47 protein-coding genes (1 of these 47 cut by a window edge) are annotated in these 56,741 nt (G+C 72.7%); 20 read left to right on the forward strand and 27 right to left on the reverse strand.

Translation table 11 applies throughout. The features are described 5' to 3' along the window. Positions 1 to 196 carry the beginning of a YdbC family protein gene (locus ACIA6T_RS27175; protein ID WP_073930647.1) on the reverse strand. 410 nt of this gene lie to the left of the window's left edge, so only the first 196 of its 606 coding nucleotides appear in the window; it begins with the start codon at positions 194 to 196; its stop codon lies off the left edge, out of view. Positions 197 to 353: 157 nt separating this feature from the next. Between ACIA6T_RS27175 and ACIA6T_RS27180 the strand changes: the two genes are divergently transcribed. Beyond that, positions 354 to 887 (forward strand): TerD family protein, encoded by a 534-nt coding sequence (locus ACIA6T_RS27180; protein WP_399449103.1) that lies wholly within the window; start codon positions 354 to 356, stop codon positions 885 to 887. Between the two features lie 96 nt (positions 888 to 983). Here ACIA6T_RS27180 and ACIA6T_RS27185 read toward each other — a convergent pair whose 3' ends face one another. Both ACIA6T_RS27185 and nrdR read right to left on the reverse strand, forming a co-directional pair. Next, positions 984 to 3,878, reverse strand: coding sequence for a vitamin B12-dependent ribonucleotide reductase (locus tag ACIA6T_RS27185; protein WP_399449104.1), 2,895 nt, complete (start codon positions 3,876 to 3,878; stop codon positions 984 to 986). A 165-nt stretch (positions 3,879 to 4,043) separates the two neighbouring features. Next, a complete protein-coding gene (nrdR, locus tag ACIA6T_RS27190; protein WP_385045889.1) occupies positions 4,044 to 4,601 on the reverse strand; it encodes a transcriptional regulator NrdR in 558 nt (185 codons plus the stop codon). A gap of 530 nt (positions 4,602 to 5,131) precedes the next feature. On the opposite strand from nrdR, the gene lexA reads away from it, so the two are divergent. Further along, the gene (gene lexA, locus ACIA6T_RS27195; RefSeq protein ID WP_030227721.1) at positions 5,132 to 5,911 is read left to right on the forward strand and encodes a transcriptional repressor LexA; all 780 of its coding nucleotides are present in this window, start codon (positions 5,132 to 5,134) and stop codon (positions 5,909 to 5,911) included. Positions 5,912 to 6,060: 149 nt separating this feature from the next. Here the strand turns inward: lexA and ACIA6T_RS27200 are convergent, their stop codons facing one another. The 4 genes from ACIA6T_RS27200 to ACIA6T_RS27215 form a co-directional block, all read right to left on the reverse strand. Then, on the reverse strand, positions 6,061 to 8,049 hold the full coding sequence (locus ACIA6T_RS27200; RefSeq protein WP_399449105.1) for an ATP-dependent DNA helicase: 1,989 nt from the start codon (positions 8,047 to 8,049) through the stop codon (positions 6,061 to 6,063). A gap of 228 nt (positions 8,050 to 8,277) precedes the next feature. Then, positions 8,278 to 8,949 carry a GNAT family N-acetyltransferase gene (locus ACIA6T_RS27205; protein WP_399449165.1) on the reverse strand — a complete coding sequence of 224 codons (672 nt, stop codon included), beginning with the start codon at positions 8,947 to 8,949 and terminating at the stop codon, positions 8,278 to 8,280. Further along, entirely contained in the window at positions 8,844 to 10,772 is a 1,929-nt protein-coding gene (locus ACIA6T_RS27210) for an IucA/IucC family protein (protein WP_399449106.1), read from the reverse strand. Before ACIA6T_RS27210 ends, ACIA6T_RS27205 begins: the two co-directional genes overlap by 106 nt. Then, positions 10,726 to 11,874: an aminotransferase class III-fold pyridoxal phosphate-dependent enzyme gene (locus ACIA6T_RS27215; protein WP_399449107.1), complete on the reverse strand. Its 1,149-nt coding sequence runs from the start codon at positions 11,872 to 11,874 to the stop codon at positions 10,726 to 10,728. The genes ACIA6T_RS27210 and ACIA6T_RS27215 overlap by 47 nt, the downstream gene beginning before the upstream one ends. Before the next feature lie 368 nt (positions 11,875 to 12,242). Between ACIA6T_RS27215 and ACIA6T_RS27220 the strand changes: the two genes are divergently transcribed. Together ACIA6T_RS27220 and ACIA6T_RS27225 are read left to right on the forward strand one after the other, a co-directional pair. Continuing rightward, positions 12,243 to 13,457 carry a trypsin-like serine peptidase gene (locus ACIA6T_RS27220; protein WP_399449108.1) on the forward strand — a complete coding sequence of 405 codons (1,215 nt, stop codon included), beginning with the start codon at positions 12,243 to 12,245 and terminating at the stop codon, positions 13,455 to 13,457. 97 nt (positions 13,458 to 13,554) lie between these two features. After that, positions 13,555 to 14,763: a trypsin-like serine peptidase gene (locus ACIA6T_RS27225; protein WP_399449109.1), complete on the forward strand. Its 1,209-nt coding sequence runs from the start codon at positions 13,555 to 13,557 to the stop codon at positions 14,761 to 14,763. 67 nt (positions 14,764 to 14,830) lie between these two features. On the opposite strand, the gene hflX is transcribed toward ACIA6T_RS27225, so the two are convergent. The 6 genes from hflX to miaA form a co-directional block, all read right to left on the reverse strand. After that, entirely contained in the window at positions 14,831 to 16,324 is a 1,494-nt protein-coding gene (gene hflX, locus ACIA6T_RS27230) for a GTPase HflX (RefSeq protein ID WP_385045906.1), read from the reverse strand. A 159-nt stretch (positions 16,325 to 16,483) separates the two neighbouring features. Further along, positions 16,484 to 17,983, reverse strand: a complete 1,500-nt coding sequence (locus ACIA6T_RS27235; RefSeq protein ID WP_399449110.1) for a M1 family metallopeptidase — start codon at positions 17,981 to 17,983, stop codon at positions 16,484 to 16,486. Between the two features lie 523 nt (positions 17,984 to 18,506). Next, positions 18,507 to 20,669: a RelA/SpoT family protein gene (locus ACIA6T_RS27240; RefSeq protein WP_399449111.1), complete on the reverse strand. Its 2,163-nt coding sequence runs from the start codon at positions 20,667 to 20,669 to the stop codon at positions 18,507 to 18,509. Between the two features lie 298 nt (positions 20,670 to 20,967). Then, positions 20,968 to 21,861 carry a diaminopimelate epimerase gene (gene dapF, locus ACIA6T_RS27245; protein WP_399449112.1) on the reverse strand — a complete coding sequence of 298 codons (894 nt, stop codon included), beginning with the start codon at positions 21,859 to 21,861 and terminating at the stop codon, positions 20,968 to 20,970. A 141-nt stretch (positions 21,862 to 22,002) separates the two neighbouring features. Beyond that, positions 22,003 to 22,509, reverse strand: a complete 507-nt coding sequence (locus ACIA6T_RS27250; RefSeq protein ID WP_383459273.1) for a hypothetical protein — start codon at positions 22,507 to 22,509, stop codon at positions 22,003 to 22,005. Positions 22,510 to 22,616: 107 nt separating this feature from the next. After that, positions 22,617 to 23,555, reverse strand: a complete 939-nt coding sequence (gene miaA, locus ACIA6T_RS27255) for a tRNA (adenosine(37)-N6)-dimethylallyltransferase MiaA (RefSeq protein WP_399449113.1) — start codon at positions 23,553 to 23,555, stop codon at positions 22,617 to 22,619. A gap of 182 nt (positions 23,556 to 23,737) precedes the next feature. On the opposite strand from miaA, the gene ACIA6T_RS27260 reads away from it, so the two are divergent. Beyond that, entirely contained in the window at positions 23,738 to 24,007 is a 270-nt protein-coding gene (locus ACIA6T_RS27260) for a hypothetical protein (RefSeq protein WP_399449114.1), read from the forward strand. 23 nt (positions 24,008 to 24,030) lie between these two features. Further along, positions 24,031 to 24,303 carry an antitoxin gene (locus tag ACIA6T_RS27265; protein WP_399449115.1) on the forward strand — a complete coding sequence of 91 codons (273 nt, stop codon included), beginning with the start codon at positions 24,031 to 24,033 and terminating at the stop codon, positions 24,301 to 24,303. A gap of 386 nt (positions 24,304 to 24,689) precedes the next feature. Here the strand turns inward: ACIA6T_RS27265 and ACIA6T_RS27270 are convergent, their stop codons facing one another. Then, a complete protein-coding gene (locus tag ACIA6T_RS27270; protein ID WP_399449116.1) occupies positions 24,690 to 25,403 on the reverse strand; it encodes a class III extradiol dioxygenase subunit B-like domain-containing protein in 714 nt (237 codons plus the stop codon). A gap of 198 nt (positions 25,404 to 25,601) precedes the next feature. Continuing rightward, a complete protein-coding gene (miaB, locus tag ACIA6T_RS27275; protein ID WP_399449117.1) occupies positions 25,602 to 27,119 on the reverse strand; it encodes a tRNA (N6-isopentenyl adenosine(37)-C2)-methylthiotransferase MiaB in 1,518 nt (505 codons plus the stop codon). Between the two features lie 302 nt (positions 27,120 to 27,421). On the opposite strand from miaB, the gene ACIA6T_RS27280 reads away from it, so the two are divergent. Beyond that, on the forward strand, positions 27,422 to 27,628 hold the full coding sequence (locus ACIA6T_RS27280) for a hypothetical protein (protein ID WP_399449118.1): 207 nt from the start codon (positions 27,422 to 27,424) through the stop codon (positions 27,626 to 27,628). Positions 27,629 to 27,662: 34 nt separating this feature from the next. On the opposite strand, the gene ACIA6T_RS27285 is transcribed toward ACIA6T_RS27280, so the two are convergent. After that, complete coding sequence (locus tag ACIA6T_RS27285) at positions 27,663 to 28,649, reverse strand: LuxR C-terminal-related transcriptional regulator (protein WP_399449119.1); 987 nt, start codon at positions 28,647 to 28,649, stop codon at positions 27,663 to 27,665. Between the two features lie 214 nt (positions 28,650 to 28,863). Here ACIA6T_RS27285 and ACIA6T_RS27290 point away from each other — a divergent pair, with 214 nt between their 5' ends. Then, on the forward strand, positions 28,864 to 29,322 hold the full coding sequence (locus ACIA6T_RS27290; protein WP_399449120.1) for a hypothetical protein: 459 nt from the start codon (positions 28,864 to 28,866) through the stop codon (positions 29,320 to 29,322). A 99-nt stretch (positions 29,323 to 29,421) separates the two neighbouring features. Continuing rightward, positions 29,422 to 30,027 carry a response regulator transcription factor gene (locus ACIA6T_RS27295; protein ID WP_399449121.1) on the forward strand — a complete coding sequence of 202 codons (606 nt, stop codon included), beginning with the start codon at positions 29,422 to 29,424 and terminating at the stop codon, positions 30,025 to 30,027. A 113-nt stretch (positions 30,028 to 30,140) separates the two neighbouring features. Here ACIA6T_RS27295 and ACIA6T_RS27300 read toward each other — a convergent pair whose 3' ends face one another. From ACIA6T_RS27300 to ACIA6T_RS27315, 4 genes are read right to left on the reverse strand one after another with little or no spacing between them, the layout of a single operon-like run. Next, positions 30,141 to 31,256, reverse strand: a complete 1,116-nt coding sequence (locus ACIA6T_RS27300; RefSeq protein WP_399449122.1) for a 3-dehydroquinate synthase II family protein — start codon at positions 31,254 to 31,256, stop codon at positions 30,141 to 30,143. Beyond that, on the reverse strand, positions 31,228 to 32,202 hold the full coding sequence (locus ACIA6T_RS27305) for a 2-amino-3,7-dideoxy-D-threo-hept-6-ulosonate synthase (protein WP_399449123.1): 975 nt from the start codon (positions 32,200 to 32,202) through the stop codon (positions 31,228 to 31,230). Before ACIA6T_RS27305 ends, ACIA6T_RS27300 begins: the two co-directional genes overlap by 29 nt. Next, positions 32,199 to 33,872 (reverse strand): class I adenylate-forming enzyme family protein, encoded by a 1,674-nt coding sequence (locus ACIA6T_RS27310; RefSeq protein WP_399449125.1) that lies wholly within the window; start codon positions 33,870 to 33,872, stop codon positions 32,199 to 32,201. Before ACIA6T_RS27310 ends, ACIA6T_RS27305 begins: the two co-directional genes overlap by 4 nt. 47 nt (positions 33,873 to 33,919) lie before the next feature. Beyond that, positions 33,920 to 35,395: a multicopper oxidase family protein gene (locus ACIA6T_RS27315; RefSeq protein ID WP_399449126.1), complete on the reverse strand. Its 1,476-nt coding sequence runs from the start codon at positions 35,393 to 35,395 to the stop codon at positions 33,920 to 33,922. 244 nt (positions 35,396 to 35,639) lie between these two features. Here ACIA6T_RS27315 and ACIA6T_RS27320 point away from each other — a divergent pair, with 244 nt between their 5' ends. The 3 genes from ACIA6T_RS27320 (at position 35,640) to ACIA6T_RS27330 (ending at position 37,748) form a co-directional block, all read left to right on the forward strand. Then, positions 35,640 to 37,196, forward strand: a complete 1,557-nt coding sequence (locus tag ACIA6T_RS27320) for a SagB family peptide dehydrogenase (protein ID WP_399449127.1) — start codon at positions 35,640 to 35,642, stop codon at positions 37,194 to 37,196. A 175-nt stretch (positions 37,197 to 37,371) separates the two neighbouring features. Further along, on the forward strand, positions 37,372 to 37,542 hold the full coding sequence (locus tag ACIA6T_RS27325; RefSeq protein ID WP_366483035.1) for a thiazolylpeptide-type bacteriocin: 171 nt from the start codon (positions 37,372 to 37,374) through the stop codon (positions 37,540 to 37,542). Between the two features lie 35 nt (positions 37,543 to 37,577). After that, positions 37,578 to 37,748 carry a thiazolylpeptide-type bacteriocin gene (locus tag ACIA6T_RS27330; protein ID WP_366483035.1) on the forward strand — a complete coding sequence of 57 codons (171 nt, stop codon included), beginning with the start codon at positions 37,578 to 37,580 and terminating at the stop codon, positions 37,746 to 37,748. 127 nt (positions 37,749 to 37,875) lie between these two features. Here the strand turns inward: ACIA6T_RS27330 and ACIA6T_RS27335 are convergent, their stop codons facing one another. Continuing rightward, positions 37,876 to 38,472 (reverse strand): DUF7010 family protein, encoded by a 597-nt coding sequence (locus ACIA6T_RS27335; protein WP_399449128.1) that lies wholly within the window; start codon positions 38,470 to 38,472, stop codon positions 37,876 to 37,878. 342 nt (positions 38,473 to 38,814) lie between these two features. Here ACIA6T_RS27335 and ACIA6T_RS27340 point away from each other — a divergent pair, with 342 nt between their 5' ends. From ACIA6T_RS27340 to ACIA6T_RS27365, 6 genes are read left to right on the forward strand one after another with little or no spacing between them, the layout of a single operon-like run. After that, positions 38,815 to 39,894 carry a hypothetical protein gene (locus ACIA6T_RS27340; protein ID WP_399449129.1) on the forward strand — a complete coding sequence of 360 codons (1,080 nt, stop codon included), beginning with the start codon at positions 38,815 to 38,817 and terminating at the stop codon, positions 39,892 to 39,894. Next, positions 39,891 to 42,500, forward strand: a complete 2,610-nt coding sequence (locus ACIA6T_RS27345; protein ID WP_399449130.1) for a lantibiotic dehydratase — start codon at positions 39,891 to 39,893, stop codon at positions 42,498 to 42,500. The genes ACIA6T_RS27340 and ACIA6T_RS27345 overlap by 4 nt, the downstream gene beginning before the upstream one ends. Next, positions 42,497 to 44,416, forward strand: a complete 1,920-nt coding sequence (locus ACIA6T_RS27350; RefSeq protein WP_399449131.1) for a hypothetical protein — start codon at positions 42,497 to 42,499, stop codon at positions 44,414 to 44,416. The genes ACIA6T_RS27345 and ACIA6T_RS27350 overlap by 4 nt, the downstream gene beginning before the upstream one ends. Continuing rightward, positions 44,403 to 46,325: a TOMM precursor leader peptide-binding protein gene (locus ACIA6T_RS27355; RefSeq protein ID WP_399449132.1), complete on the forward strand. Its 1,923-nt coding sequence runs from the start codon at positions 44,403 to 44,405 to the stop codon at positions 46,323 to 46,325. The genes ACIA6T_RS27350 and ACIA6T_RS27355 overlap by 14 nt, the downstream gene beginning before the upstream one ends. Further along, entirely contained in the window at positions 46,322 to 47,833 is a 1,512-nt protein-coding gene (locus ACIA6T_RS27360) for a nitroreductase family protein (protein ID WP_399449133.1), read from the forward strand. The genes ACIA6T_RS27355 and ACIA6T_RS27360 overlap by 4 nt, the downstream gene beginning before the upstream one ends. A gap of 44 nt (positions 47,834 to 47,877) precedes the next feature. Next, positions 47,878 to 48,804: a thiopeptide-type bacteriocin biosynthesis protein gene (locus ACIA6T_RS27365; RefSeq protein ID WP_399449134.1), complete on the forward strand. Its 927-nt coding sequence runs from the start codon at positions 47,878 to 47,880 to the stop codon at positions 48,802 to 48,804. A gap of 85 nt (positions 48,805 to 48,889) precedes the next feature. Here ACIA6T_RS27365 and ACIA6T_RS27370 read toward each other — a convergent pair whose 3' ends face one another. From ACIA6T_RS27370 to ACIA6T_RS27380, 3 genes are all read right to left on the reverse strand, one after another. Further along, complete coding sequence (locus ACIA6T_RS27370; RefSeq protein WP_399449135.1) at positions 48,890 to 49,414, reverse strand: YceI family protein; 525 nt, start codon at positions 49,412 to 49,414, stop codon at positions 48,890 to 48,892. 97 nt (positions 49,415 to 49,511) lie between these two features. Further along, a complete protein-coding gene (locus ACIA6T_RS27375) occupies positions 49,512 to 50,345 on the reverse strand; it encodes an ABC transporter permease (protein ID WP_399449136.1) in 834 nt (277 codons plus the stop codon). Continuing rightward, complete coding sequence (locus tag ACIA6T_RS27380) at positions 50,342 to 51,334, reverse strand: ABC transporter ATP-binding protein (protein WP_399449137.1); 993 nt, start codon at positions 51,332 to 51,334, stop codon at positions 50,342 to 50,344. The genes ACIA6T_RS27375 and ACIA6T_RS27380 overlap by 4 nt, the downstream gene beginning before the upstream one ends. 291 nt (positions 51,335 to 51,625) lie before the next feature. Here ACIA6T_RS27380 and ACIA6T_RS27385 point away from each other — a divergent pair, with 291 nt between their 5' ends. Continuing rightward, entirely contained in the window at positions 51,626 to 52,894 is a 1,269-nt protein-coding gene (locus tag ACIA6T_RS27385; RefSeq protein ID WP_399449138.1) for an FAD-dependent monooxygenase, read from the forward strand. 230 nt (positions 52,895 to 53,124) lie between these two features. Here the strand turns inward: ACIA6T_RS27385 and ACIA6T_RS27390 are convergent, their stop codons facing one another. Continuing rightward, positions 53,125 to 53,532 carry a MazG nucleotide pyrophosphohydrolase domain-containing protein gene (locus ACIA6T_RS27390; RefSeq protein WP_399449139.1) on the reverse strand — a complete coding sequence of 136 codons (408 nt, stop codon included), beginning with the start codon at positions 53,530 to 53,532 and terminating at the stop codon, positions 53,125 to 53,127. Between the two features lie 92 nt (positions 53,533 to 53,624). Between ACIA6T_RS27390 and ACIA6T_RS27395 the strand changes: the two genes are divergently transcribed. Beyond that, entirely contained in the window at positions 53,625 to 54,620 is a 996-nt protein-coding gene (locus ACIA6T_RS27395) for a TAXI family TRAP transporter solute-binding subunit (RefSeq protein WP_399449140.1), read from the forward strand. Here the strand turns inward: ACIA6T_RS27395 and ACIA6T_RS27400 are convergent. Both ACIA6T_RS27400 and ACIA6T_RS27405 read right to left on the reverse strand, forming a co-directional pair. Beyond that, a complete protein-coding gene (locus ACIA6T_RS27400; RefSeq protein WP_344567127.1) occupies positions 54,599 to 56,035 on the reverse strand; it encodes a HAMP domain-containing sensor histidine kinase in 1,437 nt (478 codons plus the stop codon). The genes ACIA6T_RS27395 and ACIA6T_RS27400 overlap by 22 nt on opposite strands. Positions 56,036 to 56,044: 9 nt before the next feature. Further along, positions 56,045 to 56,731, reverse strand: coding sequence for a response regulator transcription factor (locus tag ACIA6T_RS27405; protein WP_399449141.1), 687 nt, complete (start codon positions 56,729 to 56,731; stop codon positions 56,045 to 56,047). Between the last annotated feature and the right edge of the window lie 10 nt (positions 56,732 to 56,741).

The raw sequence follows: 56,741 nt of genomic DNA on the forward strand, positions 1-56,741 counted from the left end.
AACGGGCCATGAACGAGTCGTAGAAGGCACGGCTCTCCCAGAAGGAGAAGATGTGCGCCACGTCCGGCCGCCCCCGGCTCCAGCCTCCGCCCTGCCCGCGAAACCCCGGCTCCCCCAGAAGCCCCGCCCACTTCCGCTGCCCCCGCTCGAACCCTCGGCGGTCCACCACGGTGCAGCGAATCCACTTGACCAGCACCGCGCCATCGTAAGGCCAGGGAGCGCGGCGCCGGTCACTCTCGGAGTGACTGCTTACCGTCGTCCGCCGCCACGCGCGTGGCAGGATGGACAACCCGCCGGGAGCGCCCGGCAATCGGGGTGAGCGGGCAGGACGGTCACGGGGAAGGGGAAGACTGGTGAACGGCCTCAACAAGGGCATCCGCAAGGTCGAGATCGCGCTGAGGTGGGACCCGAGTCCGTCGGGGGAACCCTCCACCGACCTGGATCTCGTCGCCGCGCCCTATCCGGCGGGCGAGGCGCACGGCGCTCCCGCCTACGTGGTGCACTTCGACAGTCGTTCCCCCGACGGCACCATCACGCTCAACCGGGACAGCAAGGACGGCCAGGGCTTCGGCTACGACGAGGTCATGACGCTGGAGCTGGACCGGCTCGACCAGCGGTACGCGCGCGTGGTGGTCGGCGTCGTCATACAACAGCACCAGGGGCGGCGGACGTTCTCCGGGGTGGGCAACCCCGGTCTGCGCGTCCGCGAGGGCTACACCGTGCTGGCCGAGGACGACTTCGGCGGTGTCCTCGGGGCCACGGCGGCGACGGTCGCGGAGTTCGTCCGGGACGGGTCGGGAGCCTGGGAGTTCCGCCCCGGTGTCCAGGGGTTCGAGGGCGATCCGGCGGACTTCACCCGTGCGATGGGGACGTCGCGCCGGGCCTGACCGCAGAAAACACCGAGGGCGGTGGCGCCGGGACACCGGCACCACCGCCCTCAGCCGTTCCTCACCCCCGGGCAGCGCCCGGACGTGCCGACCGCGTCAGCTGCAACCGCTGGTCGAGCCGCAGCCCTCGCAGATGTAGCAGGAACCGGCGCGCTGCATCTTCGTACCGCAGGAGAAGCACAGCGGGGCGTCCGCCTGGATGCCCAGCTGCATCTCGACCAGCTCGGCGCTGGTGTGGGCCTGCTTCGGGGCCGGCTTGGCCGCCTCGGCCTCGGCCTTCGGCGTGGCCACCGCCTTCAGCTCCTGGGCACGCGGCGCCGACTGGGCCAGGCCCTCGACGTCGACCTCGTCGTCGGACGGCTCGTACGAACCGGTCTCCAGGTGACGCTGACGCTCCTCGGCGGAGTGGATGCCGAGCGCGGAGCGCGTCTCGAAGGGCAGGAAGTCCAGCGCCAGGCGGCGGAAGATGTAGTCGACGATCGACTGCGCCATCCGCACGTCCGGGTCGTCCGTCATGCCGGCCGGCTCGAAGCGCATGTTGGTGAACTTCGAGACGTACGTCTCCAGCGGCACGCCGTACTGGAGGCCCACCGAGACGGCGATGGAGAAGGCGTCCATCATGCCCGCGAGCGTCGAACCCTGCTTCGACATCTTCAGGAAGACCTCGCCGAGACCGTCGTCCGGGTAGGAGTTGGCGGTCATGTAGCCCTCGGCGCCGCCGACCGTGAAGGAGGTGGTGATGCCGGGTCGGCCCTTCGGGAGGCGCTTGCGGACCGGGCGGTACTCGACGACCTTCTCGACCGCGGCCCGGATCGTCTCCTCGGCCTTCTCGGTGACCTCGGCCTTCTCCTTCTCCTTGGTCTTCGCGGAGAGCGGCTGGCCGACCTTGCAGTTGTCGCGGTAGATGGCGAGCGCCTTGACGCCCAGCTTCCAGGCCTCGAAGTAGATCTCCTCGACCTCCTCGACGGTCGCCGTCTCCGGCATGTTGACCGTCTTGGAGATGGCGCCGGAGATCCAGGGCTGGATCGCGGCCATCATGCGGACGTGACCCATCGGGGAGATGGCGCGCTCGCCCATGGCGCAGTCGAACACCTCGTAGTGCTCCTGCTTGAGACCGGGGGCGTCGATCACATTGCCGTTCTCGGCGATGTGGGCGACGATCGCCTCGATCTGCTCCTCCTGGTAGCCCAGGCGGCGCAGGGCCTGCGGAACGGTGCCGTTGACGATCTGCATCGAGCCGCCGCCGACCAGCTTCTTGAACTTCACCAGCGCCAGGTCGGGCTCGACACCGGTGGTGTCGCAGGACATCGCCAGACCGATGGTGCCGGTCGGGGCGAGCACGGACGCCTGGGCGTTGCGGAAGCCGTTCTTCTCGCCGACACGGACCACGTCCTGCCAGGCCTCGGTGGCGGCGGCCCACACCGGGCTGTCCAGGTCGTCCATGCGCACGGCGCTGCCGTTGGCGTCGGCGTGCTGCTTCATGACGCGCTGGTGGGCGTCGGCGTTGCGGGCGTAGCCGTCGTACGGGCCGACGATCGCGGCGAGCTCGGCAGAGCGGCGGTACGCCGTACCCGTCATCAGGGAGGTGATGGCGCCGGCGAGGGCACGGCCGCCGTCGGAGTCGTAGGCGTGGCCGGTCGCCATCAGCAGGGCGCCGAGGTTGGCGTAGCCGATGCCGAGCTGGCGGAAGGCGCGGGTGTTCTCGCCGATCTTCTGGGTCGGGAAGTCCGCGAAGCAGATCGAGATGTCCATCGCGGTGATGACCAGCTCGACGACCTTCTGGAAGCGCTCGGTCTCGAACGACTGGTTGCCCTGGCTGTCGTCCTTGAGGAACTTCATCAGGTTCAGCGAGGCCAGGTTGCAGGACGTGTTGTCCAGGTGCATGTACTCGCTGCACGGGTTCGACGCGGTGATCCGGCCGGACTCGGGGCAGGTGTGCCAGTTGTTGATGACGCCGTCGTACTGGATGCCGGGGTCGGCGCAGGCCCAGGCGGCCTCGGCGAGCTTGCGGAAGAGCGCCTTGGCGTCGACCTCCTCGATGACCTCGCCGGTCATCCGGGCGCGCAGGCCGAACTTGCCGCCCTGCTCGACCGCCTGCATGAACTCGTCGTTGACGCGGACCGAGTTGTTGGCGTTCTGGTACTGGACGGAGGCGATGTCGTCGCCGCCCAGGTCCATGTCGAAGCCCGCGTCGCGCAGGACGCGGATCTTCTCCTCTTCCTTGACCTTGGTCTCGATGAAGTCCTCGATGTCCGGGTGGTCCACGTCGAGGACGACCATCTTGGCCGCGCGGCGGGTGGCGCCACCGGACTTGATCGTTCCGGCGGAGGCGTCGGCTCCGCGCATGAAGGAGACCGGGCCGGAGGCGTTGCCGCCGGAGGACAGCAGCTCCTTGGAGGAACGGATCCGGGAGAGGTTCAGGCCGGCGCCGGAGCCGCCCTTGAAGATCATGCCCTCTTCCTTGTACCAGTCGAGGATCGACTCCATGGAGTCGTCGACGGACAGGATGAAGCAGGCGGAGACCTGCTGCGGCTGGGGCGTGCCCACGTTGAACCAGACGGGGCTGTTGAAGCTGAAGATCTGGTGCAGGAGGGCGTACGCCAGCTCGTGCTCGAAGATCTCGGCGTCGGCGGGCGAGGCGAAGTACTTGTGGTCCTCACCGGCCTTCCGGTACGTCTTCACGATGCGGTCGATCAGCTGCTTGAGGCCGGTCTCGCGCTGCGGGGTGCCCACGGCACCCCGGAAGTACTTGCTGGTGACGATGTTGACCGCGTTCACCGACCAGAAGTCGGGGAACTCGACGCCGCGCTGCTCGAAGTTGACCGAGCCGTCGCGCCAGTTGGTCATGACGACGTCACGGCGCTCCCAGGCCACCTCGTCGTACGGGTGGACTCCGGGAGTGGTGTGGATGCGCTCGACACGCAGTCCCTTGCCGGCCTTGTTGCTCTTGGCTCGGGAACTCCGTGCCGGACCGCTCGCCGTCTCTGTCATGCCGCCTCCCTGTACGGGCGAAAACGCCCTGAAGTGCCCCGATTGTTCCCGTGGCACGGTGTTCTGTCTGGTGCTGCGGGCGCATGCTCGTCTGCCCGCAACAGGTCTTCTCATCGCCGCCGCCCGGCCGGTCCCCGCGTCTGCCGCGCGGGGCCGGCCCGCCGGTCAGCCGGCGGCGGGAGCGGGTTCGGGGACCTGGGCGGTCCCGCCGGACCCGCTGTCGTCTTCCTGGCCCCCCGGGGCGGCTCCCTCGCCACCCCCGTCGCCCGCGGCGGGCCGCTCCGCCCGCCTGAGTTCCGCGATCGCGGCCTCGAAGTCCTCCAGCGAGTCGAACGCCCGGTAGACGGACGCGAACCGCAGGTAGGCGACGAGGTCGAGTTCCTGCAACGGGCCGAGGATGGCCAGCCCCACGTCGTGGGTGGTCAGCTCGGCGCTTCCGGTGGCCCGCACCGCCTCCTCGACACGCTGCCCGAGCTGGGCGAGGGCGTCCTCGGTGACGGGCCGCCCCTGGCACGCCTTGCGCACACCGTTGATGACCTTGGTGCGGCTGAAGGGTTCGGTGACTCCGGACCGCTTGACCACCATGAGCGAACACGTCTCCACGGTCGTGAAACGACGGGAGCAGTCCGGACACTGGCGGCGCCTGCGGATCGACGTGCCGTCGTCGGTCGTACGACTGTCGACGACACGGCTGTCGGGGTGCCTGCAGAAGGGGCAGTGCATGAACTCCCAACCCTCCTCACAGCAGACTCAATGACCTCACGAGGCCTCTTGGGCCTCACGAAGCAGCACCAGCATAGGCGATCGCGGAGGGCCCGAAGACCCGGGGGACCACAACTTCTGGGCTGCTGCCGCAATCCAACCACTAGATGTGGGGATTGGCTCATACATCCACACCGTGCACGCGTGTCGCGCACGTCAGGGCGGGCAGGACACGCCGGACGCCGCGCGATGAGGGGGGTGCCGTGCCGGAGGCGGGGAGGAGGTGTGCGGCTCCCGAAGAGAGCGGGGGGCCGCTTCACGCTCCGCGGGGCGCCCGATGGCAGACTGAGGGCCGCCGCCGCGAGGTCACCGCTCCGGCGGTGAAGGGTACAACAATTGGCCCGTTCATCCGGCAGAAGCGTGGCGACCAATACACCTCGACAAGAGATCACGTACAGCAATTCGCGATTTTTCACTCGAACGTGTGTTTGGCGCAACCTTTCGAAAGCAACTACCGTTGTGCTGCAGGGAGACCATCGAGAGGGGCCGACGTGACCACCACCGCAGACAGTGCCGCCATCACTGCCCAGGACCGCCCCCAGGGCCGGATCGAGCCGGTGCACGCGATGAACGAAGCCACGAATCCCGAGGGGCACAAGCGCTCCCTGCCGGGCCGACCTCCCGGCATCCGGGCGGACAGCTCCGGACTCACCGACCGCCAGCGGCGGGTGATCGAGGTCATCAGGGACTCGGTGCAGCGTCGCGGCTACCCGCCGTCCATGCGCGAGATCGGCCAGGCGGTCGGTCTCTCCAGCACCTCCTCCGTGGCCCACCAGCTGATGGCCCTGGAGCGCAAGGGCTTCCTGCGCCGCGACCCGCACCGCCCGCGCGCCTACGAGGTACGGGGCTCCGACCAGGCCGCCTCCGTGCAGCCCACCGACACCGCCGGCAAGCCGGCCGCGTCCTACGTACCGCTGGTCGGCCGTATCGCCGCCGGTGGCCCGATCCTCGCCGAGGAGTCCGTCGAGGACGTCTTCCCCCTGCCCCGGCAGCTCGTCGGTGACGGCGAGCTGTTCGTGCTGAAGGTCGTGGGTGACTCCATGATCGAGGCCGCGATCTGTGACGGCGACTGGGTGACGGTCCGCCGCCAGCCGGTCGCCGAGAACGGGGACATCGTCGCGGCCATGCTCGACGGCGAGGCGACCGTCAAGCGCTTCAAGCGGGAGGACGGTCATGTCTGGCTGCTCCCGCACAACGCGGCCTATGAGCCCATCCCGGGTGACGACGCGACCATTCTGGGCAAGGTGGTGGCCGTTCTGCGGCGCGTCTGAACACGGCGCGGGGCAGGCCCGGAGCGCCGCCCCGCCCCCTGACCGGGCCCCGGGACCCCTGCGCCGGTTCCGGGGTCCTGTGCTGTCCGGACGGACCCGACCGCGGCTGCTGCTGCCGGTCGGTGGCGTGCCTCAGCACGCCACCTCCCTCACTGCGCCGCCGTCCCGGCCTCCGCCCCTTGTGCCACCGCGTCGATCGCGGCCAGCGACTTCCTGACCTGGTTGCGGTCCGTGGTGTACCAGAAGTCGGGCAGCGAAGCCTTCAGATAGCTGCCGTACCGGGCGGTGGCCAGCCGCTGGTCCAGTACGGCCACCACGCCCCGGTCGCCCGAGGCGCGTACGAGACGGCCGGCGCCCTGCGCCATCAGCAGCGCCGCGTGAGTGGCGGCGACCGCCATGAAGCCGTTGCCGCCGGCTTCCTCCACGGCCTTCTGGCGGGCGCTCATCAAGGGGTCGTCCGGGCGCGGGAAGGGAATCTTGTCCATGACCACCAGCTGGCAGCTCGGACCCGGCACGTCGACCCCCTGCCACAGCGACAGCGTGCCGAAGAGGCAGGTCTTCGGATCGGCTGCGAAGTTCTTGATCAGCTCGCCGAGCGTCTCCTCCCCCTGGAGGAGGATCGGGAACTCCGGGATGCGGGAGCGCAGCTCCTCGGCGGCGAGCTGAGCGGCCCGCATCGAGGAGAACAGCCCCAGGGTGCGGCCGCCCGCCGCCTGGATCAGCTCGGTGAGCTCGTCCAGCATGTCCCCGCGATCACCGTCACGGGCCGGGCGCGCCAGATGCTTCGCGACGTAGAGGATGCCCTGTCGGGGGTAGTCGAACGGCGAACCGACGTCGACGCCCTTCCACTGGGGGAGGTCATCGCCTTCGGCGCCCTCGGGACCGAGCCCCAGGGACGCTCCCACGCCGTTGAAGTCGCCGCCCAGCTTCAGCGTCGCGGACGTCAGGATCACGGAACGGTCGGTGAAGAGCTTCTCGCGCAGCAGGCCCGAGACGGACATGGGTGCGACGCGCAGAGACGCGCCGAAGCGGTCGTGCCGCTCGTACCAGACGACGTCCCACTCCGAGCCGTTCGTGATCCGCTCCGCCACGTCGTGGACGCTCTCCACGGAGGCCAGCGCCTGTTTGCGGACCGCGTCCTCGTCCTGGACGGACTTGTCGCGGGTGCTGCCGATGGCGGAGATGACGGTACGGCAGGCGTCACGCAGCGCCATGAGCGCGTAGCCGAGGTCCTCCGGGATCTCCTCCAGCCGGCCCGGAAGGGCCAGCTCCATCAGCCGTTCGAACCCTTCGGCGGCGGTCTGGAGCTGGTCGGCGGCCTTCTCGTTGACGAGCTTCGCGGCGCGCCGCACCGCACGGTTGACCTGCCCGGGGGTGAGCTCCCCCGTGGCGACTCCGGTGACCCGGGAGACCAGCTCGTGGGCCTCGTCGACGATCAGCACCTCGTGCTGCGGAAGCACCGGTGCACCCTCGATGGCGTCGATCGCGAGCAGGGCGTGGTTGGTGACGACGACCTCGGCCAGCTTGGCGCGCTCGCGGGCCGTCTCGGCGAAGCACTCGGCGCCGTAGGCGCACTTCGTGGCGCCCAGGCACTCCCGCGACGACACCGACACCTGGGACCAGGCCCGGTCGGACACGCCCGGCGTGAGGTCGTCCCGGTCGCCGGTCTCCGTCTCGTCGGACCAGTCACGCAGTCGCAGCAGGTCCTGGCCCAGCTTGCTGGTGGGCGCGGCCGCCTCGAACTGGTCGAAGAGGCCCTCCTCCTCGTCCTGCGGCACGCCCTCGTGCAGCCGGTGCAGACACAGGTAGTTGGAGCGGCCCTTGAGCATCGCGAACTCCGGGCGACGGCGCAGCAGCGGATGCAGCGACTCCACCGTGCGCGGCAGGTCCCGCTCCACCAGCTGGCGCTGCAGGGCCAGGGTGGCCGTCGCCACCACCACCCGCTCCCCCTGCGCGAGCGCGGGCACCAGGTAGCCCAGCGACTTTCCGGTGCCGGTACCGGCCTGGACCAGTAGATGGGCGTTGTCGTCGATCGCCTCGGCGACGGCTTCGGCCATGGTCACCTGGCCGGGACGCTCCGTGCCGCCGACGGCGGTGACGGCGGCGTGCAGGAGTTCGGGGAGTGAGGGCTTCGTCATAGCGCGACCACCCTACGACCCGGCACTGACATTCGTGCGATCACGGCGGGGGCTGGGGACGCGGTCAAGACGGGGCTCCTCTGTCGGGCGGTGCGAGGGGTGTGAAGTCGCCGGGGCGTGGGACGGACGAATCGTGCCGGGGTCCGCGGCCAGGACATTGCCGCGGCGCGAGTGGGAACCGCGGCGGCGTGAGCGGTGTACCACATACGAGAGCGCGGTGACGGAGCGCTACATCAGATGACACAGGGAACGGTCCCGGACCATGAGGGCGGCCCGCTTGGTGGGCAGGTCGACCTCGGCCGAGAAGTAGAAGCCGGCGTTGAGGAAGGCGGTGACGGAGGGGATGTTGCGAAGGTCGGGCTCCGCGACGACGCGTGGCGAGGCGGGCCTCCTGGCGAGGGCGAGGTCGCTGACCGTCCTGAGCAGGATGCTGCCGAGACCCCGCCCCCGGTCACCGACGGCACCGATGAGGACGTGGAGTCCGGTGTCGTGCGGTCGGGCCGGGTAGTGGTGGGCCAGGGGATCGAGATCCGCGCGGTAGATCTCCCAGTAGCTCATCGGTGTTCCGTCCAGGACACCGAGGCACGGAACGCTGTGTCCGTCGCCGGTGAGCTGGGACCCCACATGGTCGGCCGTCACGGCCGGCGGTCCGGCGAGTTCCCAGAACATGGCGACGGCGGGGTCGTTCATCCACCGTGACAGAAGGAGCAGATCGTGATCGACACGGACGGGGACCAGCTGGAACAGGCCTGCGGGAGTCCTGGCCGGGCCCCAGTCACCGAGGGGGGCGGACATCATGAGTGCAGGGGGTTGGCGATGGTGACGTAGACGGACTGGGTGTCGACCGGGCCTACGAGTTCGTCGAGGCCGTGCAGCCGGGTCAGCAGGTTCGCCTTGCAGCGCAGGACGGGTGAGTCCAGCAGACGGGTGGGCAGCGTGCTGCTCGTCCGGGCCGGTCCGGACGAGACTCCGGTGAGGAACCGGCGGAGGGCGGCGAGGAGCAGCCGTTCGTCGGCCAGGCGCTGGGAGCCGAAGGCACCGATGAGACCGAGGATGTTGTTGATGCCCAGGTAGTAGGCGAAGCGTTCGTCGGTCACCTCGTCGGAGACGAAGGTGTCGCTGTGCTCCCCGATGCCGGGCAGCCGGGCGTCGAGTTCCGCGCGTCGCGACGCGCGGAAGTAGTAGCCCTGGTTGTCCCGGTAACGTCCGCCCGCGGGCCAGCCGTCGGCGTCCAGCAGAAGCAGGGTGTTCTGCTGGTGCGCCTCGAGGGCGATGCCGGCCTCTCCGTCCAGCCACAGCACGGGCCGCACCACGTGTTCCAGGTACCGCAGGAACCACTCGGCGGCGACGGCCCCGGACGGCCGCCCCGTGCGAGTGGCAAGGCGGGTGACGATCTCGGCCAGCCGGGATCCCGTACGGCCACCGGGGCGGGGCCGCGGCGAGAGCAGTCCGGCGACGCAGGCGACGTCGTCGTGCGGCCGGAACGGGTTGTGCCGGATCACCGCGTCGAGTCCGGGCACGGGGTCACCGGCCGGTGTGTTCACGGCGATCCAGGCCGGGTCCCGGACGATGTCGAAGTCCGGGTGCGCGGCCCGCCACCGCTGGGACAGTCCGGTGCGCAGCAGACGGTGGACCTCGGCCCCTCGGTGGAGTTCCTTGCGGAGGTTCTCCCGGCGGGAGTTGGTGATGCGCAGGCCCAGTGACAGCTTGAGCATGGCCGGGGCGCCTGTTTGGTGGACGGTGCGTACGGAGGAGGTGGGGTACCAGGGGTCGCCGTGGCCGCCGAGGTCGCGGAGCAGTCCGGCGTCCAGCAGCGCGGCGGTCTCGGGGCGGTGGCGGACCTGACGCAGTTGCCAGGGGTGCACGGGGAGAGCCGCGTAGCCGTCGGGCAGCGGCAGTCCGGGGCCGGCGAGACGGGCGGTGAGGCGGGCCGCGGTGACGGGGCGTCCGCGCTCGGTCCAGGCGGAGTCGGCGGCGAGCAGAGACGGGGCGACGGCGATCCAGTGCAGCGGGAAGGAGCCGCGGGACTCGGGCGAGTACCGCTGTGCCTCGGCGTCGGAGAGGTCCTCACGGCTCTTCGGATCGGGGTGCAGCGGATGTCCGAGGACGAGTGACTGTTCGGCGGCGAGGAAGAGGTCGGGGTCGTCGGCCGTGTCCGCCCGTCGCTCGCCGACGAAGGCGGCGGCACGCCGTACGGAGTCGGCGACCCGCGCGACCAGGTCGGTGCCGTCGCCGGCCGGCGGCTGTGCCGGTGCCGGAATGCCGGCGTTCTCCCTGCTGAGGAGGGCGGCGAGCAGGACGGCGTCGACGGGTGGGGCGGGGTCGGGGGCATCGGCCAGATAGGGCGGGCCGAAGCGGTGCCAGCCCGTGGAGGACCAGTACAGGACGGGGACGAGGAGGGCCGTGCCACTGGCCGGCAGAGGGAGGCACAGGATGTCACTGCCCGGAGCGCGGGCGCCGGTTTCGCGTACCCAGCAGCGCAGAAGGTTCTCCGTGGCCGCCGCGTGGGCCGCCCTGCGCGGGTCGGGATGGTTCAAGGGGCAGGCACCGGTGCCTCTGAGCCAGTCGGTGTCGGGCAGTTTCCGGTGCTGGTGCGGTACCAGGGAGCTCGGGCGGTCGGCGGGTGTGGGGGTCGTGTGCAAGGCGGATCCTCGTGGGGGTGGTGCGGTAGCGGGGTCAGCCCGTCCGTGCGGGACGGCCTTCGGGTACGCCGGACTCCTCATCCGTGTCGTGGCGGCGGGCGGGGCGGTCGCGAGCCGCCGCGTGCAGGGCGTCGGCGAGTCGGTCCAGGACCGCGGCCGTCTGTTCCTCCGTGATCGTCAGGGGCGGGAGCAGTCGTACGACACTCGCGCGGGGGCCGCCCAGGTCGACGATCAGACCGCGTCGCAGACACTCCCGCCGTACGGCGGCGGCGAGTCCGGGCGCGGCGGGGCGGTACCGGTGTGGGCCGTCGGGCGGCGTTTCCGGGTCCACCACCTCGATCCCGATCAGCAGCCCCCGCCCCCGTACGTCCCCCACGCAGGCGAGTTCACCGGCGAGCGTTCGGAGCCGGTCCAGCATGGCGGCGCCCAGGGCGGCGGCGTGTCCGGCGAGGCCGTTCTCGCGGACGTGGGCGAGGGTCGCCGTGCCGGCGGCCATGGCGAGTTGGTTGCCGGTGTGGGTGGGGGGACCGGGCAGGTCGAGGTCGTCACGGTGGACCACGACGGCCAGGGGCAGGCCGCCCCCGACGGCCCCGGACAGCACCATCACGTCCGGTGTGGTGCCGCCGTGCTCCACCGCCCAGAAGGTGCCGGTCCGTCCGACGCCGGTGAGTGTCTCGTCGGCGACCAGGGGGACGGGCCGGGCGTCCGGCGCCGGCTCCACGATCACCCCGGCAGGACGGCGCGCATCCGGCGCGGTGTCGTCGAGTACGGATTCCATTCGGTGGAGGGCGGGTTCGGCTCCGCGCTCGCCTCCGGTCCGTCCGGTCGCCGCCCGTACGAGCCGGAGGGCGGTCGCCACCGCGTCGTCGCGACCCGGTCCGCAGAAGCGTACGCGGGCGCGGTCGGCGAGACCGGGTGGCAGGGTGCGCGACAGTTCGGTGACGAAGGCGTCCTTCACCGGGGTCGTCAGGCCGGGGACGTCGAGCGGCGCGCCCGAGTCGATGATGCTGCGGATCGCCTCCAGCACGACGGGGTGGTTGTGTCCGAGCGCGAGGGTTCCCGCACCGGAGAGGCAGTCCAGATAGCGCCGGCCGTCCGCGCCCTCGATGGTCATCCCGCGCGCCCGCACCGGGACGATCGGCAGGGCGCGGGGCCCCCGTCCCTCGTACGTGGATTCCGCCACCGTCCTTCGTCCCCTCCCCTGTGTTCCCGCCGGACCACGGCACGGGGGAAGCCGCGTGCGGGCAGCGGACCCCCACCGCTACCAACCGCGGACCACCCACCGGGTTACGGGTTGCTCCGGGATCACCGGCCCCATGGACCGGCAACTCGGTTCCCGCCGGCCTCAAATCGGCGCATCTCCGGACGATCGGCCAGGTCAGGCGGCTTGTAGCCGAACCGTTGCCGTTCCGTCGGACGTCCCCCACAGCGAGCGCATAGTGTGTGGTGCCGTTCCCGAAGGCCGTGGGGGGCGCCCCCGAACTCCGTGCGGACCAGGGGCGGAACCACGGCCGAAGCACCAAGTCCGTTCATTCCAGGGGGAGTCAGATCATGCGATCCATACGGCCGTCGTCCACCGCTCGCCGAGGGGGGAGAGCGCGCCGGACCTCCCCCGTCCTGGCCGCTGTCGCGCTCGCCTCGGCGCTCGCCCTCACCGCCACCGCCTGCGAGTCGGGGGACACCGACGCGGGCGCCGGGACCTCCGCGACCGCCGCCGACGACGGCAAGCTCAAGATCCCGGACGACATCAAGGACCGGCTCAAGGAGCACGGGATCGATCTCGACAAGTGGAAGAACGGCGCCTGGAAGGACTGGAGCAAGGACGACTGGCTGCGCGAGGCGCAGGACTACGTCAACCCGATCATCGAGGACCTGTGGGACCCGGACCGCATGCGGGACGCCGAGGAGCCGGACCAGGGGGTCGACGAGAGCGACATCTCCGGTGACCAGGGCGTGACGGACCCGGCCCCGGAGCCGGTGCAGGCGGAGGCCATCGCCCCGTCGTACCACGCCAACGCCCCCACGGCGGGCAAGGTGTTCTTCGACTCCCCCGAGGGCACGATGGTCTGCTCGGCCACGGTCGTGCAGGACCCGGCCAACCCGGGCAAGTCCAACATGGTGTGGACGGCGGGCCACTGTGTGCACGCGGGCAAGAAGGGCGGCTGGTACCGCAACATCGCCTTCGTGCCGTCGTACAACGACGCGGGCAAGTCGGCGAAGGAGCTGGAGACCGCCACGAAGGAGGAGATCGCTCCGTACGGCGTCTGGTGGGGTGACTGGGCGCAGACCTCGGACCAGTGGATCGAGCAGGGCGGCTCCACGGGCGGTGACGGCGCCTCGTACGACTTCGCGGTCATCCATGTGACGCCGGAGAAGGGCGGCGACGGCAAGTCGCTGGAGGAGACGGTCGGTTCGGCGCTGCCGGTGGACTTCGACGCTCCCGCGGTGCCGAAGGTGGAGGAGATCACGGCGATCGGTTACCCGGCCGCCCCGCCGTACGACGGCCAGACGCTGTACGACTGCCAGGACGAGCCGGGCCGGCTGTCGCTCAGCGCGTCGGACCCGACGATGTACCGCATCGGGTGCAGCATGACCGCCGGTTCGTCCGGTGGCGGCTGGGTCGCGACGGGTTCGGACGGGAAGCCGGCGCTGGTGTCCAACACCTCCATCGGCCCGGTGACGTCGGGCTGGCTGGCCGGTCCGCGACTGGGTGACGAGGCCAAGGGCGTGTACGACGCGGTCAGCGGGAAGTTCGCCGGGCAGTGACCGGCGTGCCCGGTCCCGCGTGCCACCGCGCGCGGGACCGGGCGGGACATCAACACGCGGTACGACATTCATTCGTTTCAACGGGGGGCATCGCACCATGGGTTCCACACGTACGTCCGCGCCGCTCGGGCGTGGCCGTCGTACCGTCCTCACCGCCGCCGGGCTGGTCGCCGCCCTGGCGCTCACCACGACCGCGTGCGGCGGTTCCGAGAAGGACGAGGCGAACGACAAGCCCGACGCCACCGCCTCGCAGGCCGCCGGCAGCGGCGACGGCGAGGTGAAGATCCCGTCCGACATCGCGGACCGGCTCAAGGAGCACGGGATCGACGTCGACAAGTGGAAGAACGGCGCCTGGAAGGACTGGGACAAGGACAAGTGGCTCAGTGAGGCCGAGGACTTCGTCAACCCGGTGATCGAGGGCCTGTGGAAGCCCGACCGGATGCGGTCCGCGAAGGAGGCCGACAAGACCCTCTCGGTCAAGGACGCGACGGCCGCCCAGGGCGTCAGCGACCCGGAACCGGACCAGGTCCGGGCGGAGGCCGAGAAAACGCCGTACCACGAGAACGCGGCGCCGGTCGGCAAGGTGTTCTTCGACTCCCCGGAGGGCCCCGCCGTCTGCTCCGGCACCGTGATCAAGGACGTGAACCACCCGGGCGAGTCCAACCTCGTCTGGACGGCCGGACACTGCGTCCACGCCGGTGGCAACGGCGGCTGGTACCGCAACCTCGTCTTCGTGCCGGCCTACAACGACCTCGGTCGGTCCGCGGCGGACCTGGGCAGCGCGAGCGCCACCGAGATCGCCCCCTACGGCAACTGGTGGGCGGACTGGGCCTCGACGTCCAACGGCTGGATCCAGGGCGGTTCGCAGTCCGGCGGCGACGGAGCGGCGTACGACTACGCCGTGCTGCACGTGAAACCGGAGCAGGGCGCCAAGTCCCTGGAGGAGACGGTCGGCGCCGCCCTGGACGTGGACTTCTCCGCGCCGTCCGCGGCGGAGGGCGGCGAGATGGGCGCCTGGGGCTACCCGGCCGCGCCGCCCTACGACGGCCTGCAGATGTTCAAGTGCCTCGACGCTCCGGGCCGGTTCTCGCTCGGCTCCGGTCTGCCGACGATGTACCGCATCGGCTGCTCCATGACCGGCGGCTCGTCCGGCGGCGGCTGGTTCCGGGTGCTGGACGGCAAGACGGTGCTGGTCTCCAACACCTCGATCGGTCCGATGGACAACACCTGGCTGGCGGGCCCGCAGCTCGGTGAGGACGCCGAGGCGCTGTACCGGAACATGAGCGAGACCTACGGCGGTCAGTGATCCGCACACGACGAAGGCCCGGCCCCTGCCGTGAGCAGGGGCCGGGCCTTCGCTCTGCCGTGCGGGATCAGCCGGCCGGGGTCGGAACGTACGGCGTGAGTTCCGCCGCCAGCTCCTCGTGCACCCGGACCTTGAGCAGGGTGCCCTCCGGGGTGTGCTCCTCGGAGATCACCTCGCCCTCGTCATGGGCGCGGGCGACCAGCTTGCCGTGGGTGTACGGCACGAGCGCCTCGATCTCCACGGACGGGCGGGGCAGCTCGTTGTCGATCAGTGCGAGCAGCTCCGTGATGCCCCGGCCGGTGCGGGCCGAGACGGCGATGGAGCGCTTCTCCGTCCGCAGCAGCCGCTGAAGGGTCAGCGGGTCGGCCGCGTCGGCCTTGTTGATCACGACGATCTCGGGTACGTCGGTGGCGCCGACGTCCCTGATCACCTCGCGCACGGCGGCCAGCTGCTCCTCGGGGACCGGGTGCGAACCGTCCACCACGTGCAGGATCAGGTCGGCGTCGCCGACCTCCTCCATCGTGGAGCGGAACGCCTCGACCAGGTGGTGCGGCAGGTGCCGGACGAAGCCGACCGTGTCGGCCAGCGTGTACAGCCGCCCGCTGGGGGTCTCGGCCCGGCGCACGGTCGGGTCGAGGGTCGCGAACAGGGCGTTCTCGACCAGCACGCCCGCGCCCGTGAGGCGGTTGAGCAGCGAGGACTTGCCGGCGTTGGTGTAGCCCGCGATGGCCACGGACGGCACCTTGTGGCGCCTGCGCTCCTGACGCTTGATCTCGCGGCCGGTCTTCATCTCCGCGATCTCCCGGCGCATCTTCGCCATCTTCTCGCGGATCCGTCGCCGGTCCGTCTCGATCTTGGTCTCACCGGGACCGCGGGTGGCGAGGCCGCCGCCCTTGCCGCCGCCCATCTGCCGGGACAGCGACTGACCCCAGCCGCGCAGTCGCGGCAGCATGTACTGCATCTGCGCGAGCGCGACCTGCGCCTTGCCCTCGCGGGACTTGGCGTGCTGGGCGAAGATGTCGAGGATCAGGGCCGTACGGTCGATGACCTTGACCTTGACGACGTCCTCGAGGTGGATCAGCTGGCCGGGGCTGAGCTCACCGTCGCAGATGACGGTGTCCGCGCCCGTGTCGAGCACGATGTCGCGCAGCTCCTGCGCCTTGCCGGAGCCGATGTAGGTGGCGGCGTCGGGCTTGTCGCGGCGCTGGATCACACCGTCGAGGACGAGGGCGCCGGCCGTCTCCGCGAGGGCGGCGAGCTCGGCCAGGGAGTTCTCCGCGTCCTGCACGGTTCCCGAGGTCCACACACCGACGAGCACGACCCGCTCCAGGCGGAGCTGCCGGTACTCGACCTCGGTGACGTCCTCGAGCTCGGTGGAGAGGCCCGCGACACGGCGCAGGGCCGCGCGCTCGGAGCGGTCGAACTGGTCGCCGTCCCGCTCTCCGTCGACATCGAGGCTCCAGGCGACGTCCTCTTCCATCAGGGCATCGGCCCGAAGACCCTCGGGGTAGGTGTGCGCGAAGCGCTTGGTGTCCTGGGAAGGGGAAGAAGAGGAGGTCATTGGGTCCTTACGTCGTTGGGTAACCGTATGCGGCGACGGAGCCGGTCCGTGGGACCCTCCGTCACTGTCCACAACGTCCGGGAGGCCCGGGAGATTCCCGCGTCCCGTGCTGTGCGGACCTGACGATGGTCGCACGGTACGGCCCGTCTCGTCACCGTGTTATTCCCGGCCCGCGCCCGGTCGATGCGCGGGCGTGACCGGCCGCCGGGCGGGTGTCGCGGACCGGGCCGCGGACTTCCATTCCGGGTGGCCGGGCATCGGCGGGGTCGTGGCCCCGTACAGCCAGGGGTGCAGGAAACCGGTCAGGTCGCGTCCGGCGGTGCGGGACGCCAGCCGGACGAAGTCGGAGGTGGAGGCGGTGCCGTCGCGGTGGCGGGTGACCCAGTCGCGCTCCAGGCGTTCGAAGGCGGTGCGGCCGATCTCCTCGCGCAGGGCGTACAGCACGAGGGCGGCGCCGGCGTAGATGTTCGGCCGGAAGATGCCGATCTTCCGGCCGGGCTCCGGGGGCTCGGGCGCGGCGGGCGGTCCGCCGGCCGCGCGCCAGCCGTCGGACGCCTCGTAGGCGGCCTTCATCCGGGCCTCGAGGGTTCCGCCGCCCCGCTCCTGCGCGTACAGCGCCTCGTACCAGGTGGCGTGGCCTTCGTTGAGCCACAGGTCGGACCAGGTGCGAGGGCTGACGCTGTCGCCGAACCACTGGTGGGCCAGCTCGTGCACCATGATCGACTCGACGTACCAGGCGGGGAGGGACGGATCGGTGAACAGGTCACGTTCGAAGAGGGAGAGGGTCTGGGTCTCCAGTGCGAAACCGGTGGACGCGTCGGCGAGGAGCAGGCCGTAGGTCTCGAACGGGTAGCGGCCGGCCCTCTCCTCCATCCAGGAGATCTGGGCGGGGGTCTTCGCCAGCCATCGTTCGAGCTTCGCGCGGTGCGCGGTGGGCACGACGTCCCGCAGGGGCAGTCCGTGCGGGCCGGCGCGGTGCAGGACGGTGGAACGGCCGATGGAGACCTGCGCGAGTTCGGTGGCCATGGGGTGGCGGGTCCGGTACGTCCAGGTGGCGGCCCCGCGCGTGCGGCCGACGCCGGCCGGCAGACCGCCCGCGACGACCGTGTGGCCGTCGGGGGCGGTGATCCGGAAGGTGAACATCGCCTTGTCCGAGGGGTGGTCGTTGCACGGGAACACCAGATGGGCGGCGTCGGCCTGGTTGGCCATGGCGAGGCCGTCCGCGGTGCGCACCCAGCCGCCCTCGCGGTCCTCGGCGGCCACGGGGTCGCTGGTGTGCCGGACGGTGATCCGGGTCCGTTCGCCCTCGTCCAGGTGGTCCTCGGGTGTGATCACCAGGTCCTCTCCGGCACTGGTGAAACCGGCCGGATCACCGTCGACCTCGACGGAGCGGACCGTGCCGTGGGCGAAGTCGAGGTTGATCCGGTCCAGGTCGGCGGTGAGACGGGCGTCGATCGTGGTGACGGCTTCGAGTGGCCGGTCGTTGCGCCCGGGGTAGCCGAGAGCGATGTCGTACGACAGCACGTCGTACCCGGGGTTGCCCAGGTACGGGAAGAGCCGGTCACCGACGCCGAGCGGGACGACGGGGGCACTCGCGGCGACGAGGCAGGCGGAGACGGCGGAGGCGAACAACGCGGCGACCGCCCGACGCCGCCGCACGTGACCGCCCCCGGCGCGAGCGTCCTGGCCCCGGACGGCCTGGCTGCGGGGCGCCCGGGCCTGGACGGCGTGCCCGCGCGCTGCCTGGGCCTGAGCGGCCCGCTGGTGCGCTTGGGTCTGGGGGCGGTGGCTGTGGCTGTGCGCCGGCCGGCCCTGGGACGCCTGGCCGTCAGGGACCTGGGCCGGGGAGCCTCGGTCGGGCGGTGACTGGCCGTGCGGGTTCTGGCTGGATGCGGCCCGGTCAGGGGAGACGTCGCTGTCGGGTGTCCCGGTCCGGCGGCCGTGGCTCGGGGGCGGCTGGCCGTGCGGGACGTGGCTGGGTGTCGTCCGGGCCCGGGGCGGGTGGCTGTGGGGTGTCCCGGGCCGGGGGTCGTGGTCGACGGGCGGCCGGCCGTGAGGACCGGGAGCGTGAGGGGTGAGCATTCACCACGGCTATCAGCGTGCGCGCGTGCTGTGGTGACGGCGCGCTTTCGGCCCACTCGATCGGGTAATCACACCGCCGCTCGGACGCTCCGTGCCCCGGTCAGGCGCCCGGCGCCTGCCGCTGGGCCCGGCTCACGTCGTACACACCGGCCACGTTGCGCATCGCGCGCATGAGGACGGGCAGGTGGGCGGCGTCCGGCAGTTGCACGGTGTAGGTGTGCCGCACCTGCTGGCGGTCCGGGGGTTCGACGGTCGCGGAGACGATCTCGGCGCCTTCGAGGGCCATGGCCTCGGTGAGGTCCGCGAGCAGATGCGGACGGACGAAGGACTCCGCGACCAGCGTGACCCGGCACTCGGCGCCCTCCCCCCAGCGCACGCCGACCTCCGCGCGCCCCGCGCTCTTCATACGCGCCACCCCGGCGCACTCGACCCGGTGCACGGTGACCGCTCCCCCGCGCACGGCGAAGCCGGTCACCTCGTCGGGCGGTACGGGTGTACAGCAGCCGGCGAGCCGTACGGTCGCGCCGGCCCGGTCGGCCAGGACCTGGGCTGCCGTGGGACGGCCGGGGGCCGGGGCGTCCGGAGCCGGTGACGGGGCGGGGTCGTCGGTGAGGGGCCGGACGGCCTCCTCCGGTACGGCCCCGGACGCCTCGTCCTGTGCGGGGTGGGCGGTCAGCCACCGCTGGATGGCGATCCGCGCGGCGGGGGTGTGGGCGTGCTCCAGCCACTCCCTGGAGGGCTCGGAGGCCGCGTCCTGCCCCATCAGCAACTGAACGGTGTCGCCGTCCTTGAGGACGGTGCTCAGTGTCGCCAGCCGGCCGTTGACCCTGGCCCCGATGCACGCGTGGGCGTCCTCGCCGTACTGCGCGTAGGCGGCGTCCACGCAGGTCGCCCCCTCGGGCAGGCCCAGTGTGCCCCCGTCGGGGCGGAACACGGTGATCTCACGGTCCTGGGCGAGGTCCTCGCGCAGGGTGGACCAGAAGGTGTCGGGGTCGGGCGCGGCCCGCTGCCAGTCGAGCAGCCGGGAGAGCCAGCCGGGCCGGGTGGGGTCGACGCGTTCGCCGTCGCTCGCGGACTGCTCCTCCGGCGGTGCGGCGTAGGGGTTGCCGAGGGCGACGACTCCGGCCTCGGCGACCTTGTGCATCTGGTGGGTGCGGATGAGGACCTCGACGACCTGTCCGTCCGTAGCGGCCACGGCGGTGTGCAGCGACTGGTACAGGTTGAACTTCGGTACGGCGATGAAGTCCTTGAACTCCGAGACCACGGGCGTCATGCAGGTGTGCAGCTCGCCCAGGACGCCGTAGCAGTCGGCGTCCTCGTTCACCAGCACCAGCAGCCGGCCGAAGTCGGCGCCGCGCAGTGCACCGCGTCTGCGGGACACGCGGTGCACGGAGACGAAGTGACGCGGGCGGATGAGGACTTCGGCGGTGATGTCGGCCTCGCGGAGCACCTTGCGCACGTCGTCGGCGACGTCGGCGAGCGGGTCGTCCGCGCGGGCGGCGTTGCGGACGATCAGCCCGCGCGTGTGCTCGTACTCCTCGGGGTGGAGGATCGCGAAGACCAGGTCCTCCAGTTCCGTCTTGAGCGCCTGGACGCCGAGCCGTTCGGCGAGCGGGATCAGGACGTCACGTGTCACCTTGGCGATGCGTTCCTGTTTCTCGGGACGCATCACGCCGAGGGTGCGCATGTTGTGCAGCCGGTCGGCGAGTTTGATCGACATCACGCGGACGTCGTTGCCGGTGGCGACGAGCATCTTGCGGAAGGTCTCGGGCTCGGCGGCGGCGCCGTAGTCGACCTTCTCCAGCTTGGTGACGCCGTCGACGAGGTAGCGGACCTCCTCGCCGAACTGCTCGCCCACCTGGTCCAGCGTCACCTCCGTGTCCTCGACGGTGTCGTGGAGCAGTGAGGCGGTCAACGTCGTGGTTTCGGCGCCGAGTTCGGCGAGGATCAGGGTCACGGCGAGCGGGTGCGTGATGTACGGCTCGCCGCTCTTGCGCATCTGGCCGCGATGGGAGGACTCGGCCAACAGGTAGGCGCGGCGCAGGGGTTCGAGGTCGGCGTCGGGGTGGTGGGCGCGGTGGGCGTCGACCACGTGTCCGATGGCGTCGGGGAGCCGGTCGCGGGCGGCGGGGCCGAGCAGCGCGGCACGGCCCAGCCGGCGCAGGTCGAGCCGGGGGCGGGACTTCCTGCGCGGCCCCGCGGGTGTGACGTGACCAGATGTCACAGGGCCTGGGGTCGCAGGGTTCACGGCCTCCGCGTTCATGGGCACCTCCGGCTGCGTGGACCGGCGGACGGCGCGCCCCAGGGCGGACTCGGGCTCGGGAGACGGCGTTCGCCCCCCGTCCGGGCCGGTGCTTGATGCTACCGAGCCGGACCCCCTCCGGCTGACCGCCTCCGGCCGAGCGTGAAACGGATCACCCCATCGAGGGAAGGTCGGCCGGAGGTCCTTTTCACGCCATCGGGCCGAGGTTCTCCATGATCTTGAAGGCGAGTGCTCTTCCGGCCCTGCGGATGTTTCCGTCCGGCGGGACGGAAGCTGCGATACCGAGTCGGCGCTCCGGTCAGCGCAGGGCGTTCTCCAGCCACTCGGGCTCGATCACGCCCTCGGCGACGATCACCGCCGGACCGGTCATCTCGATCTCGCCGTCGGGCCGTTCGGTGATCACCAGGGTGCCGCCGGGCACATCGACGGTGTACGTCACAGGGGTGCCGGTGACCTTCGGGTCGGCGCCGTCGCGGCGGGCGGTGGCCACGGCGACCGCGCACGCGCCCGTGCCGCAGGAGCGGGTCTCGCCGGACCCGCGCTCGTGCACCCGCAGCGCCACGTGCCGCGGGCCGCGGTCGACGACGAACTCCACGTTCACGCCGTCCGGGTAGGCGGCGGCCGGGCTGACGGGGGGCGGGGTGTACAGGTCGCCCGCGTGGGCGAGGTCGTCCACGAAGGCCACGGCGTGCGGGTTGCCCATGTTCACGTTCCGCGCGGGCCAGCTTCGCCCGCCGACGGTCACGGTGACGTCGCCCTCGGGGATCCGTGCCCGGCCCATGCCGACGGTGATGTCACCCTCGGCGGAGCCGCCGCCGGACGCGGTCTTGGCGATGTGCACGGTCTTCACTCCCCCGCGCGTGGCGATCGCGGTGTCCCCCGCGGACACGTGTCCGGCGCGCTGGAGGTAGCGCGCGAACACCCGCACTCCGTTGCCGCACATCTCCGCGATCGAGCCGTCGCCGTTGCGGTAGTCCATGAACCACTCGGCCTCGGCGGCCATGGCCCGCGCCTCGGGGTGGGCCGCGGACCGCACCACGTGCAGCAGTCCGTCGCCGCCGATGCCCGCGCGGCGGTCGCACAGGGCGGCGACGGCGGCCGGGGACAGGTCGATGGCGTTCTCGGGGTCCGGGACGATCACGAAGTCGTTCTCCGTGCCGTGGCCCTTGAGGAAGGCGATCCGCGTGCTCATTCCTCGATCGTACGAGAACACTCCGTTGGGGGCGCCGAAGGGTGGTGCGGGTGGTGGTCCCGTGCGGGCCGGTGGGGGCTGGTCGCGCCCACACGGCGGAGCCGCACCATCGATACAGCCCCGCGCCCCTTCGGAGCGCTCTCAGCGGAGCCTGGCCACCCGCCAGACCGCCAGGGCCACCACCGCGGCGACCATCACGGCGTAGGCGGTCACCACCCGCCAGTCGGGTCTGCGTCCGGAGCCGCGGGCCGGCAGGCCCGGCCAGGTGGAGCCCACCCTGCGGGCGGCCATCATGCCCCAGCCGGCCGCGCAGGAGCAGATCAGCAGCCCCAGCATGGCGATCACGGCGCCGCTGTCGCCGAAGTCGAAGGCGAGCGGGAAGGCGAACATCAGGGAGCCGACCGCGGCCAGCCCGACGATCGGCGCGAGCTGCCAGATGCGCAGCCGACGCTGCGGGCGCAGCTCGACCTCGACCTCGTCACCGCCCGCGAACATCTCGTCCGGCTCGGGGCCGTCGTCGGTCACGCCGCCCTGCGTCTCGTCCGGTCCGTCCGGACTGAGGCGGTCGGTCGTCTCCTGCTCCGGTGCACCCCGCTCGGTGGTGAGGTGTTCGGTGCCGTGTGCGGTGTCGCGAGGGCCGGCCTCCATCGCCACGCGCCCTCCCAACTAGGACTCCACTGGTCGATCGAAGCTCGATGATGGCACGGCGCCACAGGCCCGGATGGCGGCCTGGGCGTCCCGATGCCAGGACGTGATCAGGCTGTAACCGGTCGTTCGACCAACGACAACGCGAGCCGCGGAAGTTCCGCCAGGTCCGCCGCGGCCCCACTCAACCAGTGCACCCGGGGATCGCGCCTGAACCATGAGTCCTGACGGCGCGCGAAGCGCTTGGTGGCACGAACGGTCTCGGACCGCGCCTCTTCGAGGGTGCACTCCCCGGCGAGCGCCGCGAGCACCTGCTGGTAGCCGAGCGCGCGCGACGCCGTACGACCCTGGCGCAACCCTTGCGCCTCCAATGCGCGCACTTCCTCCACGAGGCCGGCCTCCCACATCCGGTCGACCCGGCGGGCGATCCGCTCGTCCAGCTCGGGGCGGGCCACGTCGACGCCGATCTGGAGGGTGTCGTAGACCGAGTCGTGGCCGGGGAGGTTGGCCGTGAAGGGTCTTCCGGTGATCTCGATGACCTCGAGCGCGCGGACGATACGGCGGCCGTTGCTCGGCAGGATCGCCCGCGCGGCCTCCGGATCCGACACGGCGAGGCGCGCGTGCAACGCCCCCGGGCCGCGCAGCGTGAGCTCCTCCTCCAGGCGGGCCCTGACCTCGGGGTCGGTGCCGGGGAACTCCAGGTTGTCGACGGCGCCGCGGACGTAGAGGCCGGAACCGCCGACGAGGACGGGCCAGCGCCCCTCGGCGAGCAGCGCGTCGATCCGCTCCCGGGCCAGCCGCTGGTACTCGGCGACGGACGCGGTGACGGTGACGTCCCAGATGTCGAGCAGGTGGTGCGGGACGCCGCCGCGCTCCTCGGGCGTCAGCTTGGCGGTGCCGATGTCCATCCCCCGGTAGAGCTGCATGGAGTCGGCGTTGACGACTTCGCCGCCGAGCCGCTGGGCCAGGAATACGCCCAGATCGGACTTTCCGGCCGCGGTGGGGCCGACGACGGCGATGACGCGGGGGGCGAGGGGTGCGCTGCTCACTGATCCAGTCTCGCAAACCTCCCGTCCGGCCCTCGAACGGGTTACGTGACGCGACGGTCGCCGGGTCGTTGCCCGTTGCGAGGTTCCTGCCGCCGGATCACAGGGGCGGCGGCCCGGGTCACACGAACGGACGCACCGGGCAACGCGGGATTTCGCCCGCACGAGTAACGTATGGAGTGGATATGGGCGTTTTTGCACGGCTTTTTCGGAGGTCGAAGGCCACGGAGGAGACGCGGACCGCCGAGGTCCGGGCCGACGAAGCGGCGGCCGGGGCCGACGCGGAGAGCGCGGCCGGGGCCGCGGAGCCGAAGGGGTCGGCCGAGGCGCCGGAGACCACCGGGCCGGCGGATAACGAGGCCGGCGAGGTCACCGGCACCGACACCGTCGAGATCCCCAAGCAGCAGTCCGCCGAGGCGGCCGGCAGCGAGACGGGTGAGGGCGCCCGCACGTAGACGGCCGCGAGGGAAGGTACATCATGGGTCTCCTGGACAATCTGAAGGCCAGGCTCGGCCCGGCCAAGGACAAGGTCTCCGACCTTGCGCACCAGCACGAGGACAGGATCCAGCACGGCCTGGACAAGGCGGCGCGGACCGTCGACGAGCGGACCAAGGGCAAGTACAGCGACCGCATCCAGACGGGTACGGGCAAGGCCAAGGGTGCCGTGGACCGACTCGCGCACAAGAACGACCCCGGCCCGGGCGCGGGCGGCACGACCACGCCGCCGGCCGGGCCGCCGCCCACTTCCTGAGCGGCACACCGGCGGACGGCCGCGGAGCACACCGAGAGCTCCCGGCCGTCCGCCACGTTCTCCTGGCGGCAGCCCGCCCGCACCCGAGTAGCCACGAGGCAGCCGACCCGTAGGGAGCGCCCTCCTGGAGCGGCACTCCTTCCGGGTCCGGGCTCCCGGCGATGGCCGCCTGCATCCAGGTGGCCACGAGCCAGGGAACGCTCTGGTGAAGCAGTACGCCCTACAGGTCCGGGCTCCCGGCCGTCCGCCGCGCTCTCCCGGCAGCGGCCCGCCTACGACCAGGTGGCCACGAGGCAGCCGACCCCGTAGGGAGTGCCCTCCTGGAGCGGCGCGCCCTACAGGTCCGGGCTCCCGGCCGTCCGACTCGTTCTCCCGGCGATGGCCGCCTACGACCAGGTGGCCACGAGGTAGCCGACTCCATAGGGGGCGTCCTCGTGGAGCAGTGTGCCTTCCAGGTTCGGGTTTCCGGTCGCCGCGCCGGCGAGTACCTGCCAGGGGGCCCGGCCGGAGACCTTCAGTTCGTGGGCCAGTCCGGTGTCCAGCGCTCGCAGGGCTCCGGTGTCTGCCGTGCCCAGTGCGCGTGCGAGTTCCGCGTCGAAGGGGGCCGCGCGCTCGTCGAGGTAGCCGGGTGCCTTGAGTGTGCGGCAGGCGCTGGCGTCGCCCATCACCAGCAGCGCGACCCGCTCCGCCCGGCCGGCGAGGGCCTCCCCCGCCCCGGCGCACCGCTCGGGCGCGAGGGACTCCCCCACGGCCAGTCCCTCCACGGGGGCGTCCGCCCATCCGGTGCGGTCCAGCAGCCAGGCACCCACGGCCAGCCCGTACGGGAGTTCCCGCCCGGGTGCGCCCTCGCCCTGTCCCAGCCGTACGTCCAGGCCGACGCCGAAGCCCCGGAAGGATCCCGGGGTGCCCTCCGGGTAGGTCTCGGGCCCTGCGCCGTCCCCCGGTCCGACGACCACGAGCAGATCGGGCCGGGCGGCGGCGAGCACGCCCAGCGCGTCCGTGCACGCGGCCCGCGCGGTGTCCAGTTCGGGGGCGGCCCCTGTGGCGACCTCCGGCACGAGCAGGGGCGGGCACGGGCAGACTGCGGCGGCGACAAGCATGATCAACAGCCTACTGCGGCGGCCCGGAACGGCACCCCCGCCTTCACGGGCCGTCCGTGCTCCGGACGCGCTCCGCGAGGCCGTACCGCAGGCAGTGGGTGACCGGTCCGCCCTTGAACTCCCCGTGGTACGTGGTGGTGCGTGTCGTACGGCTCCTCCACGACGACCCGCTGAACCATGCGCCCCGTCACGGTCCGGTCAGTCGACGGCGCAGCCCCCGGTGACCGCCGGCAGCGGCTCGGGGACGCCCACCTTGGGCAGGCCGAGCAGCACGCCCGCGGGCCGCGCCGCCTTCTCGGTGTTCCGCTTCTCCCAGGCATCCCCCGCGCGGGTGCGGCGCACATCGAGCACCGTGCCCTCGGCGAGGAGGTGATGCGGGGCGGCGTAGGTGATCTCGACGGTGACCACGTCGCCGGGGCGCACCTCCCGCTCCGGCTTGGTGAAGTGCACCAGGCGGCTGTCGGGGGCGCGGCCGGAGAGGCGGTGGGTGGTGCCGTCCTTGCGGCCCTCGCCCTCGGCGACCATCAGCTCCAGGGTGCGGCCGACCTGCTTCTTGTTCTCCTCCCAGGAGATCTCCTCCTGGAGGGCGACGAGACGCTCGTAGCGCTCCTGGACGACCTTCTTGGGGATCTGGCCGTCCATCTCGGCGGCCGGGGTGCCGGGCCGCTTGGAGTACTGGAAGGTGAACGCCTGCGCGAAGCGGGCCTCGCGCACCACGTGCAGGGTCTGCTCGAAGTCCTCCTCGGTCTCGCCGGGGAAGCCCACGATGATGTCGGTGCTGATCGCCGCGTGCGGGATGGCGGCGCGGACCTTCTCGATGATCCCGAGGTAGCGCTCCTGCCGGTAGGAGCGGCGCATCGCCTTCAGCACCGGGTCGGAGCCGGACTGCAGGGGCATGTGGAGCTGCGGCATGACGTTCGGCGTCTCGGCCATGGCGGCGATGACGTCGTCGGTGAAGTCCCGCGGGTGCGGCGAGGTGAAGCGGACGCGCTCCAGGCCGTCGATCTTCCCGCAGGCCCGCAGCAGCTTGCTGAACGCCTCGCGGTCGCCGATGTCGGACCCGTACGCGTTGACGTTCTGGCCGAGCAGGGTGATCTCGGAGACACCCTCGGCGACCAGGGCCTCGATCTCGGCGAGGATGTCGCCGGGGCGGCGGTCCTTCTCCTTGCCGCGCAGCGCCGGGACGATGCAGAAGGTGCAGGTGTTGTTGCAGCCGACGGAGATGGACACCCAGGCCGCGTAGGCGCTCTCGCGCCGGGTGGGCAGCGTGGAGGGGAACGCCTCCAGCGACTCGGCGATCTCGACCTGCGCCTCCTCCTGCACGCGGGCGCGCTCCAGGAGGACGGGCAGCTTGCCGATGTTGTGCGTGCCGAAGACGACGTCGACCCAGGGGGCACGCTTCACGATGGTGTCGCGGTCCTTCTGCGCGAGGCAGCCGCCGACCGCGATCTGCATGCCGGGGCGGCTCGCCTTCTTCGGGGCGAGGTGGCCGAGGTTGCCGTACAGCTTGTTGTCGGCGTTCTCCCGGACGGCGCAGGTGTTGAAGACGACGACGTCCGCGTCGCCGTCGGCGCCCTCGGGGGCGCGGACGTAGCCCGCGTCCTCCAGCAGCCCGGACAATCGCTCGGAGTCGTGGACGTTCATCTGACACCCGTAGGTGCGTACTTCGTAGGTGCGCGTGCCGCCCACTGACTGGCTCCGGTCGATGCTGCTCATGCCCCTAAGGGTAGGCGGTGCCGCGGACCGCCTCCGCCGCGTGGGCAGCTCCCTGCCAGGCAGCTTCCTGGCCTGGCCGGATGCGGACAGCGGGGGTGGCGTGATGGTTCTCTCTTAGCAGCGGCCGGAAAGCGCGAGGAACGCGGACCGGCCCGGGGGAGCTGAAGGCACCACTGGCTCCATGCGCACCGTCGCAACGGCACTGGCTTACGCATGGAATGGAGACCAGCATGATCCGTACCAACCGTTGTACCGCGGCCACCGTCCTCACCACCGCCGTCCTGGCGACCCTCGCCTGGGCGGTGCCCGCCCAGGCCGCCGGCGCGGCCGGGCAGGAGGCGATGGCCACCACCCGGGACTTCACGTGGCCCACCCCGCCCGTCGACCGGCCCGACGACTTCACCTGGCCCGCCCCGCCCGTCGACCGGCCCGACGACTTCACCTGGCCCGCCCCGCCCGTCGACCGGCCCGACGACTTCACCTGGCCCGCCCCGCCGGCCCGGCCGTGACCGCCCTGCCGGGCGGGGCGCCGGACGCCGCGCCTCAGATCCACTGCCGGCGAGCCGCCTGCACGCCCGCCTCGAACCTGCTGGAGGCGCCGAGCCGGTCCATCAGCTCGGCCATGATCCGCCGCTCCGTGCGCACCCCGATCCCGAGCGTCCGCGCCACCGCCTCGTCGGTGAGGCCGGTGGCCAGGAGCTGGAGCAGCTTGCGCTCCTGCGGGGTGAGCCCGTGGGCGTCGTCCTTGACGGAGGACTCCTGATGGAACGGGGTCGCGTGCTCCCAGTACGCCTCGAACAGCGCCCGCATGGCGAGCACCACGGGCGGGTTGCTGAACAGCAGCGCCGAGGGGCCCGTCTGACCGGGCAGTCCCGCCACCACCGCGGTGGTGGTGTCGACGATCAGCAGGCGCATCGGCAGGGTCGGGGACGTACGGATCTCGCTGTCGTGGTCGGCCATCCACTGGGCGTGTTCCCTGGTCACCCGGTCGTTGGTGATGCTGTCGAGGTGGATCGAACGGAACCGGACCCCGCGGGCGAGCGCCCGTTCGTTCAGCGGGCGGGCCGCCTCGATCGACTCCGCGGTGAGTCCGCCCACGGGGTGGAACGCCAGGACCTCGTGCCGGCATCCCTCGGCCAGGGCTTCCAGGCGGATGCGGATGTCGTCGACGTCGTCGAGCTCCTCGGTGCCGTCGAGACCGGACCGGCTCGACGCCGTGTACTCGGCGGCCAGCGCGGCCAGCGCGGCCCGGTTCTGCTCGATGCGCTGCTGCCGGTAGGCCAGTTCGTCCTGTTCCCGCTGGAGCAGGACCTTCAGGCCCAGCGACGGGTTCACCGCGCGCAGCGCTCCGGGAGAGTCCCGGGACGGGGCGAGGAGGGACAGCTCGGACAGCTGGGCGAGTGCCTCCTCCACCTCGTCGGCGGCGATGCCGAGGAGGGCGGCGAGCCTGGCCGGATCGTGTTCCTTGTGGAACAGGATCGCGCGGTAGACGGCAAGCGTTCGCTGGTCGAGTGGAGATGCGTCTTCCACGTGGTGTTTCCCCCTTGAACCACATGTCCGGACCGGGCACCACACCGGGCCGGACGTCTGCGGCGCGGCACGGGGGGGGGGGAGACACCGCACGCTCGGCGAAGCATCCCCCGTAGATCCTTCACGTTCTCGCCACGCTACCTGTTCAGGAGTTCCGGTGTCGCACACAGTCGCGTTTGTCGTCCCTCCGTTGAACGGCTGTGTCGTGCTCGTCATGGACGCGACCACCGGCGCCGGCCGCAGTGTGGCCACCCGGCTGAGCGCGGCGGGCGCGGCGGTGGCGGTGGTCGGCGCGGGTCATCCGGGACGCGACGACGACGCGGCCACCAACGCGGCGTTCCTCTGCAAGGAACTGGCCGGTATCGGACTGGTCGCGCTGCCCTACCAGGTGGACGTCACACGGCCGGAGACGTTGCGCGCCCTGCCCCGTCAGATCGCCGGCGACCTCGGCCCGGTGGCCGCGTGCGTCGTGGTGATCCCGTCGGGTCCCGGCAGCGGGGGCCTGGCCCGGGACTTCCGCGCCGTCTCGGCCGTCGTCGCGGCGGCCCTGCCGGCCGGGGCCGAGCACATCGAGATCGGCCCGGAGCACGACGGCGCCGGTCACGAGCGGGCCGCGCAGTCGGTCGCGGACCGGCTGATCGAACGGTTCGCCCGCTCGCACGAGGGTCATTGACGGTCCGCAGTGGCTGACGGTCCGCCGCACACGGCACGCAGGCCCTGGGGCCTGGTTTCCACGAGTCCTTCTCACCGTTCGTCCGCACGGGGGTTCAGCATGTCGATACGGGTAGTCGTCGCAGGTGATCACCAACTCGTCCTGGAGGCCTTCGCCGAGACGCTCAACGGCGTCGACGGACTGGAGGTGGTCGGGCTGGCCACGTCGTGCGACGCCGTGCTGCCGGCGGTGGAGCGGCACCGGCCCACCGTCCTGCTGCTCGGCGAGTCCACGATGGCGGGCAAGGCGCTGCGCACCGCCACCGACGTACGCAGTCACCACCCCAAGTGCGGGGTCGCGCTGATGGTGGGGGCGGCCACGCCGTCGGTGGTGGACCGGGCGGTGGCGGCCGGCGCGCTCGGTGTCGTACCGAAGAACGCCCGGCTGCCCCAGCTGGTGACGACGCTGATGGGGGTGGCGGGCGGCTGTCTGACCGTCGACCCGTCGCTGCTGCGGCCGGTGACGGTCGGGGAGACGATGCTGAGCGTGCGGGAGGTGGACGTGCTGCGGCTGACGGCCGGCGGGGCGACCGTGAAGGAGATCGCGGGAGAGCTGTACCTGGCGGCGGGCACGGTACGCAATCTGACGTCGGCGGCCATCAAGAAGCTCGGGGGGCGCAACCGGTTCGACGCGGCGCGCATCGCCGGGGAACACGGGCTGTTGTGAGCGGACGCGCGCCTGCCCCGGCACGGTGGGCGCCGGGGCGGGGCGGGATGGTGCGCCTGCTCGTCACGCTCGTACGGGCACGGGCGCGACGGGTGTACGAGAGCGTGCGGGACTCACTTCTCCAGGCAGAACTCGTCGATCGGGTAGCCGACGTGGCGGTCGGCGGTCGGCAGGTGTCCGAGGATCGTGTCGCCCGGCTTGAGTTCGGTGGAGTTGAGGACCGCGGCGTCCGGGCCGAGGACCCGTACGTGCCAGTCGTCCTGGAGGATCAGGTTGACGGTCTGTCCGCTCGGGGCCACCGCGTCGATGGAGATGAGCGGGCGGGTCTCTATCTTGACCCGGCCGACGCTGACCGGCCGGGTGCGGCCCTTGGTGTCGACGGCCAGCACCTTGCTGCCGGCGTGGAGTTCGCTGAGGTAGTGGGTGCGTCCGCCCTGCGAGACGGTGTACGAGTGCAGGGCGCCGGCGTTGACCCGGAACGGGCGGGTCGGCATGTACGGCAGCGGGTGGGTCTCGCTGACGCACAGCACCATGCCCTTGGAGTGCGAACCGACCAGGATGCCCTCGTCCTTGCGGAAGTGGCTCGTGGTGTCGACGCAGGCCCGTTCGCCCATGCCGATGTGGGTGGTGCGGGTGACGGTCAGCTCCACCAGGTCGATCTCTCCGCCGCGGGCGCTGGCGGCGGTGCGCAGCGCGGTGGCGTCACCGACCGTGTTGGCCCGCATCAGCACGCCGTCCGAGCCGAGTTCGAGGACGCCGTAGACGATCTCGGCCTCCTCGGTGTTGGAGGCGGTGGTGATGATGGAGCCGGGGGCGCCGGTGGCCGCCGCGATCACGATCTCGAGCGGGATCTTGGTGGGGTCGCGGAAGTCGAGGACGCTCCACGGTTCCAGCCGTGCCGCGAGGCAGGCGTCCTCGAGCGTGTCGGCGTCGACGATCTCCACGTACCGCCCGAACTCGACGTCCGGGTGGGCCTCCTGGAGCGCGGCGCGCTCCTCCCGGGGGCCCGGCACGACCACCAGGTCGGCGGCGCCGAGATCGGCGGGGACGGCGTCGGTGCCGTCCTCGAAGAGCAGGACCTTGCGGACGGTGGGCGGCAGGCCGGCGAAGGCGGCCGGGTCGGCGGCGACGATGCCGTCGATGCGCTGGTGCAGGGCCTCTTCGAGGACGGCTTCGGTGGCGTTTCCGGCGCCTCGGATGTCAAGCCAGCACAGTTTTGCGTCCGTCATGGTGCGGACCTCCTGTCGGATGCGAAAGGTCGGAGAGGTGGTGGGTGTTCTCGGGGAAGGCGCCGGACGCCGTCAGCGGCGCCGGGTCGTCCAGGTGGTCGGGGGTCAGCCGTTCGTCCCGGTGGACGCCGGCCCCGGCGGGGAAGGCGAGCGTGCCGAAGTGCTGCTCCGGGAAGTGGTGGATCAGCCGGGCCACCTTGGCGGCGAGCCGCCGGGGATCGGCGGCCCGGAAGATGTTGCGGCCCATCGCCACCCCGCCCGCGCCGCCGGCCAGGGCGTCGCGGACATAGGCGAGGACGTCCTCCTCGGTGGGCATCGCGGGACCGCCCGCGACCAGCACCGGCACCGGACAGGCGGCGGTCAGGTCGAGCATCTCCGCGGTCGAGCCGAGGAAGACGGTCTTGACCAGGTCCGCGCCCAGGTCGGAGGCGACGGTGACGGCGTGCGCCACCAGCTGCGGGTCGCGCGGGTCGGTGACCCGCGGGCCACGCGGGTACACCATGGCGAGCAGCGGCAGGTTCCACCGGTCGCAGGCGTCGGCGATCCGTCCGAGGTCGCCGATCTGCTGCCGTTCGTCGTCCGAGCCGACGTTGACGTGGACGCTCACCGCGTCCGCGCCGAGCCGGAGCGCCTCCTCGACCTCGGTCACCACGTACTTGGCGTCGGGGTCGTGCGCCTGGCTGGTGGACGCGTTGAGATGGATGATCAGCGACATCGCGGCGAACCGCTCCGGGCTGATGTGGCGGACGCTGCCCTTGTGCACGACGACCGCGTCCGCGCCACCGGCGGCGAGCTGTCCGGCGAGCTGGTCGAGGGTCGTGCCGCGGGGCACCACGGGCCCGTCGCTGATCGAGTGGTCGAGAGGGGTGATCATCAGGCCTGCCGTGCTGTGGCGGTAGAGCCGCCGCAACCGCAGTGACCTGGCGAAGTGGCCGAATCCGGTCATGGAGTGCCCTTTCTGTTGCGCGGATCGGTGCGCCGGCGGGCGTGGTGTCCGGGCGGGCCGTCCACCTCGGCGCCGGGGTCGGGTGGGCCGGTGCCGCGCGTCTCGGCGGCGGGCGGGGGTGCCGCGCGCACCGGTGCGGTCGCACCGCGCAGCCGGGTCCGGTCGGGTTTGCCGGACGGGGTGAGCGGCAGTTCGGGCCAGACGGAGACGCCGACCGGGGCGTGCTCCGGGGTGAGCGTCGCCGCGACGTAGCCCCGCAGGTCGCAGGAGGTGTGCCCGGCGCCCGAGTGCAGTTCGACGGCGGCGTGCACCTGCTCCACGAGGTCCTCGTCCCGCACGCCGAACACCGCGGCCTGGCGCACCTGGGGGTGCCGGAGCAGCGCGGCCTCGATGGCGGCCGGGTCGAGCTTGAGGCCGCCGTGCTTGATGACGTCGCCCACCCGTCCGTCCAGCCGCAGATAGCCGTACGGGTCCCAGTGCCCGAGGTCGCCGGTGCGCAGCCAGCCGTCGCGGTACGTGCCGGCGGTCAGCTCCGCGTCGTCCAGGTAACCGGCGGACACCGTCGGCGAGTCGATCCAGATCTCGCCGCTCCGCCCGCGCCCCAGCGGGGTGCCGGTGCCGGGCGCGCGGATCTCCACCCGCACCCAGGGGAAGGGCCGGCCGACCGAGCCGAGCAGTTCGGGCTCCCGGTGGTCCAGCGGGGTGAGGCTGCTGATGCCGCCGGCCTCCGTGGTGCCGTACACCTGGATCAGTACGTCGCCGAAGAGCCGTACCGCGTCGCGGACCCGTTCGGGGGCGGCCGGGGTGCCGCTGTAGGTGATGCGGCGCAGCGAGGACAGGTCGTACGAGGTGACCAGCGGGTGGTCGAGCAGCCGGTACAGGTGCGGTACGGCCAGGTAGGCGTCGGTGACCCGGTGTTCGGCGATGGCCGACAGCGTGGCGTCGGCGTCGAACTCGTCGTGGAGCACCACCGTGCCGCCTCCGCACAGCACGGCGTCGGCCATCGGCGCGGTCGTGTGGCTGACCGGGGTGACGGAGAGCAGTGTGGCCGGGCCCCGTGGGTCGAGTCCGTCGGCGAGGCGCCGGACGAGGTGTTCGCGGATGCCGTGGCGCTGCGCGACCATCTTCGGCCGGCCGGTGCTGCCGCTGGTGAAGTCGACGACGGCCAGGTCGTCGGGCCGGGGCGGCTCGGCCGGCGGTGCGGTGCCGGGGCCGTCCGCCGTGCGCGGGATCGCCCGCACGGTGAGTCCGGGCCGGCGGCGGGCCAGCCATCTGCCGCGGGCCGCGCTCTCCTCGTCCTCCTCGTCCACCAGCAGCAGCGGCACCGCGAGGTCCCGCAGCAGTTCGGTCTGGGTGGCAAGGGAGAAGGTCTCGGTGTCCGTGCGCGGGTTCATCGAGCGGACGTACACCGAGGTCGCGCCGAGCAGGTGCACGGCGTAGCGGGCGCTGAGCATCAGCGGGTGGTTGGGGCCGGTCAGGATGGCCACCGTGGTGCCGGGGCCGACCCGCAGGGAGCGCAGCAGGGCGGCGCTGCCCAGGAGGGACGCGCGCAGCTCCCCCGCCGTCACGGCCGCGTCGGGCCGGTGCACGACGACCCGGGTGGGGTCCCGTTCCAGTGCGGCGAGCAGCCGGCGGGCGTAGGGGAGTGCGAGGGTTCCGGTGGTGGTCATGGTCCTCCTTTCTTTTCGTCGGAACTCATCGGAATTCCTTCGGGAGATCAGGCGATCTTCATCTGCGCCATCATTCCCATGGCGCTGTGGTCGATCATGTGGCAGTGATACGGATAGACACCCCGGTGCGAATCGAAGGTGAGCTGGAGTTTCGCCGTCTGTCCGGGAAAGAGCAGCACGGTGTCCTTCCATCCGGTCTCGGCCGGATACGGCGGCTGCCCGTCGCGTTCGAGAATGCGGAACTGCACCAGGTGCGTATGGAAGTTGTGCGGAACGGTGGCGCTCTTGTTGGTGACCGTCCACACCTCGGTGCTGCCCCACTCGACGTGGGTGTCGATGCGGTCCGGGTCGAAGGTCCTGCCGTTGATGTAGGCCTGGTGGCCTCCGGTGCCCGGCTCGTCCATGTTCAGTTCGAAGGCGCGCTCGACGGTGGGCTTCGGCAGGGGCGGCAGCGTGGCGAGGGTGTCCGGGACCCGGCTGCGGTCGGGGGTCCGCTCACCGATGTCGAACCGCATGACCTGGCCGACGAGTTCGGTGGGGCCGGGGCCCAGCATGTTGGCGAGGGTGAGCCGCGTTCCGGGCGCGTACTTCGAGAAGTCGACGACGAAGTCGATGCGTTCACCGGGCGACAGGACCAGCACCGGTGTCTCGGCGGGGGCGGCGAGCAGGCCGCCGTCGGTGCCGATCTGCTGGACGGGGTGCTGGGTGGCCGAGCCGTCCGACAGGGCCAGGACGAAGATGCGCAGGTTGCACGAGTTGACCAGCCGGAAGCGGTACTTGCGGGCCTCGACCCTCAGGTACGGCCAGGGCCGGCCGTTGACCAGGATCGTCGTGCGGTTCTGCGCGTCGTCCATCGTGTAGACCATGGCGGCGGCGTCGTCGAAGTCCGCGTCGCGCAGGACCAGGGGGATGTCGTACTTCCCGGAGGGCAGCCCGAGCCGGTCCTCGTCGGGGTCGCGCAGCAGGTACAGCCCGGACAGTCCCCGGTAGACGTGCTCGGACTCCATGTGGTGGGCGTGGTCGTGCATCCACAGGGTGGCGCCGGGCTGCCGGTTCTCGTACACGTAGGTGCGCCTGCGTCCCGGCGCGATCGTGTCCATCATGCCGCCGTCGTGCTCCACCGGGTTGTTGCCGCCGTGCAGGTGCACGGATGTCGGCATGTCCAGCGCGTTGACGTGCCGGACCACCGTCCTGCGGCCGGTGCGGGCGCGGATGGTGGGGCCGGTGAAGGAGCCGTTGTACGTCAGGACGTCGGTGCGGGTGCCGGGCAGGATCTCGGCGCTCGCGCGGCGCGTGGTGATCCGGTAGTAGTCGGCGTGTCCGGTTCTGCGGTACGGGGCCAGCACCGGCGGCACGGTCAGCGGCACCGCGAACGGCTCGGCCGCCGGGGCCGCCGTCGCGGCGACGGGGACGGTGGCCGGCCCGCCCGCGGTGAGCGTCTTGAACAGCCCGCCCGCCGCGCCGACCGCCCCGACGGCGCCGGTGGTCATACCGAGACGTATCGCATGTCGACGAGTGAGCACGGGAATGTCCTTCTGTCGTTGGGGCGGTGGCCGTTGAATTCCTGTTCCGAGCATGCGCTCCGGGCCTCGGTTGTCCGAGCGGAGACGGTCCGCCCCTGTCATGTGTCACGCATTCCATGACCTCGGTCACGAACGGGAATGGTGACTGTCATGCGGTGGGGCCGGCCGGGGCGGAGAGGGTGTAGCGGGCGTCAGAGTGGATTTCGTCGAGTTCTTCCAGCGAATCCCTCTGACGGAGGCCCTGATGATTCCCGTGTCCACGGAGAAACCGCCCGAGTTCGCGGCCCGCGCGCTGCGTACGGACGTGCGGATCACGTTCGACGACACCGCGGACACGGCGGTGCTGCGCGGCCCCGAGAGCTCACTCGTGCTGCGCCCGGTGCGCGGTGGCCTGCGCACCGTACTGGGCCGGCTGGCCGAGGGCCCGGTGCCGTACGAGGAGTTGTACGAGGGGTTCGGCGGCGCCGCGCGGGAGCGGGCCGACGCCGCGCTGGCGCGGGCCGGCCACCTGCTGGCGTACAGCGTGCTCACGCACGACGGGCCGTCGCTGCGGCGGGAGCTGGTGCGGCTGGAGCCGACGGCCCGGGACGCCGGGCACCGTACGGCGGCCGTGCCCGCCGGCGCGCGGGTCCGTCTGTCGCGGTTCGCCCTCTGCCGTACGCGCGGGGGCGTGCTCGTACTGGAGTCACCACTGGTGAAGTTCCGGGCCGTGCTCGCCGACCGGGCCGCCCGTGAACTCGCCGCCGCGCTGGGGCAGCCGGGGCCGGCGGTCCGGGCCGGTGAGGGCACCGGGCTGAGCGAGGCGGAGACGCTCACGGTCCTGGCCCATCTCGTCGGCACCGGCTTCGTCGAACTCGCCGCCCCGGACGGCACCTTCGCGTCCGACACCGAGCCGGTGCTGCGCCAGTGGGACTTCCACGACCTGCTGTTCCACTCGCGCGTCCGGTCCGGCCGCTTCGACGAGACCTTCGGCGCGGCCTACCCGTACCGGGGCCAGATCGACCCGCTGCCCGCCGTGAAGCCGGCGCCGGACGGCCCCGTGACGGAGCTGTACCGCCCCCGGCGCGCGGACATCGACGCCCGTGACCCGTCCCTGACCGCCGCCGTCGAGGGCCGCCGCTCCCACCGCGTCTTCGGCGAACGGGCGCTGACGGCGCGCGAGCTGGGCGAGTTCCTGTACCGGGTGCAGCGGGTGCGCGTCCACCACACGCCCGGTCCCGGCGAGGACGAGGTGGTCTCGCGGCCCTATCCGGCGGGGGGCTCGCTCCACGAACTGGAGCTGTACGTCACGGTGCTGCGCTGCGGGGGACTCGCACCGGGCGTCTACCACTACGACTCGTACGCGCACCGCCTGGTCCTCGTCAGCGGGGCGGAGGACGACCGGCGGGCGCTGCTGGGCGTGGCGTCACGGTCCGTCGGGTTCGACGTGCGCCCCGATGTGCTCTTCACGGTGACCTCGCGGTTCCAGCGCATGGCGTGGAAGTACCGGGCGATGGCGTACGCGACGACGCTGCGGCACACCGGTGTGCTCTACCAGACCATGTACCTGGTGGCGACGGCGATGGGCCTGGCGCCCTGCGGGCTGGGCAACGGCGACGCCGACCTGTCCGCCCGCGTGCTGGGCCTGGACTACCTGCGGGAGTCCTCGGTCGGCGACTTCTTGCTGGGCACGCCGGCGCCCGAGTCCGCGATGCCCGCCGAGCCGGGCGAGGAATGGCACATGGTGAACAGCCCCGAATGGGCACTTCCGGTGGCCCTCGACGAAAAGCCGGGCACCGGGGAAACGTCATCCGGGCCGTGATAAATGTCAGCCGACATCCGCAGGGGGTGGCGCACGGGTGAGTGGCCGAGCAATATGGATGTCGCAGCCGGACGGAAAAGGAAAACATTCCGGAAGGCGTCCGGGAATCATCCCGGAGCATGATTGCTCGGGAATTCCGTCCAGGGGACTCCCGATTCGACGAAAGGACCATGACATGACCGCCAAGGACATCAAGAACGACGCCGACACCGCGTTCGAGGGCTTCGACGCCGACGAGCTGGAGACCCTCGAGGTCGCCGACGGCGTGGCGCTCCCCGAGATGGGCGCCTCCAGCGGCTCGATCGGCACCTCGTCCTCGTCCTCCAGCACCTGCTCGGCCTGCTGAACCACCCAACCCACGGATCCCGGAAGGACCACGACATGACCGCCAAGGACATCAAGAACGACGCCGACACCGCGTTCGAGGGCTTCGACGCCGACGAGCTGGAGACCCTCGAGGTCGCCGACGGCGTGGCGCTCCCCGAGATGGGCGCCTCCAGCGGCTCGATCGGCACCTCGTCCTCCTCGTCCAGCACCTGCTCGGCCTGCTGAACGCGCGTGAGCGCCTGAGCACGACCGTGTGAACGCACAAGGATGCGCCGCCGGCCACCTGGCCGGTCGGCACATCCTTGCGTTCGTTTCCGGGGCGGTCCGCCGACCCCGATCGGTCCGGCGGTCCTCAGCCCCGTACGGCCAGGTGGTACGCGGAGGCCCAGAGCACCGCCGCGCAGGCCAGGCCCACCGCGACCAGCACGCTCTCGTCCGACAGGCCGGCCGCGACCAGCACCGCGCCCACGACCGCCACGGCGGTCATCAGCCCGGCCGTCCACCGGTACTGCCACTGGTCGTACAGGCGCGCGAGCGGGAAGAAGTGCAGCCCCACGACGAGGGCGATGCCGACCGGGATGAGCTCGGGGCGGCCGGAGGCGTTGGAGCCGGCGATGACGGCGAAGACGGCCAGCACCTCGACGCCGTTGACGACACCCACCCCGCGCGCCCAGTTCTCCGGGAGGCTCACCGTCCTGGGCGAGGGCGCGGCGTCCTCACGGTGCCCCAGGTAGATCGCCGCCGCGGTGACCACGAGGGCCGCCACCTCTATGGACACCGGCACGACGTCCGTCGCCGAACCGGTTCCGGAGGCCCCGGCGAAGGCCCACAGCAGGCCGAACACGGAGAGCACGAGGGTTCCTCGGCGCCGTAGTTTCCGGGTGAGTTCCAGACACTCGGCGTCCGTGAGGGACGGGGTCGGGCCGGTGGTGGGGGGATCAGTCGTCATTGGCGGAGAGTACAACGATCATCGAGACTGCCAGACGTTTTTCGGCCAGTCCGCCGGCCGACTCAAACGGAATTGATCATTCCGAGACTTTGCCGTGAGGAGCGCGCCTCCCGAATTTCACGGAAGAGGGCGCACGGTGTCACGATAACCGTGACGTATGTAAGCCACCACCCCCTCTCCACTTCCACCGCGCATTCCGGTCGCCAATGATGTGGAGCACATTCCCGAATTCATTTCCCGTTCGTCTCGGAAGGTGCGAAGGACATGGTGGTTGACGCTCCGGAGCGTATTGCCGTGAGGCCGGATTCCGCCGACCTGACGGGGGTGCGTCTCCACACTCGGATGCCGGTGACGCCGGCCTGGCTGGCCCGGCACGTCGTACCGGCCGCCCGCGAACTGAGCGAGGGGGGCGTGCCCGGCGTCCAGGTCCGCCGCGGCTGGCTGCACGGACCCCACATCGATCTGCTCGCCCCGGCCGCGACCGCCGCCGACTGGACGGCGGTCGCGGCCGGGCTCGACGCGGGCCCCCTCGACCCGGCGCGGGCGCTGACCGAGGAGGCCTATCTGGAGCAGGCCCGCGAGTTCGGCCGGCTCGAGGCGGTGGAGCCCCCGTACCTGCCGCTGCGCGACCACGGCGCGGTCCTGTCCGTCGCTCCCGACGACCCGGCCCTGCGCTCCCGCGAGCCGCGCCTCGATCCGCTGCGCACCGTCGTGAACGGCGCCCTCGCCGTGCCGGTGCTGTCGATGATCGAGGGCCTGGCCGAGAAGCCCGGCAGCGGCACGGTGCTGCTCGCGGAGGCGTTCGCCGCGCTCGCCGACACCCACGCCCTCGGCCCGGGCCACGGGGTGTTCTCCCCCCGGTCGCACGCGGAGGCGTTCCTCGCCTGGGCGGCTCCCCGCAAGGACATGCGGCCCGTCTTCCAGGAGCGGCTCGCCAAGGAGGCGCCACTGCTCCGCGCGGTGGTCGAACAGCGGCTGAGCGGTGAGGTGTCGCCCGCGGCCGCCCGGTGGCGCACGGCGTTCGCCTACGGCGCCGGCGTGCTGGACAGCGCGGTCGCCTCGGGCGCCCTCACCGCCGGCCTGCTCGACTCGGTGACCGACGGCGTCGACCGGGGGCGGATGGGACCGCCCGGGGCCGTGACCACGGTGCCGCGCGGCGAGCAGCCGGACACCGACTTCCACCGCACCGTGCACGGGTCCGGGGCGATCAGCACGCCCTCGCCGTTCTTCGCCGCGTTCCGCCTGCTGACCAACCTCTTCTACCAGCAGCTTCCCCTGCTCACCGTGTCGCCGATGCAGCGCTACTACATGTGCTTCGCGATCGCCGAGACGGTCGACGACGTGCTCGGCAGCAGCTGGCGCGAGCGCCTGGAGCGCCCGCACACCGCCCGTACCACGAAGCCGACGGGAGCACCGCGATGACCAGCCCCGAACCCCAGTGGTTCCTGCGCGTCAACCCGCTGCGCAGGGCCCGCCTCGCCGATCCGGAGCTGCGCCGGCTGCTCGCCGGCCTCGCCGCCGCAGAGGCCGAACTGACCGAGGCCGCCGAGGTCTGCTCGCAGGAACTGTACGAGCGGATCGGTGCCGTGGAGTCGGACGCCGAACGCCGCGAGCTGATCGCGCTGCGCCGGGCGATCCACAACGGCCGCGCGCCCCGGAAGGCCCCCGAGGGCCGCGTGACGGAGCTCCCGTCGGTGGCGCGCTGGCTGGCCGTCCAGGCCGAGCGGGAGCGGCTGCGCGCCACGGTCACCGCCGGCTACCCGGCCGCCGCCGACCGCGAACGGACCGTCCTGGCGGGCCTGCTCGGCGACGACGACCTGCTGCGCTCGCTCGCCCTCGTCGCCCCCGAGGTGCACCAGGAGGCCGAGCGCTACCGCACGGCGGTCGGGGGGCCCGGCAAGGTCAACGCCCGCACCCGCAAGTCGGAACGCGGACTGATCCAGTACGTCACCCGGTCCATGGTGCGCACCAGCCCGCTCTCCCGGTTCACCGCGGTGGGCATCGCCGAACCCGCCCCCGCCGGCGACCCGGAGGCCGTACGCCCCGGCGACGTGCCCTTCACCGGCGCGCTGGCCGTACCGGGCCTGGACCGGGCGATGCTGCACTACGTGCTCGGCGGCCTGCCCACCGCCGACGAGGCCGATCCGACGGACCTGTGGGTGGGGCTGCCGCCCACCTCGGCACCCGACCCGGAGAGCGGCAAGCTGTTCTTCCTGAAGTTCTCCGAGCAGGGCATGCACCGGCTCGCGCTGCCGCTCGACGGGCCCGTCGCCGACCTGCTCGACGCGCTGTCCATGGGGCCGCGCCACTTCCCCGCGGTGGTCGCGCACGTCGCCGCGCGGGCCGGCTGCCCGGCCGAGGACGCCGACCGGCGCGTGCGGCAGGCTCTCCGGCAGGGCGTGCTGTGCACCTTCACCCAGCCGGAGGACCGCGCAGGGGCCGCCGACTACGACGACCTGCTCTCGGCGGCGCGGGACACGATCGCCGCGGAACTGGCCGACCGGGTCCGTGCCGGACTGCCCCGGGTGGCCGGGGCGCCCGCCGGGGAGCGGGGCGCGGTCCTGGCCGGGCTGCGCGGGGACCTCGGCCGGCTCAGCCAGGCCGTGGGCCGCCCGGCGCACATCACGGTCGAGGAGGACTACGTCATGCCGCCGCTGAAGGTGGCCACCTCCGACTGGCACGCCCCGCTCACCGACCTCGGGCCCGCCGTGGAACTGCTGTCGGTCTTCGACTGGCTGCACGACGTACGGGTCCTGATGACCGCCGCGTTCACGGAGCGGTTCGGGGCCGGGGCGAACGTGCCACTGGCCGAACACGCGCCGTTCGTCGTCGGGGAGGTCTCCCGGCGGGCCGCCGCGATGGCCGCCGTGTACGGGCCGCAGGGCTCGGGCGGGCCGGCCGCGCTGACCGGCATCGGCCCGGCGGACGGCTCGCTGGAGCGCATGTACCTGCTGCGCCGCGAGCTGTCCGAGGAGGTGCACGCGCTCCTCACCAAGACCGCCCGGGCCGGCGAGGACACCCTGAGCCTCAGCGCGGCGGACGTCGCCGGGCTGACCCGGTCGCTGCCCGACCGTTTCCGCCGGGACCCGCTGATCTACGGCGTGCTGCTCCAGCAGGCCGGCGGCAAGCTCGTCCTCAACGACGGCCTGCCGGGCCACGGCATGCTGTACGCGCGGTTCCTGGAGGCCGACCGCCGCCAGGGCGGCCGGGCACTGCCCCGGCTCGCCGCCCACCTGCGGCGCTTCTACGGTCACGACGGCGCCCGGGTCACCGAGGACCTCGGTCTGCACCGCCTCAACGTCAACGCGCACGCGCCGGTGCTGCCGGGCGGTCTCACCCCGGAGGACTGGTTCACGCTGCGGCTGGTCCACGACCCGGAGACGGACTCACTGCGGGTCGAGGACGCGGACGGCGCGCCCCTGAGGGTGCTGCCGCTCGGCACGGGCCATCCGGGCCTGTTCCCGCCCCCGCTGTCGGTGGCCTCCGGCCTGGCGATCAGCGGCCGGCTCTTCAACAGCCTGCCGAACTCCTGGCACGCGGCCACCCCGTGGGACGGCGAGCACACCCGCACCGCGCCGCGCATGGCGGTCGGCGACGTCCTCATCGGCCGCCGCCGCTGGTACGGCGGGGCCGAGCTGGACACGGCGGTCGCCGCCGGGCCCGACGAGCACGAGCGGCTGCTCGCGCTGACGGCGTGGCGGGCCCGGCACGGGGTCCCGGACGAGGTCGTCATCAAGTCGGCGCCCGAGGACGAGGGTCCGCTGTCGGTCGGCGCCCCGGACGTCCAGTCCAAGCGCCTCCAGCAGAAGCCGCAGTACGTGGACCTGTCCAGCGCCCTCGCGGTGCGGGTCCTGCCGCGGATGCTGGAGCGCCGCGGGAAGGGCGCGGGCTACCTGGAGGAGGCGTTGCCCGGTGTCACCGACGGCACGCACGCGACGGAATGGGTGCTCGAAGTCGGGCGCACGGCCGGCGGACGGTTCGTGTACGACCCGGTCAACCACACGGAAGCGGAAGGAGCTCGGTCGTGACGGTGACCGATCTGGACAGGGCCCCGGCCACGACGGCTCCGGGGGCGGACGCCCCGCTGCGGGCCCGGCCCGGCCTGCACTACGCGCCGGTACCCGGGGGCGTGTACTTCAGCGGCACGCGCGGACAGTTCGTGCTGAGCGGCTCGGACCTCATGTACGCGGTGGCGGACGGCTGCGTACCGCTGCTGGAGGCGGGGACGACGGAGGACGCCCTGGTCGCCGAGTTCGGCACGGAGCGTGCCCGTCCGGCCGTACGGCACCTCGTCGCCCGGCTGCGGGAGAACGGCCTGCTCCTCGACCCGGCCGCGTTCACCGAGCCGGAACCCCCGGCCGAGGTCCGCGCCCGCTACGCCGACACCCTGGCCCGCCTGACCGCCCGCCTCGACGACCCGTACGCGGCGTTCGCCCGCCTGCGCCGGGCCCGGGTGGAACTGCGGGGCCCGGACACGGCGACCGCCCCGGCCCGCCGCGGCCTGCACCGGGCCGGCGTGACCACCACACCACCGGCCGCCGGAACGGCGACCCCCCTCGTCCCGGTCTGCGACCCGGCGATGTACGCGGACCCCGCCCTCCTGACCCCCGCCGGCGACCCGGCGGCGGACAAGACCGGCACCACGACCCCCGCCGGCGACCCGGCGGCACGCACGCCCGAAACCCTCACCCCCACCGGCGACCCGGCGGCGGACAAGACCGGCACCACGACCCCCGCCGGCGCCCCGGCGGCACGCACGCCCGAAACCCTCACCCCCGCCGGCGACCCGGCGGCGGACTTTCCGGGGGCCGGTGGTTCGCCCCGTGCCGTCATCGAGTTCCTCACCGGTGACGGGACCTGGTCCGAGCGGCACGGGACGCTCCACGTGCCCGTGCTGCTCGGCCCGGGGCCGGTCCTCGTCGGACCGGTCGGGGTGTCGCCCACCGTCTGGGCGGCGTTCCGGGACCGGGCCGGGGTCTGGGCCGGCGCCGAGGGCGTCGAGCCCCCGGCCGGGCCCGTCGCCCACTCCCTCGCGGGAGCCCTCGCCGCCCAGCTCCTGGCCGACACCCTCACGGGTGTCGCGGAGCCCGGCGAGGCCCATGTGGTGCACGGCCCCGATCTGACCGCCGACCGCGTCACCGTCACGGGCGGCCCCGTGGACGAAGCGGTCGTGGTCCGGCTCGACGACGCCCCCGCCGAACCCCTCCCCGAACCGGTGGCCGCACTGGAGGAGGCCGCCGCCCTCACCGCCCGCTGGACCGGACTCTTCGCCTCCGCGCAGGGCGAGCACCTGCCGCAGATGCCCCTCGCCCTGCGCGCGGCGGAGCACCGCACGGACCGCACGGACACGGTCACCGCCTGGGCGGCGCACCAGGAGACGGCGACCGTCGCCGCCGCCCTGGCCGCCCTGCGCGACCGCGCCGGCGGCGCCGCCGGCCTCACCCGTGAACACTGGTTGCTGGACGGCGCGTTGCGGCGGCTCGCCGAGCGCCGGGACCGGTTCGAGCACCTGACCGGCACCGCTCCCCCGTTGCACGCCGAGGGCGAGCGCATCCTCGCCGCCCTGCGCGCGCGGCTCGGGCCGGCCGTTCCCGTACTCGCCCTGGCCCGGACCGCCGGAGTCGACTGGCCGCTGGCCGAGGTCACCGCCGACGGCCGGCCGCTCGGCGCCGGCTGGGGACCCACGGCCGCCGACGCGACGTACGCCGCGTTGTGCACGGCACTCGCCGCCGCCCAGGCCGACGGCACCGTCGCCGCCCTGTCCACCGACGCCCTGCTCACCGCCGACGACACCGCCCGCACCGCACTGAGGAGGCAGCTCACCGCGCTCGCCACGATCCGGGGACAGGCCCGCCGCACGGACCCCGTGCTCGGCGAACTCCCCTTCTGGCACGGCCCGGTGACCGCCCGGACGGCCCAGGAGCCCACCGATGCCGACCACTGACCCGACCACCACCGAGAACCCGGTCCAGGCAGGCCCCGCGCTGCCCGCGACGGCACACGGCGACTGGCTGCCCGCCCTCGCCGGACTGGCCCGCGCCACCGGGGCGACCGTCTCCGTCAACCTCGGCTGGGACCTCGCCTGGGAACGCGGCCCGGTCGTCGCGGCGGACGGCCCCCACCTCTCCGTACGCCTGTACGACGACGAGGTCATGGTCGGTCCGCTGTGGGTGCCGGGCACCGCGTCCGGCTGCGCCGCCTGCGCCGAGGTGCGCGAACGCACCGTCCTCGACCACCCGCTCGTCGGTGACCTCACCCAGGCCACGCGAGTGCCCGCCGCCCCCGCGCCGCTGCTGCCCGAACTCCTGCGCACCGGCCTGGAACACCTGGCGGACCGTCCCCTCGTACCCGGCGAGGCCTACTCGGTGACCGTGCGCGGCACCCGCCGCCACCGCATCGCGCGCAGCTTCCACTGCCCGGCGTGCGGGCCCGCCCCCGAGGACCTGGTCAGCACCGGGACCCCGCCGCCCCGTGCCCTCCGCTCGCGCCCGGCCGTCCCCGGCGACGCCACCCGCACCGCGGCGAGCCGGCTCGTCGAGCCCGGTTTCCTGCGCGACCGCCTGGTCGACGACCGCTTCGGACCGGTCCGGGCGATCCTGCGCGAGTCCCACGCCCCGTTCGCGATGAGCATGGCCGTCGTCGCCGACGCCCCGGCGATGGGCCACGGCCGGGCCCGTACGTTCGCCGAGACCGAGCCGGTCGCCGTCCTGGAGGCGTACGAACGGCTCGGCGGTTACCCCTACGACATCCCCCTGGTGACCCGGCGCTCCTACCGCGAGGTCGCCGGCCACGCCGTCGACCCGGACACCCTCGGCCGTTACACCGCCGAGCAGCTCGCCCATCCGACCAGCAGGGCGACGCCGTTCACGGCCGACACCCCGATGGACTGGGCCTGGGGGCACGACCTGGCCGACGGCCGTCCGCTGCTGGTCCCGGCGGACCACGCCTTCTACCAGTACGAGTACGCGTTCCGCCGGGACCGCCGGGCGGCGCGCGTGGCGGGTGCCGCGAACCGCCTGCACTACTTCTTCGACTGCTCCAGCGGCTGCGCGGTCGGCGCCAACTACGAAGAGGCCGCCCTGCACTCGCTGTTCGAGCTGGCCGAGCGGGACGCGTTCCTGACGTCCTGGTACCGGGCGGCGCCGCTCCCCCACATCCCCGTCGCCTCCCTCACCGACCCGACCAGCCGGGCCATGGTCGAGCTGATCCGGGCCCGCGGCTTCGACGTCCATCTGCTGGTCGCCACCCGTGACATCGGTCTGCCGGTGGTGTGGGTCATCGCCGTCAACGAGAAGAACCCGTTCCCCGCCACCTTCTCCTCCGCCGGTTCGGGGGCGGAGCCGGAGTCGGCGATCCGGGGCGCGCTGCGCGAGGTGGCCCAGCTCGTCACCAACCCGGTCGACTGGACCCGTGAGCAGGCCGAGCGGATGGCCGAGGACCCGTGGCTGGTGGAGGAGCTGGAGGACCATGTGCGGTTCTCCTCGATCCCCGAGACCCGCGACCGCGCCCTGGCGGGGCTCGGCGGCCCGGCCGTCACGCTGGAGGAGGCCTTCCCCGACTGGCCCGGCCGGCTCGAACGGGCCGCGGACGGCGATGTGCGCGGCACCCTCGAGTACGTCGCCTCGCTGTTCGCCGACGCGGGCCTGGACCGCGTCGTCGTCGTCGACCAGACCAGCCGGGAGCACGCGGACGCCGGCATCGCGGTCGCCCGCGCGGTCGTCCCCGGCATCGTGCCGATGTGCTTCGGCCACGCCCAGCAGCGCCTGGACGGACTGCCCCGGCTCCGGGCCGCCCTGCGCGGCACGGACCAGGAGCACCGGGCGATCCCCTACGACCCCCACCCGTTCCCGTGACGGCCCCCGCCCCGGAGTGGACCCGGCGCGCCCCGGTCGACCTGCCGGGCCCCGAGGGCGACAACAGCATCGCGCGCGAACCGCTCTGGTACGCGTACGGCCAGGGCGACGACCGCCCGGAACCACCCCCCTGGACCTGGGCGAGCACACCGCCGCCCGACAGCCACGTACCGCCGGAACCGCCGCGTCCCGCGGGGCCGAGCCGGGTGCTGCCGGCGGGCACCACCGACCGTCTGTCGGCGCTCGCGTACCCGCGGGTGCCCGCTTACGCCATGGCGGCACCCGACGCCCTGGCGCACGCCCTGACGGCGACGTTCGGTCCCGTGCGCCGGGAACCGGAGAACCCGTACAACGAGCACCGCCCGTACGCCTCGCCGCGCTGTCTCTTCCCCGTCCACGCCTTCGTGGGCGACGGCGACGGCTCGGCGTGGCGGCTGCTGGAGCCGACCCGCCACGCGCTCACCGGCCCGGACACCGGAGCGCCGCCCACCCGCATCGCGCTCACCGGCCGCTACACCGCGATCCCGGTGGCGTACCAGTGGTTCCGCGGGTCGCTCGTCTCCATCGAACTCGGCATGGCACTGCGGGCGTTGAGCCTCGGCCTCGAACTGTTCGGGGTGCCGGCCACGCTCACCCCGCCCACCGACGGCGGACCGGAGGTCCTGCGCGAGCTGGGTCTCGAACGGACCTGGGAGTGGTCGCTGCCCTGGCTCGTCGACATGGCGGAGCCCGGTCCCGCGGCGCGGTCCGGGCGGGACGCGCCGGTGCCCGACGGCGACCCCTCGCTGACGGACGTCGTACGCGTCAACCGGGAGCAGACGTACCCGGCGGGCGCGGCACCGCTCACCACGGCCGTCCCGGCCGGCCTGCCGGACAGCCCGGTCGTGCCCGACTGGGCGGAGCTGCTGTGGCGGCGCCACTCCGGCCGTATGCCGCGCGCCCTGCACGGCATGGACTCGGCACCACGCCCCGCCCCGGTCCCGGCCCGGCACCTGACCGCCGCCCTCGCCTGGCTCGGTGTCCCGCCGCCGCACCCGGTGCTCGCCGCCGCCTTCGACGCGGTCACGGTCACCGCCGTGGTGCAGCACGTCGAGGGGTACGCGACCGGGGTGCACCGCTTCGAGAAGGGCGCGGCGCACCTGCGGAAGGCCGATCCGACCGCCCCCGCGGGGCTGGAGGCGAACTACGGCTACGGGTTGTCGCCCGTCAACGGCTGCGGCATCGCCAAGGCCCCGCTCACCGTCTTCTTCTCCGTCCGCCCCCGTGAGCTGTTCGCCCGCTTCGGCCCCACCGGCTGGGGCGCCGCGCAGGTCGCCTGCGGCTGGGCCGTCCACGGGCTGTGCCTGGCGGCGGCGGCGGCCGGTCTCTTCGCGCGGCCCGTCCGGGCGTTCAAGGAGATCCCCACGAAGGAGGTCACCGGCCTGGCCGAGGACGAGACGATCGTCCTGTCGGCGGTGGTGGGGGTACCGCGCGAGACCGGGGGCGACCAGCTCGACCTGCGCACCTGAGCCCACTTCTCCGCACGCCCTCCGGACGACAAGGAAGCCCGCCCATGACCGAGCCCACCGCACCGCGGCGCTGGAGCGCCTGGCACCTCCACCTCGGCACCACCGCCCGCGGCGCCCACGACCGCGTCCTCACCGATGTCATCGGGCCCGCGGTCCGCGAACTGCCGCCCGGTACCGAGTGGTTCTTCATCCGCTACTGGCAGTCGGGTCCCCATCTGCGGCTGCGGATCGCGGACCTCGCCCCGGACGCCCGCGCGCGCGTCGAGCACGCGCTGCGCGACCGGCTCGCCACGGCGGGCCGGCTCGCGCCCGGGGAGGAGCCGCTGGCCGCCGACGCCTACGAGGAGAGCGCGGCCCGGCTCGCCGCCGCCGGCGAGACCGGCGTCAACTCCACCGTCCGGGCGCTGCTGCCGCCCGGCGTCCACCGTGCCGACTACGACCCGGAGTTCGAACGCTACGGCGGTCACGCCCTCATGCCGGCCGCCGAGTCCCTGTTCCACCTGTCCAGCGCACTCGTGCTGCGGCTCGCCCCGGGCATCACCGACGAGGCGCGGCGCGCCCGGCTGGCGCTGCGCGGCACCCTGTCCGCCGCCGTCGCCCTCGGCGGTCCCGTCGAGCGTGCCCACTACTTCGCGCGGGGCCTGGACGCCTGGCGGGCCTGGGCGTCCGACGCGGGCCACCCCGACGCCCTGCTCGACCGGATCACCCACGTCGGCCAGGACCCGGACGCGGTACGGATCACGCCCGAGGCGCACGGCCCGTTCACCGGCTGGTACGAGGGTCTGGCGGCCCATGCCGACGACATCCGGCGGCACTCACCGACCCACCCCGGAATGATCCTCTTCTCCCACGCCCACATGCTGCACAACCGGCTGGGCCTGAGCCTGCTGGAGGAGCTGCGCACCTACGCCTGGCTGTCCCACGTCTTCCCGGTGCGGCAGCCGGCGGCCGGCCCGGCACCCGTGGGGTGACCCCCGCGCCCCGTGGGTGCCGACGCGGAGGCCCGGCCGGATTCCCCCTCCGGCCGGGCCTCGTTCCGCGTGCGCGCGGTGCGGCTCATGGCCGGCGTACGAAGACGGCCTTCACCCGTACCAGGAGTTCCGCCCCGACCAGGCCCCGCATGGCGCCGACACCGCACGCGTGCCGGTCGACGCGGGCGGTGGCCCGTACGGTGGCCCGCTCGCCGTCGGTGGTCAGCTCGTCGACCGTGAACGTCACCGGCGTCCTGCGGCCCTTGACCTCCAGCAGTCCGGTGACGCCCGGTCCGGTGGTGAGACGCTCGCCGGTGAAGCGCAGTTCCGGGTGGCGCTCCGCGTCGAGGAACCGCGGGCCGCGCACGGCCGTGTCCCGCTGCGGGTTGCCGCTCTCGAAGCCGGCGACGCCGACCGTGGCGTCCAGGCCGGCCAGGGTGCCGTCGGCGGCGATTTCGGCGCGGCCGGAACGCACGGGCAGTGAGCCGCGTACGGGCAGGAAGAAGAAGTGGCGGCCGGTGAACTCCACCGTGGAGTCGGCGGGTTCGAGGTGCCAGCTGCCCGCCGGGGCGTCGACGGTCCGCGGGTGGGGGGTGTGGTTCGTGGACATGATGGGGTCCTTTCAAACGTCGTGGGGTTTCCGGAGAGCCGCGAGGGGGCCTCACAGAGGCCCCCTCGATGTGGTGGTCCGGAGCGGTCGTCCGGCTCTACTCGGGGCGCGGGTCCCAGCGGAAGCGGCGCACCGCGATCAGGGCGCCGACGACGCCCCAGGCCGCGAGCACCGTGAGCTCCTTCCACTGGAAGCCGGCACCGTGCGCGAAGGACGCCAGCATGGCGTCGTTGAAGGGCTTCACCGGGAGCAGCCCGGCGATCTCGTTGAGGACGCCGGAGTGGATGGGGAAGTAGCTGCCGGAGATGAACACCAGCGGGAACTGGATGAACTGCACGACCGCGGGCGCCGCCTCGGAGTTGCGGATGAGCGAGGCGACCCCGACGCCGAGCGCGCAGAAGCCGGCCGCGCCGAACGCCAGGGTGACCGCGAGCGCGGCCCAGTGGGTGGGCCACGGCACCCCGTACAGGCGTCCGATGCCGATGACGAGCGCGACGTCGACGACGCTCACGACGACGCAGTGCACCAGCAGGCCCGCGAAGTACACCCAGGCGGGCAGCGGGGTGGCGTGCAGCCGCTTGAGGACGCCGGTCTGCCGGCGCATGGCGAGCACGATCGCCAACTGGCCGTAGCAGGCCCCCAGTACGGACACGGCGGCGATGGTCGGCGTGTAGTACTGCATGCCGCTCATGCCGAAGAAGAAGTCCTCGTCCTGGCCGCCGCCGAACACGGCGCCGAAGATCGCGATGATCACGACGGGCAGGACGAAGGTGAACACCATCGACTGCGGGTTGCGCCAGAACGACAGCTGCTCGTAGCGGATCTGGTGGGCGAGCAGGGCGAACGAGCCCCGTTCGTCCGGCCGTTCGGCGTCGGGGCGGGCGGATCGCCTGCCGGGTGTGGTGGTCGTGGGGGGAAGGGTGCTGGTCATCGGCTGCTCCGTCCGGGTCGGCGCCCACGGCGCCCGCGGGCCGCCGGGGCCTGGCCCCGTTCGGCGGACGGGGACGAGGCGTCCTGCTGTGCGTACGAGCTGGTCAGCCCCAGGTAGACGTCCTCCAGGGTGGGCTGTTCCACGGTCAGCCGCTCCAGCGGCGTGCCGCGCTCCAGCGCCCAGGAGGTGAGCCGGTGCAGGACCGCCGTCGGCTCCTCGGCCTCGGCCGTGACCAGGCCGTCCTCGGCGTCGCTGACCGGGATCGGCAGGTCCCCGATGGCGGCGCCGGCCGGCAGCGCGAACCGGATCCGGGCCAGCGCGCTGTCCCGGCCGCCCAGGGTGTCCGGGGTGCCGGAGGCGACGATCCGCCCGCCGGCGATGACGGCGACCGAGTCGGCGAGCGCCTGCGCCTCGTCCATGTAGTGCGTGGTCAGCATGATGGTCGTACCGGCGTCGCGCAGGTTGCGTACGACCTCCCAGGCACCGCGGCGGGCGCCCGGGTCGAAGCCGGTGGTCGGCTCGTCCAGGAACAGCAGCTTCGGGTCACCGATCACGCCCAGGGCGAGGTCGAGCCGCCGCTTCTGCCCTCCGGACAGGTCCTTGACCTTCGCGCCCTCCTTCTCCCGGAGCCCCACCAGGTCGATGACCTCGTCGGTGTCGCGCGGGGCGGGGTAGTAGCCCGCGTTGCGGGCGATGGTCTCGCGCACCGACAGGTACGGCTCCACGGCGATGTCCTGGAGCACGAGCCCGATCTGCCCGCGCAGCCACCGCCCGTCCGCCTTGTCGCCGGGGTCGCGGCCGAGGACCCGTACGCTGCCGCCGTCCCGCTGCCGGAAGCCCTCCAGGATCTCCATGGTGGTGGTCTTGCCGGCGCCGTTCGGTCCGAGGAGCGCGAAGATCTCGCCCTCCTCGACGGCGAAGTCCACGCCGCGCACGGCCTCGTGGTCCCCGTACTTCTTGAGCAGGCCGTCAACGGCCACCGCGGTCACCGCGGTCGCTCCCGTCGTCGTTCCCGTGTCACCGCGTGCCTCCAAGGATGTAGTGGCTGTCTCCCTCAGGAAGTTAGGTCCGGCAAGGGGCCCGGCAGCAGGGTCGGCGGGGGAACCGATGACGTCCGTCACACAAGCGGCGACAGTTGTCAGTGACGGACCGGCGGGCCGTTGCCGCGCGGTGCGGCGCGGCACATGCTCGGCGCACGACCGATGACAGTGCGCTCACGCCGCGCACCCATCGCGACGGTGAACGGGCGTGGAGCGAAGACGCGGAAGGCGGTCCCAGACGTGCGGTTGGGGAGCGAGAGCGGAGCGCGGCGGCGGCCCGGGTACGCCGGGAACGCCGGGGATGTCTCGGGCCAGGAGCGGCGACCGCGGGTCGCCGTCGTCGGCGCCGGCATCGGCGGACTGGCCCTGGCCGGCGCGCTGGCCGCGAACGGCACGCCGTACGTGGTCCACGAGCAGACCCGCGTGCTGTCCGAGGTGGGCGCGGGCGTGCAGCTCTCGCCCAACGCGGTCCGCCCGCTGCTGCGGCTGGGCCTCGGACCCGCGCTGGAGGAGCACGGGGTGCGCGTCGAGGCGATGGAGGTGCGCGGCTGGAACGGCCGGCCCATCGCGCGCACACCGCTCGGCGCGGAGTGCGAGCGCATGTTCGCGGCGCCGTACCTGACGATCCACCGGGCGCATCTGCACGAGGCGCTGCTCTCCCTGACCGACCGGGACCGGCTGCGCCTCGGCGAACGGCTGCGGGCGGCGGAGGAGACGGCGGACGGTACGGGCGTACGGCTCTCCTTCGACGACGGTACGGTCCGCGAGGCGGACGTGGTGATCGGCGCGGACGGCATCCACTCCACGGTCCGCGAGACCCTGCGCACCGACGCGCCGGTCTTCTCCGGCCTGGGCATCTACCGCGGCCTGGTCCCGGCGGACGCACTGCCGGCGGGGGCCCGCGAGCGGCTGGTGCGGCTGTGGCTCGGGCCCGGCGGGCACTTCGTCTGCTATCCCGTGGCGTCCGGCGCGTACCTCAGCTACGCCGCGACCGTGCCGCTGACCACCGGCGCCCCGCCGCGCGAGTCCTGGTCCCGACCGGGCGACCCGGACGCGCTGCGCGCGGTCTTCGGCGGCTGGACGGGGCTCGTCGCGGACGTCGTCGCGGCGGTCGGCTCGACCCACCTGTGGGCCCTGTACGACCGTCCGCCGCTGCGCACCTGGTCCACGAACCGCATCACGCTCCTCGGGGACGCGGCCCACCCGATGCTGCCGTTCATGGCGCAGGGCGCCAACCAGGCGATCGAGGACGCGATGGACCTGGCCGCCTGCCTGGCGGACGCGCCCGCCCCGGCGGTCCCGGAGCGCCTGGCCCGCTACGAGTCCCTGCGCGTCCCGCGCACCGCCGAGATCCAGCGCGGCTCACGGGGCAACGCGGGCATCCTCCACCTCCCGGACGGCCCCGCCCAGCGCCGCAGGGACGCCCACATGGCAGTCCACGCCTCCCTCCACGACCGCACCCCCCTCTACGCCCACGAAACAGGCCGCAACGTGGTCACCACCGCATGACTGCGGGCAGTCACGCCCCCATGGCTGCGGGCAGTCGTGCCGCTGGGCCGGCGCCACTCCCCCGCAGCTGCGGGCAGTCGTGCCGCTGGGCCGGCGCCACTCCCCCGTAACTGCGGGCAGTCGTGCCGCTGGGGCGGCACGGGTGGGCGCAGCGGCACTCCGCAAGCGCCGGGCAGCGCGACCCATCCCCGCCCCGCAGCCACACCGGACGACATACCCCGGGGCGCTGCTCAAGCCGCCCCGCCCGGCACCCACCCCTGCCGCCGCAGCACCCCCGACACATCCGGCGCCTCGTAGTGCTCCCCCTTGAGCACCTTGCCGTCGGCACGCCGACTGACCTGCCCGTCGGGCCCCAGCTTGCTCATGTTGGACCGATGGACCTCCGCGATCACCGCATCGAGGTCGATCCCATGCACCAGCGCGGTGCCGTACGCGACGTACACCACGTCGGCCAGCTCATGCGCCAGCCGATCGAGCGGCCCCGCCACCGACACCTCCGCCACCTCCCGCGCCTCCTCGGCGAGCAGCTCACCACGATGGGCACCGAGCTCCGGCGAAACCTCGGACGGTACGTCACGGGCGTCCAGCCCGAAGGCACGGTGGAAGTCACGGACCAGATCGGCGGGCGAAGAACTCATGCCCGCGACTGTAGCGGCCGCCACGGACACTCCCCGGCCCGCTGTGAGCTCCGCCCTGGTCAGCGGCCACCCCGACTGGCAGGATCGCGCGCATGTCCCACACGCTGTCCCGGATCGGCAGGCGACGGGCCCTGCGGGGCACCGCCGCCGCTCTCGTCGTACTCGGACTGCTGCTGTGGTGGCTGGCGCCCTGGGAAGAGGAACCGCCCGGCGGGACGATCACGCTGAGCACGGGCACCCGCGCGGGGGTCTACCAGAAGTACGGCGTACTCCTGCGCAGCTCACTCGGCAAGCACATGCCCGACCTCGACGTACGCCTGAAGACGAGTGACGGGTCGCAGGAGAACGTGCGCCGCGTGGCGACCGGGGAGGCCGACTTCGCGATCGCCGCGGCCGACGCGGTGGAGACGTACCGGCTCAGCGACCGGCCGGGCGCCGACCGGCTGCGCGGGGTGGCACGCCTGTACGACGACTACGTGCAGCTCGCCGTCGCGCCCGACTCGGGCATCGAGACCGTCGACGACCTGCGGGGCAAGCGGGTCGCCATAGGGCCGCCCAAGTCGGGCGTCCGGCTCATCGCCAACCGGGTGCTCCGCGCGGCCGGCATCGACCCGGAGACGGACATCGAGCCTTCCTCCGACGGCATCGACAACGGCCCGGAGCGGCTCGGGCACGGCCTGGACGCCTTCTTCTGGTCCGGCGGACTGCCCACGGACGGCCTGAGGACACTCGCCGAGCAGTCCGCGCTCCGGTTCGTGCCGATCGACGCCGAGCTCGTCTCCAAGCTGCACGAACAGGGCGGCGCCACGCGCCACTACCGCGTCACCAACATGCCGGAGTCGGCCTACCCGGGCAGCCGGCCCAGCGCGCCCGTCGCGACGATGGCGGTGTCCAACCTCCTGATCACCCGGGCGGACGCGGATCCCCGGCTCACCGAGTGGCTGACCCGCATCGTGCTCAAGAGCCGGGACAACATCGGGGCGCACGTCCACTCCGCCCAGCTGGTCGACGTACGCACCGCGATCTACACCGACCCGCTCCGGCTGCACGAGGGCGCCCGCCGGTACTACCGGTCCGTCAAGCCCTGAGCCGCCGCCTCACCCGTCGGCGGGGCGTTCCTCGGCACCATCACGGTCACCCGCAGTCCGTGCGGCTCGTGGCGCTCGTACGCGATCGAGCCGCCGCCCGCCGCGAGCAGCGCCCGCGTGATGGACAGGCCGAGGCCCGAGCCCTTGATGTTCTGGTGCCGCCCGCTGCGCCAGAAGCGGTCGCCGACGCGGGTCAACTCCTCCTCGGTCAGTCCCGGGCCGTTGTCGGTGACGACGACGGTGGACATGTCACCGTTGGAGGCGACGGTCACCTCGACGTCCTCGCCCTCGGGCGTGAACTTCACCGCGTTGTCGATGACCGCGTCCAGGGCGCTGGACAGCGCCACCGGGTCGGCCCACGCGGTGGTCGGCGGGCAGGTGCCGGTCAGGCGGACGCCCTTGGCCTCGGCGGTCGGCGACCAGGCCGCGACGCGCTCGGCGGTCAGGGCGCCGATGTCGGCGACCTGGAGGTTGGCCTCGCTGTGCTCGGCGAGCGCCAGGTCGAGCAGGTCGTCCAGGACCTGCGCCAGGCGCTTGCCCTCGGCCTGCACCGAGGCGATCTCCTCGTTGCCCTCGGGCAGCTCCAGGGCGAGCAGCTCGATGCGCAGCAGCAGCGCCGAGAGCGGGTTGCGGAGCTGGTGCGAGGCGTCGGCGACGAAGGCGCGCTGCTGCTCCAGCACGCTCTCGACGTTGTCGGCCATCTCGTTGAACGACCGGGCGAGCCGTCTCAGTTCCGGCGGCCCGCCGGCCGCCGCGACCCGGGACTTCAGCCGTCCGGTGGCGATGTCGTGGGTGGTGGCGTCCAGGATCCGTACGGGCTTGAGCACCCAGCCGGTCAGCCGCAGCGCCGCGCCGACCGCGAGCAGCATCGCGGCCGCCTCCCCCGCGGCGATGACCAGCCAGCCCCGGAGGATGCGGGAGCGCATCTGCCCGGTCGGCGAGTCGGTGACCACGACCGCGACGACGTCGCCGTCCCGGATGACCGGTGAGGCCACCACCAGGCTGCGCCGCTGCCAGGGCCACACCTGCTCGGGGTCGTGGCTGCGGCGGCTGAGCAGCGACTCCTCGAAGGCGTCGCGCACCTCGCCCTCGCGGGGCAGGAACCAGTCGTCAGGGGCGTGCGCCATGGGCGAGTCGTTGAGGTAGAAGACACCCGCGCGGATGCCGTACACCCTGTGGTAGCTGTGCAGCTCGCTGCTGAGCGTCTCACGACGCTCGTTGATGTCCACGCCGGTCGGGTCGGTGGGCTCGGTGACGAACTGGGCGAGCGCCGCGAAGCGCGCGGTGTCGTCGATCCGGTCGACGATGACGTCCTGCTGCTCCGCACCGGCCAGGCTGACGGCCAGCGGAACGCCGAGGGCGAGCAGGACGGCCGCCATCAGGACGATGAGCAGCGGAAGCAGACGTGTGTGCACCCGGCCCCGCTACGCCGTGGGCGCGACGAGCCGGTAGCCGACGCCGCGCACGGTCTCGATGAGGGCGGGCATGCGGAGCTTGGCGCGCAGGGAGGCGACGTGCACCTCCAGGGTGCGCCCGGTCCCCTCCCAGCTGGTGCGCCACACCTCGCTGATGATCTGCTCCCGACGGAAGACGACCCCCGGCCGCTGGGCGAGCAGGGCGAGCAGATCGAACTCCTTGCGGGTCAGCTGGACGACCGAACCGTTGACGCTGACCTGGCGGGTCGACAGCTCGATGCGGACCGGGCCGAGCCGCAGCCCGGTCTCCGTACCGCCCGTGGCCTCCTCGTGGACGGTGCGCCGGCTGACGGCGTGGATCCGCGCGAGCAGCTCCCCCGTGTCGTACGGCTTGACCACGTAGTCGTCGGCGCCGAGGTTGAGGCCGTGGATGCGCGAACGCACGTCGGACCGCGCGGTGACCATGATCACCGGCGTGCTGGTGCGCTTGCGGATCTTGCCGCAGACCTCGTAGCCGTCCTGATCGGGCAGTCCCAGGTCGAGCAGGACGACACCGAAGCCGTCGCCCTCGGGGACGAGTGCCTGGAGCGCCTCCTCGCCGCTGCGCGCGTGGGTGACGTCGAACCCGTGCCGCGCCAGGACCGCCGACAGGGCGGCGGCGACGTGGTTGTCGTCCTCGACGAGAAGCAGTCTCACCAGGGCCCCC

Origin of the sequence: Streptomyces sp. NPDC051740, assembly GCF_044453165.1 — a bacterium.
GTDB lineage: Bacteria > Actinomycetota > Actinomycetes > Streptomycetales > Streptomycetaceae > Streptomyces > Streptomyces atrovirens.

Bases quoted from the DNA above. Each gene is read 5' to 3' on its own strand.
- ACIA6T_RS27325 (WP_366483035.1), top strand. From the start codon at position 37,372: ATGACCGCCAAGGACATCAAGAACGACGCCGACACCGCGTTCGAGGGC.
- ACIA6T_RS27335 (WP_399449128.1), bottom strand. From the start codon at position 38,472: ATGACGACTGATCCCCCCACCACCGGCCCGACCCCGTCCCTCACGGAC.
- ACIA6T_RS27305 (WP_399449123.1), bottom strand. From the start codon at position 32,202: ATGACCGGATTCGGCCACTTCGCCAGGTCACTGCGGTTGCGGCGGCTC.
- ACIA6T_RS27300 (WP_399449122.1), bottom strand. From the start codon at position 31,256: ATGACGGACGCAAAACTGTGCTGGCTTGACATCCGAGGCGCCGGAAAC.
- ACIA6T_RS27225 (WP_399449109.1), top strand. From the start codon at position 13,555: ATGGGTTCCACACGTACGTCCGCGCCGCTCGGGCGTGGCCGTCGTACC.
- ACIA6T_RS27310 (WP_399449125.1), bottom strand. From the start codon at position 33,872: ATGACCACCACCGGAACCCTCGCACTCCCCTACGCCCGCCGGCTGCTC.
- ACIA6T_RS27365 (WP_399449134.1), top strand. From the start codon at position 47,878: ATGACCGAGCCCACCGCACCGCGGCGCTGGAGCGCCTGGCACCTCCAC.
- hflX (WP_385045906.1), bottom strand. From the start codon at position 16,324: ATGACCTCCTCTTCTTCCCCTTCCCAGGACACCAAGCGCTTCGCGCAC.
- ACIA6T_RS27370 (WP_399449135.1), bottom strand. From the start codon at position 49,414: ATGTCCACGAACCACACCCCCCACCCGCGGACCGTCGACGCCCCGGCG.
- ACIA6T_RS27295 (WP_399449121.1), top strand. From the start codon at position 29,422: ATGTCGATACGGGTAGTCGTCGCAGGTGATCACCAACTCGTCCTGGAG.
- ACIA6T_RS27390 (WP_399449139.1), bottom strand. From the start codon at position 53,532: ATGAGTTCTTCGCCCGCCGATCTGGTCCGTGACTTCCACCGTGCCTTC.
- ACIA6T_RS27260 (WP_399449114.1), top strand. From the start codon at position 23,738: ATGGGCGTTTTTGCACGGCTTTTTCGGAGGTCGAAGGCCACGGAGGAG.
- ACIA6T_RS27395 (WP_399449140.1), top strand. From the start codon at position 53,625: ATGTCCCACACGCTGTCCCGGATCGGCAGGCGACGGGCCCTGCGGGGC.
- ACIA6T_RS27220 (WP_399449108.1), top strand. From the start codon at position 12,243: ATGCGATCCATACGGCCGTCGTCCACCGCTCGCCGAGGGGGGAGAGCG.
- ACIA6T_RS27340 (WP_399449129.1), top strand. From the start codon at position 38,815: ATGCCGGTGACGCCGGCCTGGCTGGCCCGGCACGTCGTACCGGCCGCC.
- ACIA6T_RS27355 (WP_399449132.1), top strand. From the start codon at position 44,403: ATGCCGACCACTGACCCGACCACCACCGAGAACCCGGTCCAGGCAGGC.
- ACIA6T_RS27330 (WP_366483035.1), top strand. From the start codon at position 37,578: ATGACCGCCAAGGACATCAAGAACGACGCCGACACCGCGTTCGAGGGC.
- ACIA6T_RS27265 (WP_399449115.1), top strand. From the start codon at position 24,031: ATGGGTCTCCTGGACAATCTGAAGGCCAGGCTCGGCCCGGCCAAGGAC.
- ACIA6T_RS27210 (WP_399449106.1), bottom strand. From the start codon at position 10,772: ATGAGGAGTCCGGCGTACCCGAAGGCCGTCCCGCACGGACGGGCTGAC.
- nrdR (WP_385045889.1), bottom strand. From the start codon at position 4,601: ATGCACTGCCCCTTCTGCAGGCACCCCGACAGCCGTGTCGTCGACAGT.
- ACIA6T_RS27320 (WP_399449127.1), top strand. From the start codon at position 35,640: ATGATTCCCGTGTCCACGGAGAAACCGCCCGAGTTCGCGGCCCGCGCG.
- ACIA6T_RS27240 (WP_399449111.1), bottom strand. From the start codon at position 20,669: ATGAACGCGGAGGCCGTGAACCCTGCGACCCCAGGCCCTGTGACATCT.
- ACIA6T_RS27270 (WP_399449116.1), bottom strand. From the start codon at position 25,403: ATGCTTGTCGCCGCCGCAGTCTGCCCGTGCCCGCCCCTGCTCGTGCCG.
- ACIA6T_RS27290 (WP_399449120.1), top strand. From the start codon at position 28,864: ATGGACGCGACCACCGGCGCCGGCCGCAGTGTGGCCACCCGGCTGAGC.
- ACIA6T_RS27250 (WP_383459273.1), bottom strand. From the start codon at position 22,509: ATGGAGGCCGGCCCTCGCGACACCGCACACGGCACCGAACACCTCACC.
- ACIA6T_RS27185 (WP_399449104.1), bottom strand. From the start codon at position 3,878: ATGACAGAGACGGCGAGCGGTCCGGCACGGAGTTCCCGAGCCAAGAGC.
- ACIA6T_RS27375 (WP_399449136.1), bottom strand. From the start codon at position 50,345: ATGACCAGCACCCTTCCCCCCACGACCACCACACCCGGCAGGCGATCC.
- miaB (WP_399449117.1), bottom strand. From the start codon at position 27,119: ATGAGCAGCATCGACCGGAGCCAGTCAGTGGGCGGCACGCGCACCTAC.
- ACIA6T_RS27345 (WP_399449130.1), top strand. From the start codon at position 39,891: ATGACCAGCCCCGAACCCCAGTGGTTCCTGCGCGTCAACCCGCTGCGC.
- dapF (WP_399449112.1), bottom strand. From the start codon at position 21,861: ATGAGCACGCGGATCGCCTTCCTCAAGGGCCACGGCACGGAGAACGAC.
- ACIA6T_RS27200 (WP_399449105.1), bottom strand. From the start codon at position 8,049: ATGACGAAGCCCTCACTCCCCGAACTCCTGCACGCCGCCGTCACCGCC.